Origin of the sequence: Nitrospira sp. SG-bin1 (assembly GCA_002083365.1) — a bacterium.
Lineage (GTDB): Bacteria > Nitrospirota > Nitrospiria > Nitrospirales > Nitrospiraceae > Nitrospira_D.
On sequence record LVWS01000044.1, the window covers coordinates 57,672 to 115,342 of the forward strand.

Consider the following 57,671-nt stretch of genomic DNA (forward strand, 5'->3'; position numbering starts at 1 on the left):
TAGAACTGATTCCAGAGCATTTGATTGGTGACCTCATGGTGAAAGAGCACTTCTGAGACTTTCACGGTCGTCCCAAGCGCTTTCGGAGAACGATCGGCCGCCGATCGTTTAAAGGTCATATACTTCTGCCTACTCTCGTCGCCGAGGATCTTGGCGATAAACGTCGATTCCTGAAAGAGCGCGATCGCGTCGTTGATATTGCTCGGCAGGAATCGCACGGGATCGTGTCCCAACCCCTCCTGTTCCAGACGGTCCCCCTCAAAGCCGGTCTTGAGTATGGCGTACAGCACGAGGTAGGGGTTCGCATCGGGAGCGACTGAACGCACCTCGATACGCGCCGTCTTTTCGTTGGCCATCGGAATGCGGATCATCGAACCACGATCGATCGCCGAAACCTTGATCTGGTTCGGAGCCTCAAAATGTGGATCCAGCCGGCGATAGGCGTTCACCGATGAACTAAACACCAGGCACATCTCCGGTGCATGGTTCAAGAGTTTGAGAATGAAGTCCCACGCCACATCAGACAAACCATCTTTCCCCTTCGCGTCATAGAAAATATTCTTGCCGTTCTTGCTCAGAGACAGGTTGGTGTGCATACCGGACCCATTGATTCCGACGAATGGCTTCGGAAGAAACGTGGCCGTGTGCCCCATCGATCGAGCCACCTGGCGGCAGATCAGCTTGTACAGCTGCACCTGGTCTGCCGCACGCACGACATCGGCATAGGAAAAGTTCATTTCGAACTGCGAGGGCGCGACCTCCGGATGATCCTTTTCGTTCTTAAAGCCCAGTGCACGCTGGGCTTCCGCGCACTTATCGATAAACTGGCGGAGCGTGTCCATCGGGAGTGAGTGATAATATCCGCCCGATGAAATGAGCTTGAATCCATGCTCACGATAGCGTTGCTCGGCGTTCTGCCCTTCCACGAGGAAGCCTTCTATTTCGCTGGCGGCATATGCAATCAGATCTTTCCTTTTTTTTAGATCCTCCGAATACGATTTCAGCATGCTGCGGAAGTCGCTCTGATACGGTGTGCGATCACCGGTTAACACAGATGCAAAGAAAATCACCTTCCCCGCCCCGATCACGTCGGCTGGAAAGTACCGGATGGACGACCAATCGACTTCCAAACGCAAGTCCGATTCATGTTGCGGCGTAAACCCACGGATGGATGACCCGTCAAAGGTCAGATTGTTCAGCGACCCGAGCAGGAACTTCTTGTCGTAATCGAGCATGTGAAGCCGTCCTTCAATATCCGAAAAACACAACGTGACGGCCTTGATGTGCCTCTCTTTTTTCAGCCAGGTCGTATATTCCAGCTCCAGTTCGTCTGCATTGGCCTTCTCGGCACGCTGCGCCGCTTTCAGGTTCATCTCTTCAAGCTCGTCATATGGGATCTCGAGAAAGCTCTTCAGGTCCCCAGATTTACCCATCGCGTAGCTCCTTTCATCAGCTCGTGGGAGGAACGTGTAGGCTTGGACTCGGCATGACGCATACGTTGTTGGATTGACGGTTGTTTCCATCCAGACATTCAATGCATCCCTCTTCTGCTCGAGTGACAACGAGTTAGAGCTGAGCCTCTGCAAGAGATGAGAGATTACTCCGGATTCGACCGATAAGATTCTCGACGAGGGTGACGGCCTCTCCGACGGCCCTTTGCACCGGTTCGCTCAGGCCCATGGCTCCCTCTTCCGGTCCGAAGGTCGCCGGCTCGCAGCCGACGATGAGGACTCTGCGCGGCTGCCCACCCATCGCTGTGGCCATCTGAAGCACGTTCATCGGATTCATCCCGTGAGGCTCAAGGGCCATCTCTTGTCCGATCGATTCGGAGGTGTCCGGCTCGACGACGTAGAGAGTCCCTGGTTCGCCACCACGCGGCATGGCATCGATGAGCACGACGGCATAATGTTCTTCCATCAGCGCATAAGTCAGATCGAACCCTCTGATACCGAAGTCCTCGACATGCACGCTGTCCGGAATCGGCCGTTGTAAGAGCCGCTTGACGACCTCCACACCGAAGGCATCATCGCCGAGAAAGATGTTGCCGATGCCGGCGATGAGGATGCTGTGAGCACCGCTCATGCGTTCTCCTCGCTCCGGTCAACCGGATCGACCTCATCGGGAGAGAAGAAAAACCGATGACCGATGTGTCGTAGCTCGCCGAGATCCCTTCCTGGATCATCATCGACGATGACCGCAAGATAGGCGTGGCCCTCAAAGTCTTGTTCGATGGATGCGACGGTCGCGATCTTGCCGGCCAGGACGAGATCCATGATGTCCGCGCGAAACCTCGGTCGGAGGCGAATCCGATCACCAGCACGCACAAGGCAGGCTCCGATACGTACGGCTTCCAATCGTTGCTCCGGCTCACGAATTTCCCACCCGTTCATCCGGTATGCTCCGTCGTGTGAAGACTCTTCAGCGCTCCGTGCAGTTTCCACAGATGCTCCGCCGGAAGGCCGTCCGAACGTGTCAGTATCGATTCAGCCGGCGCATCGGTCAGCCGGACCTCTTGTTTCTCCTGGTCCGTCAATGTCTGCACTCTGAGCGTCAGCATCTCGTCGATCTCGGTTCCGTCAAAGAAGTCGCCCGGACTCTCCGGGGCGACCTGCGGGTAGTCGTAGAGGATGATCGGTGCCGCCAGCATCAAGGACCGGTCTCCTTCCGCTCCCGCAAGGACCGGCCAGACTCCGAGGTTCCGACATCCTCGAGCCTCGGCGCGGGCATAGTCCGGCGGATCAGTGAGCGACAGGAACGCTCCCCCTTCGACCGAGAGAATCAGATGGGTCGCGATCATAGAAAACGGCAAGATCTCTTCGCGGGATTTCTCCCAGGGCTGCCGGACGGACGTGCCATTGCGAAGAGTGACATGGAGTCGGAAGAGGCCCTCTGCCAACTGTGTGACTGCCAGATCGAGAAGCGCGGTGATCGCTTCCTGTTCCCTCGCCAGAAGCCCCGCCACTTGCCCGCCCGAACCGCGCAGTGGTTGCCACCCACACGTTCGAGAAAATGGAAAGGCGTAGGTTTGGGCATCGAAGAACAGCTCGTTGAACGTATGGGGGGCTATGTCCATCTCCCGCTCTACCGTCTCATCGAACGACTGATGGAAGTCTGTTCCCACCTGCAGCGAGTGGACGAAGTGGAATGCTGGACCGGATCGCTGGCTGCCGAGCGGTTCGAGTAACTGTCCGACTCTTCTCCTCACGACGCGGAGGAACCGTCCCTTGAGTTCAATCCTCGTTTCCGGTGTTCCTTCAAGCAAACATTCCGTCCGCATCGTAGAAGGGTCTGACTCAGGATAGATCCGATGGTAACTGTCCGGCACCAAGACGCCAAAGTTCCACCGTTTACGGTTCTTCAGGGCCGACGCCCGATAGGGATAGAGCAAGTACCCTTCATAGAGCACCGCATCGGCGATCTTCCGCACCGCATCCATGTTCATCCGACTCCCTCCCTCGCCTCTGTCGGCAGCAACCGCTCGAACACCCGCTCCCATGTCGCCAGCCCATGCTGCACCTTGTACCGATACAGCTGAGCAAACAGGTCTTTCTCCAGACACAGCCAATAGGTGTTCGGATAGTAGAGATCCATCATCTCTTTCCACGTTCGCACGGACAGACCATAGGTGACTTCCGTCTCCAGGGGGATCTGGCTGACCTGAATCGAGCCCTCTTCTCCTTCTTCAGGCTCATAGAAGACCGAGCCGCTGAACATCACACGCAGTGGGACGGTGCCCTCCTTTACGGCGTGAAAGTACTTCGCGACCGCCACGTTCATGTCATAGGTACAGGGTACGTCGAGGTAGACGGATCCGTGACCGGCAAACGGCGGGATGAGGACGGTTCCTCTCACCCACAGGAGGCTACGGACCGTCCGACTCCACCGCTCCGGTTCTCCGAACAAGTCGAGCAGGAGTGCTTGTGCCTCATGGTCGTACTGCCGCCCCCCTGGTTCGATCCAGACTTGATACTGCAGCATGATGGATTGGATCTGCTCCGAAGCTGGCTGGTTCGACAGCTTCAGCGTCAGTGCGAGCATCGGAGCCAGCGCGTAACGCAACGGCTCCGCGTGATCGATTTCAAAACGAAGTTCCGGCATGGGCCTGTTCCTTCACCCATTCAAAGAAGGCATCGAGTTCCCGTTTCGCCTCAGACCCGCCCGACAATCCGTGCCAACTGGTCCGCATCAACCCGATCAAGCGAAAGCAGTGGTCCATCGGCACTGTGAAGTATTCGCTCCGATTTTCGATCCGGTTGACGAGCAGCGCTTCCACATCCGGCATCACGTTAGTGAGTATGGGATTGTCGGCGACCAGCGATTGCCAGGCGTCCTGGTCGATGACCGTTTCGATCGGGCCGGCGGGGCTTGGATAGCCGGCCGTGATTTTTCCGATCGTGCTGTTGGCGTAGAAGAAGGCAAGGTTGACGGGAATCTTGAATCGGTCCCACTGCCACTCAGACATCCGCAGGTCCGGCAGGAAACGAATCGTCCTGGGAATGCAACGATAGGTGTCCCCACGAGCAATCGGCGACAGAATAGCGCAGGGTCGGCAGACACAATGGAGTCGGCGATTCGGCAATTCAAGCACGTGGTCATGTCCGGCGAACAGACCGGTGCCGCAGAGTTCGCACGGCTCATCGCCATTCGGTCGGCCGATGAAACGCTGAAGAAACCGAAAGGATCCCGTCGGTTCCGCAGAGGAAACAGTTTGAGCACCTTCGCGCATGATTTAGCCACTCACCGGCAGATCTCGTGTCGCACTCTTGACCTGATCCAACGGAATGAATGAGGACCCTGCAACGTCCCTATCCTCTTCAAGTCCCAGGATCTGCACATCGGCGAGCTCGGGCGCCGCTTCACAAAAGGCTTCTTCTATCGCCTGCTTCACGGTCGTTGCGAACCCACCATGGCTTTTGCCATTCCCATTGTGATGGACGCTCAGAATGACTCGGTCTGTTTCGATCGAAAGAATCTCCGCCGTCACTCCGTGCACACCTAATGATGGTGTGATCTTGTCCAGCGCCTGCTTGACCCGCTCCTCCACCGGCAAGGGATGCAACCCATACAAGAGCAAGAGCGGTTTCACGAGTTCGTCCTGGACGAACGCATGGGCCATGGCCTGGCCGGGCTCGCCCCCTTGCGAGACGATCTCGATCAGGCGAGCCAGTCCGGCCGAATGGAGATCCAGGAGCGTCTGTAAGAGGTCCTTCGTCTTCTCACGGACCAGCGGATCGGCAGCCTGTTCACTGTCGATGATCAGCTGCTCGATCCGCGCCAGGTTGTCCTGAAACTGTCGGTCGTTGGGGTTCTGCATGTTGTGCCCCACGCCGCGTTACATAGTGAGTCCGAACATGGGTGAATGTTTCACTTGCAACACTTTTCCCTCGCCGACGTACATGTGCACGCCGCAGGGCAGACAGGGATCGAAACTCCGCACCGTTCGCATGATGTCGATGCCTTTGAACTTGCTCGGCCCGTTCTCCTCGAAGATCGGTGTGTTCTGCACCGCGTCCTCGTAGGGACCCGGTGTCCCGTAGATGTCCCGAGGATTCGCATTCCAAGGCGTCGGTGGATAGGGATGATAATTGGCGATCTTGCCGTTACGGATCGCGACATGGTGCGAGAGCACACCACGCACCGCCTCGTGGAACCCGCAGCCGATCGCTTCATCCGGTACTTTGAAGTCGGACCAGACCGCCGTATGGCCGGCGTGCAATTCTTTCAGTGCCTGGTCGACGAAGTAGAGGGCCGCCGCAGCTGAGTAGGCTTGGAAGTAGGTCCGCGCACGGTCACGTTCAATGGCGTTGCTCCAGCGCGGGATCTTCCATTCCAATTCCGTCTCCGGCATCGAGACGGTCTTCGGCAAGTAGATCTTCACGCTGTGCCCGGTCGATTTGACGTAACCGATGTCGACGAGGCCCGCCAAGGCGGTCGACCAGAGCCGCGCAATTGCACCGCCGCCCGTGTCCAGCGCCAGGTGATCGCCCGTCCGCTTGTCATACCAGCGCGGCGACATGACCCAGGTGTATTTGCCGTTGAAATCCCGTTTCTGCGGTTTCGGCAATGTGGTCTGATTCCATGGATGGCGTTTGTCGACCGGATTACCGAGCGGATCGGTCTTGACGAAGGTTTCGGCATCATCCCAGTTGTCGTAAAAGGAGCTGCCGAGCAGAATGCGGATGCCCAAGTTGATGTCCACGAGATTGGTCGTGAGCAATTGGCCGTCGACGACGACACCGGGTGTGACATACATGGCCTCGCCCCACCGGTCCATGGTCTTATAGTTATAGTCGCAGACGTTTGGGTCTTGGTACGAGCCCCAGCAGCCGAGCAGAATCCGTCGCTTGCCGACCTCTTCGTAGCCCGGCAGCGCCTCATAGAAGAAATCGAAAAGATCGTCGTGCATCGGCACCACCTTCTTCATAAACTCCACATACTTCATCAATCGGACCAGATAGTCCGTAAACAGCTGGACAGTCGGCACGGTCCCGACTCCGCCCGGATAGAGCGTCGAGGGATGGACGTGCCGGCCTTCCATGAGGCAGAACATTTCGCGGGTGTACCGGCTGGTATGCAGCGCTTCCTTGTAGAAGGCGCCGGTGAAGGGATTCAGCGCCCGCATGATGTCGGCAATCGTGCGGTAGCCGTGGATGGAGGAGCGGGGCGCCAACGTCGTCTCGGCCTTGGCGAGCACGCCCGGATTCGTCTCCTTGACCATCTGTTCGCAGAAGTCCACGCCGACCAGGTTGTCTTGATAGAGACAGTGGTCGAACATGTATTCGGCGGCTTCGCCCAGGTTGATGATCCATTCGGCGAGCGGCGGCGGTTTCACGCCGAACGCCATGTTCTGTGCATAGACGGCGCAGGTGGCGTGGTTGTCCCCGCAAATCCCGCAGATGCGACTCGTGATGAAATGAGCGTCGCGCGGGTCTTTGCCCTTCATGAAGATGCTGTAGCCGCGAAAGATCGACGAGGTGCTGTGACATTCCACCACCTGCCGGTTGTCGAAGTCGATCTTGGTGTAGATCCCCAGACTTCCGACGATGCGGGTAATCGGATCCCAGGACATCTCGACGAGATTTTTCCGGCCGGCCGGCGTCGTTTCGACTGGCTTGGTCAGCGTACTCATGAGCATTCCTCCTTATTGCCTGATTACCTGGGCCCGAATGTTGGTTGATAGCCGGTCGTGAGCTCAGGCCGCGGATGGCGCCACTTCGGCTCTTGGTCGTTATGATTGATCGCCACACGTCTGAGCGCACGGATCGCCTTCCCGTAGAGCAGCCCCATCATGGAGGTGTAGAATCTCACCCCGGGTTGGGGGTCCATGAAAGGCATAAACTTGTCCGGGAATCCCGGCATGGTGCAGCCGATGCAGATCCCGCCGACATTCGGACAGCCGCCGATGCCGGCCATCCAGCCGCGCTTCGGCACGTTGCACTGCACGACCGGGCCTTTGCAGCCGAGTTGGACCAGACATTTGGGCGAGCCATACTCCTTGGCAAAATCACCCTGTTCGAAGTAGCTGCCGCGATCGCAGCCGACGTGTGTCGTCTTGCCGAACAACCAGGTCGGTCTCAACGCCTCGTCGAGTGGAATCATCGGAGCCAACCCCGCCGCCTGATATAGGAGGTACAGCAGGGTTTCCATGAAATTATCGGGCTGGACCGGACAGCCAGGCACGCAGACGATCGGAATGCCTGCGTTGGATTTCCACTTCCATCCGAGGTAATCGGCCAGGCCCATGCAGCCGGTCGGATTGCCGGCCATCGCATGGATCCCGCCGTAGGTCGCGCAGGTGCCGATCGCTACGACCGCGAGCGCCCTGGGCGAGAGCCGATCGATCCATTCGCAGGTCGTAATGGGCTGGCCGGTCTTCTTGTTGGTGCCGAGCGCCGCCCAATAGCCTTCCGCCTTGATCTTCTCGTTGGGAATCGATCCTTCCACCACCAGCACAAAGGGATCCAACTGTCCCGCTTCGGCGAGGTACCAGTACTTCATGAAGTCGTCTCCGTTTTCGTAGGCCAGGACAGGGTTATGCAGATGGACTTTAGGGAGGCCAGGAATGGCTCCGAGTAGAACATCTTCGATGCTCGGCTGGGTTGCCCCGGTGATTGCGACGGAGTCTCCGTCACAACCGAGACCTGCCGTCATCCACACGATGTGTACCTCTTTCACGGCGGGAGCCTTTTGTGTCTTCCGCCCGTAGGGGATCGTTGCTTCCGCCATAGTCGTACCTCCTTTGCTCCGACGTGGATGTCCTGTCCCGGTATTCGCCAGCCTCAGCAGATCCGAGGCAATTGTTCACCCATCATGAGATCCACGATGCGTGTGCCGCCGATCTTCGTCTTCATCACCACCATGCCTGGATGGTCTGCGACGACCTCGCCGAGGATGCACGCATCCCGGCCGCTTGCCAGACTTTTCATACGAGCGAGGACGGCGTCCGCTACGTCCCGCTGAACGATCGCGATCAGTTTCCCTTCGTTCGCCACATAGAGAGGATCGATGCCCAATATCTCACAGAGCCCTTTCACCGCTTCCTTGATCGGGATGGCCGTTTCGTCGATGACCATGCCGACCTTGGATTGTTTCGCCAGCTCGTTAAGGGTTCCGGCCACGCCGCCTCTGGTCGGATCGCGCAGACAATGAACCTCACGGCTCACGCCCAGCATCGAAGCCACCAGTTCATGGAGCGGCGCCGTATCGCTTACGATCGTACTCTCCAATTCCAATCCCTCTCTGGTGGACATGACCGCCATGCCGTGGTCGGCGATCGTGCCGCTCAGGAGAATTCGGTCTCCAACTTGTGCTCGATCAGCGGAGATGGTGATGTCCCGCTCAACCACACCGATTCCAGACGTGTTGATGAAGACCTTGTCACCGCTTCCACGATTGACCACTTTGGTGTCGCCGGTCACCAAGAGCACACCGGCCCCCTCGCAGGCTTTACGTACGGAGGTCACGATGCGTTCGAGATCGGTAATGAGACAGCCCTCTTCTAAGATGAAGCCGGCGCTGAGGAACAACGGTCGCGCCCCGCTCATGGCCAAATCGTTGACCGTCCCGTTGACGGCGAGCCTGCCGATATCGCCGCCCGGGAAAAACATCGGCGTCACCACGAATGAATCAGTGGTAAATGCGAGACGCACGCCGTTGATATCCAGGACAGCCTGATCGTTGAGTTTGTCCAAGTAGGGATTGTGGAAGGCAGGTATGAAGAGTTTGTCGAGCAAGTCAGCGGTCAGCTTCCCCCCACTGCCGTGGCCGAGCAAAATCTCATCGGATTCGAGTAACGGACGAGGGCAACTTCCCAAGAGGCTCGCGATATCGTTGTGCTTGTCCATGATGTTCTCCCTTCGGCGAGTCCTCCGTGCGACCGGCTCTTCTTCAGTTCGTCTCGGTGGTTCCGGCACCGACCGTTACCAAGTGCCGGCCATAGTTGTAATAGGCCGCGCAGGCCCCTTCGGCCGAGACCATCGTCGCCCCGAGCGGAGTGTGCGGTGTACAGGCCTTGCCGAAGGCCTCACAGTCCCCTGGCTTCTTCCATCCCTTGAGAATTTCTCCACTGATGCAGACGGACGGTTCCTGCGTGTCGATCTGCTCCACGTGGAACCGCTGCGTCGCATCGAACGACGCGAAGCCGTTCGTGAGTCGATAGCCGCTGTGCGGGATCGCGCCGACGCCGCGCCATTTCTGATCACAGATCTCGAACACGGCCTCGACCAGTTCCTGCATGAATGTGTTGCCAAGCTGGGAGACTACGCGGGCATATTGGTTTTCAACCTCTGCCCGTCCGCTTTCCAATTGCCGAACGGCCATCAATACGCCCTCTAAGATGTCCATCGGCTCGAATCCTGTGATGACGATGGGAACCTTATAGTGTCGGCTGATGGCTTCGTATTCGTGGTAGCCCATCACGGTGCAGACATGGCCTGGACCGAGGAAGGCCTGCACGCGATTTTCCGGGGATTCCAGAATGGCGGTCATGGCCGGAGGCACGAGCACATGGGACACCAGGACCGACAAATTCTCCAAACCTAGGCGGTTGGCATGCCAGACTGCCATCGCATTGGCCGGTGCCGTCGTTTCGAACCCGATCGCGAAAAACACGATCTGCTTATCGGGATGGTTCTGCGCGATCGGCAGACAATCGAGCGGTGAATAGACGGTGCGTACATCGGCTCCATGGGATTTGATACGGAAGAGATCCACACGTGAGCCCGGCACCCGCAACATGTCGCCAAAGGTGCAGAAGATGACGTCGGGACGGGCCGCGATCGCATGAGCCTTATCGATCATCTCCAGCGAGGTGACACAGACCGGGCAGCCGGGCCCATGCACGAGTTCGATCGACTTCGGCAGAAGGTAATCGATGCCGTGCTTGACGATCGAGTGGGTCTGTCCCCCGCAGACTTCCATGATGGTCCAGTCTTTCGTCGCCAGCCTGGTGATCTCCCGCACGATCTTCTCGGCAACCTGCTTGTCCCGAAACTCATCGACATATTTCATGATGTCCCTCGCTGATCAAATGCGGTGACCGGCTCGGACCCGCTGAACGCCCCGTCCATTTCACCCAAGGATTCGAGTAGCGCCAAGGTTTTCGAGGCCTCATCCTCATCGATCGTCGCCAGCGCGAACCCGACGTGGATCAAAGCGTATTGGCCGACGGTAGCGGTAGGGACGTATTGCAGACAGGCCTTTCGGATCGTCCCGCCGAAGTCGAGTTTGCCCATCAGTAATCCGTCTTCTTCGTAGATATCGACGATTTTTCCTGGAACCGCTAGGCACATGGCAGCCATTCCTTTCTCCTCCCCTTTTCCAACACTGCGGCGGCTACCGCCACTTGTCCGAGCGCGAGCCCTCCGTCGTTCGGCGGAACCTTATGATGTGTCAGAACCTTGAATCCGTCGGCCGAAAGCCGTTCGACGGTCTCGGTGAGCAGGCGCACGTTCTGGAAACAGCCTCCGCTCAGCGCGACGTCACGGAGCCCTGTCGTCCGGCGGATACGGCGGCAGGTCTGGTGGATGAGCGCCGCCATCGTGCTATGGAAGCGGCTGGCGATCACAGGAGCAGGCGTGTGGATCACGAGGTCGTCCACCACGCCCCTGATGATCCCACGCGTCCCGGCGATAAACCCGTTCCCTTGATCGTGGAAGCAGATGGGATAGAGATCCTTCTCGGTTCTCTCCTCTGCCAGCAGCTCCAATTCGATCGCCGCTTGCGCGTCATACTGGACCTCGTCTCGCACTCCCACTAAGGATGCGATACCGTCGAACAAGCGGCCGGCGCTGGAGGTGAGCGGCGTATTGATCTGTTTGGCGATCATCCACTTGACCACCGGCGATACCCGGTCCTTCATGCGATGAAGGAACGGGAGGTCGAGCCGGGCCATCGCATCCCCGTAGGCGTGATAGAGACATGCGGCAGCCATGCGCCATGGCTGGTGGATGGCCTGTTCTCCGCCAGGGAGCGGTAGTTCGCCCAGATAGGCCAATCGGTCGAAGCGGTGATACTCCGTGAGCAAGAACTCCCCGCCCCAGATGTGCCCGTCCGTCCCATAGCCGGTTCCATCGAACGCCACGCCAATAACCGGACCGTCGTGACTGTTTTCCGCCATGCAGGCGGCGATATGCGCATGGTGATGCTGTACCGGGATCTGCGGCAGCCCTCTCAACGAGCGGGCATACTGTGTCGACAGATAGCCGGGATGGAGATCATGAGCGACGGCCTCGGGATCGACGCTGAAGAGATTTTTTAAATGCTCCACGCCGGCTTGGAACGACTTATAGGTCCGGTAGTCGTCGAGGTCGCCGATGTGGTGACTGAGGAAGGCGTAGCGACCTCTTGCCAGTGAGAAGGCATTCTTCATCTGGCCGCCGCAAGCGAGCAGCGGAACCGGGACGGGTTGTTTCAGGGAAATGGGGAGTGGGGCATAGCCTCGCGAACGGCGCACGAACTGCTCTGTTCCTTTGACGACTCGAATGACGGAATCGTCACAGCGCATGTGAATGGGACGATTGTGAACCAGGAAATAATCGGCGATGCTGGACAGATGCTCGATGGCCTCCTGATCCTTGTAGGCAATCGGCTCGTCGGTAAGATTTCCGCTCGTCATCACCAACGGACTACGCAAGGCTTGCATGAGCAGATGGTGTAGCGGCGTGTAGGGAAGCATCACACCGAGGTATCTATGGCCTGGAGCCACAGCTTCAGTTCCGTAGCAGTCGTCTCGTTTCTGCAGTAGGACGATCGGACGGGCCGTAGACGTCAGCACTTGTGCTTCATGTGCACTGATCCAGCACAGTCGGTTGGCTGCCTCAAGTGATGGCACCATCACGGCCAGAGGCTTGGCTTCGCGATGTTTCCGTTTCCGCAACTCCATCACGATGTCGTTGCGCTGCGCATCACAGGCGAGGTGGTAGCCACCAAGTCCCTTGATGGCGAAAATCAGACCGGCTTTCAGGCAGATCGCGGTAAAGGCTACTGGATCATTGATGGGGACAACGGTTCCAGATGAATCGGTCACCTGGAGCTGAGGACCACAGACGGGGCAGGCCGTCGGTTGGGCGTGGAATCGGCGATCCAGAGGATTGTCGTATTCTGACTTGCAGGCGGGACACATCGTGAATCCGGCCATCGTGATCCGTTCCCGGTCGTATGGCACATCGGTGACGATCGTGAAGCGCGGCCCGCAATTTGTGCAGTTCAGAAACGGATAGCCGTAGCGGCGGTCTCTCGGATTCGTGAGTTCACTAAGGCAATCCTGGCACATTGCCGTATCCGGGGCGATAAATACGGCTGCTTCCTCATGGACCACGCTACGTTCAATGGAGAATCCACGATATCCCGCAATGGGGGCAGATCCGACTTCGATCTGTTCGATGCTGGAGAGCGGCGGCGCTTCTTTGACGAGTTGATTGACAAATTGGTCCAGGATGAGAGGATCTCCTTCAACGTCGATCACCGCTCCCTTGGAGTCATTCCGAACAATACCCTTGAGTCCTAATCGAGACGCCAGCCCATAGACATAGGGGCGGAATCCCACTCCCTGTACGATTCCTTGGACGGTGATCGTGTGGTGGACATCGTGACCCACAGGCCCTCCTTGGCCGGTAGGATCGTTTCAAGAAGGATCTAATGGAAATGTCCTTGCCAGCTTATCCTTGAGCATCTCCACGTCGATCGGCTTTCGTATCCACCCTTTAACACCTTGTGCCATCGACTCCGAAAAACTTTCCTGATCCGAGGTCTCGGACATCATGATGACGGGAATGCCCGGGTGCCGTGTTCTCATTTCTCGGAGCACTGCCATGCCATTCATCCCAGGCATGTTCAGGTCCAGTAAGACGAGATCGAGTCGCGAGCGTCCCGCTTCCAGTGCCATGGTGGCGAGTGCCGAACAGCCATCCGTGAAGGCGAGGGCTTCATGACCGAGGACACGAACCAGCTCGCTCAGGACGTTACAGATCGATCGATCATCGTCGATGATCATGATGCGTCGCTCCATGTACGGCCCTCCGTTCCAGTGAAGGGAAGGGTTGCCGTTCTTGCCGTGTAGATGAACGCCTCGCGGCGCAGATGAATGTCTCCGCGGCGACTGAGCACGTCGATTGCCAGAAACACCTGAGACCAACTGAGTTCGGGTAATTCATCACACAGCTCTTCCACTGTGAAGCTCCGTTCCTCTTGGAGTTTCTCAAGAATGACTCGTTCCGTGTCCGTCGGGCTTTGAACAGATATTCGGCAAGACAGATTGTTGTGCCATCTCTCAGTCCTTCCCGCACATGTCCGTCCTTGGAGGACATGTTGACAGCCTTAATGATTCCCGATACCAGCTGAGGAAGACTTGCTGGGGTCAATCGCCTCAGTGACGGGCGATTCAATCTTATACTCTGGGTATCCGTGAACCTTCGGAAGACGTCCTGCTCCTAATGACTCAATTATTGGATCGGCTTCCAATTTCTGCGCTGATTCTCGATCGTGGTATCGAGCAGCCTCCTCCAATGCCATATCCTTTTGATTCGCCTGTTGGCCCGTGTCATGCGTCAGCGACTGTTCCGTGACGGGATCCTTCATGGGTGCCATCGGATGACCTGGATGCTTGGGGAGCAAGGCAGGATTCGCCGTTGCGAGGGACATGCCGACTATGATGCCGCTACATGCGATGCCTATGGTCAGTGTCCATTTGGTCATGGCTGTCTCCTTGAGGCTTTCTGAAGGAAGACATATGAATTGCTCCAGCTCTTTCTTACATACCTGTCGGCAATCTCGCTCGATTTGGTTTCCTCGCTGGAGGTTGCCCTTGACGTCGATTCGCCAAGATGACCGGATCAACCATCTCTCCACAGTGAAGACAGTTCCACGCCCGAATCGGTTGTGTGTTCCGTGTATCTCCCCAATCTCCATAGCTTACCGAGTACATCAATCCGCGACAGCGCGGGCAGTGAGAAGGAGGAAACATGACCGCTTCATCTTCGCCCCGCGACCGAGAGACCCCGTTGCCCATGCTTGCCTCTTTCTCAACTTTTCATGGTTGGCTCTCTGTCATGGAGGCGGTTTGTTCTGTAGTTGCTCTTTCATGAGGCTTCTGTATAACCCTGAGTTGCCTGAAGACAGGTTACCCTTAGCCTGGATAAGGATTCGATACCTGGGTAAGCTCGTTCACATCAGGAAGGCGTAAAGATTAATCGATTGAATCGTTCGGATCAGGCAGATAGAGAACGTTGGACGGATAAATCGCAAGGGCACCTGGCTCCAGAATTAAGAATCCAAGTCGGTGCAAAAACGGTAGCCGACACCGGGATCTGTTCGAATGAACTGCGGACGGGTTGGATCTTTCTCGAGTTTCTTTCTGAGTTGACCGACGAACACTCGGAGATACTGCGATTGTTCCGCGTAGGCAGGCCCCCACACTTCTTGTAGCAGCATCCGATGCGTGAGGACCTTGCCCTCGTGCTCAATCATGTACTTCAAGAGGTCGTACTCCGTGGGCGTGAGTTTGACCGAGAGGCCGTCGAGCGAAACTTCACGGCGATCGAAGTTCACCGAAAGATTCCCGGCCACAAAAACAGGCTGCGCGCTGTGCGCACCTGCCGCACGCCGCAACAATGAATGTATACGGGCCAACAACTCCTCCATTCCGAAGGGCTTGGTGATGTAGTCGTCCGCTCCCCCTTCGAGTGCGTCGACTTTATGCCGTTCTTCGCCGAGCACCGACAACACGATGATCGGCACCGGGGAGGATTCACGGATCCGACGAACCACGTCGACGCCGTTCATCCCCGGCATCAGCACATCAACGATCATGAGATCGGGATGACGGTTATAAAAAGAGCTGATCGCAAGCGGGCCCGAGTCTACGGTCTCCACCGCATAGCCTTTGCTTTCCAGGCTTATCTGGAGTGATCGACGGATCTGCGGCTCGTCATCAACGACCAGGATTCTCGCTCCTTGAGCCTTCATCGCTTCCTCCACGTGTTACGCATGCGCCACCGCCTGTGCCGAGATCGGCATGGTCTTGATCAACGGCAATCGAAATGAGATCGTCGTCGCTTCTCCCGGAACAGAATGAGCGACGATCGAGCCGCCATGCGTTTCAATGATGCTCTTGCAGATCGCCAATCCAAGGCCAAGGCCGGGAGTCGCTGCCGAACGCCCTGAACGCACTCGGTAGAATCGCTCAAATATTCGAACCACTTCATCAGAATGCAGACCTTCCCCAGCGTTCGAGACGCCGACTTTCAGACTGTCTCCCGTCAAAGAAGCGGTGAGTCTTATCGGAGAACCGGGAAATGAAAATTTGATGGCATTGTCGAGCAGGTTCACGAGGACTTGTTGGATTTGTAGTCCATCGATGAAGAGAGGGGGAAGGTTCTGCGCGAGCTGGACCTCCAACGGGTGTTGTGTGCTGATTCTCTTCACTCGACGAATGGCTCCTTCTACCAGTTCATCCATGATGTGCCACTCTTTCTTCGGGGTGAGCACCCCTGCTTCGATGCGGGACATGTCGAGAAGATTGCCGATCAGCCGATCCAAGTAATCAATCTCTCGGTCAATACTCCGAATTAATTCCTTGCGAACTCCTTCAGTATGAACCGCAGCGTCATCCTGGAGGCTGTACAGCATTGTCTTAATGGCCGTCAAAGGCGTCCGCAGATCGTGCGAGACGGAGGAGATCAAGGCTGACTTGAGGGCATCGCTCTGACGCAAGGCGTCCAAGGTAGCCTTTTGACTTGCCAGCAAGGCCTTCTCGGTCTGCAGAAAACGCCAGGTGAGGATCGAAGCAATCGCAATGACGAGCAGAGCAGCCACAACTTCCCGCCAAATGAGTTGCTCGAGGCGTTTTGATGAATGCTGGGTCAAGAGGATAACCGCGTCATTGGCAGTCTCGACCAGCTTAGCATTGTGAACGAGCAGCGCATCACGCGCGTGCTTCTGCTGGGCGGGGCTCATCGGTGTCCGCAGAAAACGATCTGATTCGACCACGAAAGACTCCAGCAGGCGCTCCTGCTCGATGAATCGAGCCCGAATGTCATCGGTTGGCGCGTGCGGAACGGAAACCTCTGTGTCCAAGTCAAAGTAGGGGGAGATGGGGCCGCCGTGAATGAGCGACGTCAGGCGTTCACGTAACGCTGTACGCGTGCGAGCATACTGAGTGTCGACTCCTTGGGCAAACAAGATCACCTCTTCCATATGACGCTCCAGTAGCATCCGTTGTCGCCCTGCTGTGTCGATCATGACAGCATCAGACTCACGACTCTGGCTGATGGAGAGGGTAAGAGGGACGATCGAGAGCACAGCGATGATGAGTAGACCAAGAATACCGGCGATCGTCCACGTGACACTTGGCGGTTTTGTATTCCGATCATGGGGACTGCCGCCCATAGCAGCCTCCGTTCTTCTGCAATCATACCAACTATTGAGAAGACGGCTCTAGAGTCTTCCCCTCAATGTTATTAGACGAAAAGGTAACCATAATCTCTGTTCTCAGAATGTGGCCAGAATCATGTCACATTTAGTTTTTGGATGGATGAAGACCATAATTATCTATTTGTAATGGTATAGATGACTCTTATAGAGACTTCTCAAGTGCGTACATCGTTCATTCGAAACCATAAGGAGGACACCATGAATAGTGTAGGTCTATCGAAAGCAGGAGTTCTATCCGTTATCGCTGCGGCGGTACTGCTTGCGGTCCCGAACGGATTTGCCGCCGACGCTTCCGCTAAAAGCGGCGGCGTGGAACTCAAGCCCAAAACCATTATGCAAGAGAAGGTGAACGTAAAGGATTTGGATGAGGAGGTCTCGCATTTGGAAGTCGTGGATTCGAAAGGCAACGCGTACCTCCTGATTCCGCTCAAAACGACCGGAGGAAACAAACCGGTCGTGGCGGAAGACGGAAAGATCATCGTGGAGTATGTGCACCCCTATTCTGGGCGACTCGGTAATTAAGCAAGGTCAACGAGGAGGGACATAAACGTCCCTCCTCGCATCTCAGGCAGTGGAGCGGGCACGGCAATATGTCAAGACATCACCTTTCATGAGGGAAAGAAGAGCCATGAAGCGCGAAAACGGTAAGGATCGCAAGACAAAAGTCAACGGATCGACACCAGACAATGAGGTCCTGTCGATTCAAAAACGGATCGCCCTGCGTGCATACGAACTGTATCTCCAACGTGGCGGAATGGACGGCCACGCAGAGGATGATTGGTTGCAAGCAGAGCGGGAAATACTGCTGAATCAGGTACGGTGAACTCACGATCGATCATGGACTCTTGGGCATGGAGCACCACGGGTACGATCATCGAAAGGAAGGGACGACCATGACATCTAGAAGGCAGTTCTTGGCCGCCACCGCCGTCTTGGGCGCCGCAGGCCTCGACCTTTTCAGCACGGCTCGCGTACTGGCCTCATCCAAAGAAGATCGTGACCGATTAACTCCGATTAACGTCATCAACATGATGAAGGACGGCAATGAGCGGTTCCGAAGGGGACTGCGCGTCAATCGCGATTTTCTGCGGGAACAGCGGGAGCGAGCCGCCGGGCAGTATCCGGTCGCCGTGATCTTGAGCTGCATAGACTCCCGCGCTCCCGCCGAGCTTATTATGGATTTGGGCATCGGGGATGTCTTCAACGCTCGAGTCGCCGGCAATGTCGCGAATCCCGATATTCTCGGCAGCCTAGAGTTCGCCTGCCACGTAGCCGGAGCGAAGGTCGCGCTCGTACTCGGTCACTCGTCGTGCGGCGCGGTCGTCGGGGCGATCGACGGCGTCGAGCTGGGCCAGCTCACGGGCCTCCTCGGTCGCATTAAACCCGCGGTGGCTGAAACCTCATACGACGGACCTCGCCGGTCAAGCGATGTCGCGTTCGTGGAGCGAGTCGCGCGTGCAAACGTCGAGCGAACAATCGGCGTCATACGTAAGGAGAGCGCAATTCTGCGCGAACTCGAACACAAAGGAGCTATTGCGATCGCCGGAGCGATGTACGATCTCCGAACCGCAACCGTCTCATTCTTGCCCCCCCACGAGGGGTAGAGATGAGACGAGGAACCGGCATATTCGGTGTACGCTGATGCCGGAAAACTGGACGGCAACAGAACCTCTTGATGAGAGAGGAGGTGTGCAATGGTGAGAACATGTGCTTATCTGCTGATGGTGTTTTGGTTGTCCGCACCGACGGTGGCTTCAGCAGGGAGACTCCCATACTCCGGCAACCCCTGGACCGCCCCTGACACAGTCAATGTCAGTAGGATTGAGGCCAACTCATTGATCCACAAGATGGTCGAACGCTATCGGTGCGAAGACTCCGAAATGAACGCGAACGCACCGAAATCATTCATCCTCAAAGTGCAGCAGCGCCCGGACCTCGGAGGTAAAGGGATTTACAGCTACAGCAGTGACGAGCTGCTCAGTGGAACCTGGGGAGGAAAATTGACGGGTGAACGTGAAGCTCGGGACCGTTCCAGTGACAGGGACACGAAATCCTATAGTGATTTTCTAGGTCCATCATTCGATATTCCCGATAGCGTCGACGGCCACTCTGGTGCGGTCGACCCGTGGTGGGGTCGTCGGTCGTCAGCAGATCCGATGGTCCAGGACCTGAGCCATATGGATGGTGGTGGCTTTTCTTCACCGGGTCATGCCGGTGGCTCTGCCCCCGGCTATCATGGAAGGTAAAGAGATGCTGGTGCGCCCCATCCTGACCGTTGAGGCGCTCGGCTGCGGCTATGACCTATTCACGCATATGAAAGGTAGCAGAGCAAAGACGAATTTGACCTCGATGAGTCCTATGATCGGTTCAATGAGTCGGACTTGTCAAAGGAATTGAGCCGGGAACCCTTAGAGCGATAGCGCTTTCCTGAGGAGGAACACATGAAACGACCCGCTCGGAACATAGCAGAAATCGTATTCGCGGTCGGACTGTTACTGATGGGGACCGCGTGTGTGGCGATTGAAGCGGGGCATGAAGGTGTGCTGGTCGAACAGCCGTTTATTTTTGGTCATGGAGGAGTTGATCCGGTTCCTAGCAAGACGGGGCGCGTCTGGGTTGTGCCGACAACCAAAGCGATCCATGTCGATGTCAGGCCGATCCAGTACTCTGAGCATTTCGACATTATCTCCGCTGAGAACGCCCCGGTGTCATTTGACGCTTTCCTCATTGCCAACGTCGTCGAGGGTCGGTCTCCCGATCTCATCGCCAAGTATGGCCCGAATTGGTATCAGAACAACGTGAAAGAAGCCTTCCGGACCTTTGTGCGGGAAGAAGTACAAAAGTATCCGCTGTTCCAGTTGACGACTGATCCGACTACGCGTAACAAACTGCAGGATGCCATTGCGCGTGAAGTACAAACCAAGTTGGTCGACAAGCAAAACATTCCGATCCGGCTGAACCGCATCGTGGTCGGCAGCATTATGCCACCGAAAGGGGTGGTGCAGCAGACGACTGAGACCATCGTGCAGGAACAGCGGAAGATTACGATGGCGGAATTCCAAAAGGCGGAAGAAGCGCGCGAAAAAGCAGAACGGCAGCGCGGCATCGCAGACCGGGCCTATCGGGAGTCGCTGGGACTATCAGCGACGGAGTTCGTGGATCTGCGCCGCATCGAAGTGCAAAAGGAGATCGTCCAGCATGCTCCTTCGGCTCTGACGGTCATCATGGGCCTCGAACGCACCGCTATCAACATGCCCAATATGCCCCCGTTAGGAGGAGATAAATAGACCTCGACGACTGGGCCGAATAGGACGGCTGATGGTGTCTTCATGGGTATGATCACAAGGCGAGCCTATGCTCCTGTATTTGAACCGTGACCGCTAAGAGGCAAATGACTCACATGGCGTCACCAACACCAATTCATCTGCCTCTGAACTCAGGATAAGAACGTCACCCGGCTTCGGGATATTTGCCGGACCAATGATCGGAAACGAGAACTTGATTCATATGGACTGATGATCCCTTCGCCTAGTTTTGAGTCGTTTTGTATTGCTTTTTGTTTATAAGGTCTGCGTCTATTCTTCGTTTTCGGGACAACTCGAACAGATGTGCATTGATTCGCAGTGATTACTGCGGGTGCTGCAGCACATGACAACGTGCGAGGCGTGCGCCAACGCACTCCAATCTTCGCACGAAGCGAATCTCTGCACAATCGCTCCTCCTCATAGAAGCCGTACGGTCATAACTTCCAATAAATCTGCCCCGATATTCCTGCTCACAGATTGGAACACGATTTGCTCTAGGACAGGATCACGAATCCCATCGTTGTGGTGGGTTTCCACTTCACTAATGAAAAAATGTTGCCTCATCACATTGGGAGGCATCCGTGCTCGAGCAATTCTTTGATAACTTCTTGCACAATCTCTTCAAGCCATTGCTGCTGTTTTTTTATCTGGGATTTCTGGTACCGCTCCTGAAAGTGCCCTTTGAGTTTCCTTACGCCATTTATAAAGGTCTGATCATTTATCTGTTGATTTCGATTGGCTGGCATGGAGGCGAAGAGCTGGCGTCCCTTTCGGCGGGGGATCTGGGTCGCGCCAGTGGATTCATGGTTGTGGGGTTTCTGGCCAATCTTGTGATCGGTGTCGTGGCGTATGTCGTGCTTCGCCGGACGAATATCCGTCAAATTGACGCGGCGGCTGTGGCCGGCTATTACGGTTCCGATTCGGCGGGAACGTTTGTTACCTGTCTGGGCGTCCTGACTGCCTCCAACATCGCCTTCGCAGCTTATATGCCGGTCCTGCTCGCCGTCATGGAAATCCCGGGCTGTCTGGTCGCCCTGGCGCTCGTGGCCCGCATGCGGGCAACCGGTTTGATGGATGCGTTAGGGAATATGCCGGGCGAGCCCGGATATGATCCTTCTGCGAGGCGCTTGGATGGGAACGGCCAAATCGACGAGCTTGACGAGCTCGACGAAACCAAAAAATCCGCACGAGCGACAGGACCTAGCTCTGCCCGGGCGGTGGAGCCGTCGAGATTGCAAGACAACGTCAAAGCTCCCGGTATCTTCAGCAAGGGAGTGCTCCACGAAGTCTTCTTGAACTCGGGCCTCTACTTATTGTTCGGCGGCATCGTCATCGGCTTCGTGTCCGGCCTGCAGGGTGCGAAAGTAACCGGCGCCAATGATCAATTGTTTGTTCAGTTGTTCCCGGCCGTCCTATGCCTCTTCCTTATCGAGATGGGCATGACGGCATGCAAGCGGCTCCAAGACGTGCGGACCGCAGGCTGGAAATTCGTTCTATTCGGATTGATGGCTCCCAATGTCTTCGCCGTATTCGGCATCCTGGCCGCGCACGGGTACAGTTTGTTTCTTGGGCATCCGTTTGAAATCGGCACCTACGCTCTTTTCGCCGTTCTCTGCGGGTCGGCCTCGTATATTGCCGTTCCTGCGATTCAACGACTCGCCATTCCGGAAGCGAGTCCAACCCTTGGACTGGCCGCCTCGCTTGGCCTAACCTTTTCTTACAACGTCACGATCGGCATACCGTTGTACATCCTCATCGCCACGGTCATGTCCACGACGATGCCCGTGAGATAGTCGAAGGACGCTACTTTTGCAACGTCTCTATCGCTGCCATCTCTGCGAGGCGGTAGGGAGCGCACATGTTCTGTAGACCTAGTCCGGCCTTTCCAGATCAACGATGACACAAGCCTCACTGAGGGATTGCAGATCTACTCGCGCCCGTTTCATGAACGAACTTTGACTCGTATAGTGGTTAGTAGCCAGAGAACTGTCCGGCTATGATATACATTGCATTTTTAAATGTATTACGACTTTATTATCTATTTGTAGATGTATAGTACATCTTATACAGTTCATTAGACGCACATGTCGTTCAATCAAACCATAAGGAGAGGACCATGAACGTAGCAGATATGTCGAAAGTTGGACTTCTATCCATTATCACTATGGCGTTCTTGCCCACAGGACCGACCGGGTTCGCGTCCGACCAGCCTGGGAAAATCGGCATGGAACTCAAGCCTAAGGCTGCCATGGCAGGGAAGCTGAACGTGGAGGATGTGGACGAAGAGGTGTCGCACTTGGAGGTAGTCGATTCGAAAGGCAACGCCTATCTCCTTATCCCGCTCAGAACGGCTGGAGTTAATAAGCCGGTTGTCGGTGAAGATAGAAAGGTCATTGTGGAGTATGTGCACCCCTATACGGGACGATTGGGTAATTGACCAACGTCGTCCAGGCGGAACGGAAGGCGTTCCGCCATGTATCTCAAGCAATCACGTCGCACGGAAAGAGGTCGAGTAAATCAATAAGGGAGCGGCGCATGAAAGGGGCGAGCCGAAGAGTGACGAGCCGAAGAGTGATAAGCCGGAAGGGAACGGAGTGGTACTAGAAGACGATGACCAGTTCGATCTAGACGGAATCGCCCTGCGCACATACGAGCTGTACCTCCAACGTGGTGACGTGGATGGGCATGCCGAGGATGATTGGCTGCAAGCGGGAGCAAGAGATCCTCTGAGAAGCGCGTGACTGAACGGCGGCTGCGTCGGCTCACCTGTATGGAGATCGGGTCAGCCACCGTAGCTTCCCGTTCATCAGAGCTCTTGAGAACCTCTCTGCAGCAGGGAGCGAACGATACGGCTCTTTCATACCGCATGACAGGAGAAGAAGTATGGTCATGAACAACGTTCTTGTTGTTCTAATTTTCGTTTTTCTCGCCGGGTATACGGCTCCGGATGTCTCGCGGGCGGACAAACACGTCCTTGGTCCACTAGAGGCAGAGAGGCGATCACCCGTACGTGCTGAAGCTGAAACAATTATCGGACCGGTCCCGAGTGAGCAAGGTTTGTCGCGGCGCGGGAAGCAGCCGGCCTGGAATGGAATGAGCTTGGTACATCCGGATCCGCATCATCTTCCCGGCAGCGAGCCGCACCACCCTACTTTTTACCGGAACAACCATGTGCCCGACGGTGCAGCGTTCATGTTCAGTTGGCCGTTTGAGGGTCTGACAACACCTGAAAATGCGAACTTCAACCAGGAAAATGAGTGGGCGGGTTCGTATTCAAGGTGACGTGACGGTACTGACTCTCGTGAGTAACTATCTGTCGAGGCCTAGATTCCACTCCATGTAGAGGGGCATACACGATGACGAATCCAGACGTCGGCAGGAGACGACTCCTTCAAACGGTTCTTTCAGGAACGGCCCTTGTGGCAGCCACGGGAATCCAGCTTGCCTCCGCCCGAACGTTTTATGCCCAAACCATGCCGAGTCCCGATGAAGCTCTGCATGAATTGTTCGCAGGCAACCAGCGCTTTGCCGCGAATCAACCGAGATCGATCACGCACAATTTGATCATCAGGAAAGAGCGTACGGTCAATAAACATGAGCCGTTTGCGGCAGTCCTTGCCTGTGCCGATTCTCGCATACCCGTGGAGCCGGTGTTTGATCAAACGATGGGTCATATCTTTGTCACGTGGGTGGCAGGTAATGTGGTGAATCCTGAAATTGCGTCCAGCCCCGAATTCGGCGTAGCGGTCCTTGGAATCAAAGCGCTTCTTGTGATCAACCATAGTAACTGCAGGGCCTTGAGAGCCGCGATGACGACCGATAGCGTCTCCGGACAAATCAGTGTGTTATATCAGCGCATCTATCCGGCAATAGAACAGTCCGGCGTTAATATCGATAAAGCCATTCAAGCCAATGCATCGAGTGGACTCTCGGTAGCCGTGAAGTCGTATGAAAGATCAGCCGACTTTTGATTTCGATTTGCTGTGCATCGGAAGCGGACCGGCCGGACAGCGCGCTGCTGTCCAAGCTGCCAAACTCGGTAAGCGCACGGCGATCGTGGAGCGAGGTCACCTCATTGGAGGGGTCTGTGTCGACACGGGAACAATTCCTAGTAAAACGTTCCGTGAAGCGGTTCTGGCAGTGATGGATGGAACCGGATTCGAAGAAGGGTTTGGCCGCCCCGTCGCCCGGTCTCGCCCCAGCGCGCAGGCGCTCATGGCACGAGTCGCCGAAGTCGAATACAGACAAGCCGAGATAATCCGGGACCAACTTCAGCGCAACGACGTGACCGTTTTCATGGGTGAAGCCAGCTTTCAGGATTCTCATACGGTGACGGTGACTAGAGATGGCCAAGCTGCGACAGTGCAAGCAGCCAACATCCTGATCGCCGTCGGAACGGTGCCGGCACCGCCGCCTGGCATGCTCACGGAATCGAAGCTTGTCGTCACGAGTGATGAGCTGCTGCAGATCACATGTCTCCCGCGACGATTCTCGGTGATAGGGGCCGGCGTCATTGGGATCGAATATGCCTCGATGTTCGCAGCGCTCGGTATAGACGTGACCGTTGTCGACAAGCGGGAGCGTCCATTGGAGTTTCTCGATGGAGAACTGGTCGACGAATTACTCCACCAAATGCGGAATGCCGGCATCACCTTTCGACTAGGAGAAGCGGTGGAGCGGCTTGAGGCCGTCGCGAAGCCATCTCCAGGCGTCGTGATCTTTCTGGAATCAGGCAAGCGACTGGTCTCAGATCTGACGCTATTTAGTGCGGGGCGGCAGGGTGCGACTGATCGATTGAATCTGTCCGCCGCAGGACTCAAGGCGGATGAGCGCGGACGGTTGAGGGTCGACAGTGAATACCGTACGAGCGTCCAGCATATTTTAGCCGCCGGAGATGTCATTGGATTTCCCAGCCTCGCAACCACCTCTGCCGAGCAGGGCCGCCTTGCCGCTTGCGCCGCGTTTGGCATAGACGCGGAGCCCATGGCGTCCCATTTCCCCATCGGGATCTACGCGATCCCCGAAGTATCGGCCGTCGGAGAACCTGAGCATGTGTTGACGACGAAGAAGGTCCCATACGAGAGCGGCGTGGCCCGCTATCGGGAGATCGCGCGCGGCCACATCATGGGCGATGACAGCGGTTTTCTCAAGATGCTGTTTCATCGAGAAGACCACCGTCTCTTGGGAGTTCACGCAGTCGGTACCGGCGCGACAGAGCTGATCCATATCGGCCAGGCTGTATTGGGGCTGCGAGGCGGTCTTGATTACTTTTTGTCGACCGCCTTCAATTATCCCACCCTGGCTGAATGTTACAAGGTCGCCGCATTGGATGCCTTCAATAAGCTTTCGGCATAAGAAGGAACCGACGGAATCTCCAGTCACAGGAATCCGCATACCGAGATGATCGTCAACCGTCTTATGGGACCATCGGGCACATGTTCGTCGGAATGGATCAGATCTATCATCGATTGCTAGGCGGCTCCATTCGCCAAACAGTCCTGCAAGCTGACTTCTTGAATAGAAAGGAGCACATTTATGAGACTCGTATGGCCCATTTTCAGCTGGCTTCTTATGCTTCCAGGTATCACCTGCGCCGGCCAGGCTGTGGAAGCGGATCCAGTCAAATTGCTCCCGGTTATCCCACTCAGCCTTGACGAACTTCATTCAAGGATTGATCGGACTCATCCGCTCCTCAGGGGGGCCGGAGCAGAAAAGACGATCGCCAGGGGACAGATGTTGAAGGCACTTGGTGCGTTTGAGCCGACTCTTGTGAACGACACGGAGCTTGAACGTTTTATTTCGAGCACCGAACCCGGCAAGGGCACTCAAACCGTCGGTTTTAACGACACGCTAGTCGAAGCGCTGCACCCATCGGGTTTTAGAGGCAGCGCCGGATTTCGTCAGGCGATCGGCGACGCGAGAATACCGGACCTGTCGTTCGGTGACGGGAATCAACAAGTCATTCTGGGCGGCTTTTTACCCTTGCTGAGAGGCCTGATGATCAACCCTGAACGCGCAGAACTACAGCGATCAGAGCTGGCCGACCCTCTCGCAGAAATCAAAATCTCTCAAACTAGACAAGGTCTTTTCTTGGCGGCGGCCCATCAATTCTGGGACTGGGTGTCGGCGGCCAAATTACTGGACGTTCAGAAGCGAGCCTTGACCGTTGCGGAAGATCGATATAAACAGGTGGAGGAGCGTGCAAAAGCCGGTGTGGTGGCTCCCATTGATGTCACGGAAGCCGGTCAGGAAGTACATCGGCGACGGGAAGTGACCATCGCCGCCAAGAGATTACTCGAGCAGGAGTCGTTCAAGCTTTCGATGTTCTTATGGGATAAAGGCTCTCCGACGACTCCGCCGTTGGATCGTGTTCCTGATTTTTCGATGGACAAACCGGTCCCGACCTTTGAAGAGATCATGGCACACAAGGTAGAAGCCATGAGGGAACGGCCGGAAGTGAAAGCGCTCGAGGTGGAGGCGAGGATCAACAACATTGACCTCGTGTTGGCGAAGAACAATCTGCTTCCAAGCCTCAATTTGGAGGCAGCACCGGCGCGTTCCCCGGAGAAATTTGTTCTCGGGTTGGGATACCGCTTCGGTGTCGAACTGAGAATCCCCCTGTTCCAACGCCGCAGTCGCGGTGAGGTGCTCCAGGCACAAGGCCAGGCGGAGCGACTGGTGGTGGCGCAACTGTACCGGGAAAACCAAGTCGTGGTCGATATCGACAATGCGCGGTCTGCGATTCAGCGAGCAAGAGAGCGAATAGAAGAGGCGTCGCAAGCTCTCCGTCTCGTTGAACTCGTCGAAGAAGGAGAGCGATATCGTTTCAGCATTGGAACAAGCAGCGTGCTGTTCGTCAATCTTCGCGAACGCAACACCATCGATTCACAAGGTCAGGTTATTCGGGCAAAGGCTGAGTACCACAAAGCCTTGGCCTTGTACCAGTGGGCCATTGGAGCATGGGCGAAAAGCCCGCACGAGGCCGTGCGAATCAGTTACCGCTAAGAGATGATCTAACGACGACCGCGGCTGCGTTTTCGCCGGCGTGAAGAACAGCAGACTTCCATCTGAAGTCGGGAGAGTCTTGTGTCTCGACGGCGTGAATCTCTTTGATCAATAGTCATATGACCAAATCACCGGGAGCAACCCATCCGAACCTCTTTCAAGTCCTCAAGCACCTCGGAATGTTCTTTCGACTCGAGCGCAGAATTCTGGTTCTCGTCGTCTCCTATGCACTCGTGATCGGGCTCTTCTCACTGATCGTTCCCTTGACGGTTCAGGAATTGGTCAATACGTTTTCCTTTGCCATCCAACCGGTCATGATCGCCACGCTGGCCATCATTATGGTCGTCGTGCTGGCGGTAGTCGGAGCATTCCGAGCACTCCAGTACTATGCCGTCGAGGTGCTCCAGCGTCGACTCTTTGTCAGGACTGCTTTCGCGATGGCCCAAAAACTCCCCATGGTGTCATTACAAGGGTTCAGACCTCGGGTATCAAACTACTTTATGGAAACGGCGTTCATGCAGCGCGCATTGTCGGTCCTGCTCGTGGACCTGATCCATGTGCTGGTCGGCGGCATGATCGGCATGACGATTTTGGTGTTCTATCATCCGTACTTCGCCCTTTTCGATATCATGTTGCTGCTCGGGTCCGGCTTCATCTTCTTCGTGCTCTCTCGCGGAGGGCTGCGGACCACCATCGAAATGTCTCACGCCAAATATGATGTTCTGCACTGGATTCAGGACATCTCGAGGAACTTGCTGCACATCAAAGCAACCGACAGCCGAGCATTGCTCATGGAGAAGACCGATGACCTTGCGAAGAAGTATATGGAATGCCGACGGGCGCGATTCGCCGTCCTTTTACGCCAATTTATCGCCTCGGTAGGGGGACAAGCCCTGGCTCACAGTGGCGCCCTGGCCCTAGCTGGCTGGCTCCTGTCCAGTGATCAGTTAACTCTCGGCCAGCTGGTGGCGGTGGAGGTGGTGGTCGGGAGCCTGCTCGTTAACTTTGATGCCGTAGTCAAGAGTATGGGACAGGTGTATTTTTTCTTCACGGCTTTGGAGGAACTGAATGCGTTCTTCGCGCTTCCGAAAGACCAGCTCCATCTGCCTCCGACAGCATCGGTAACCTTGCCGGATCCAAAAATCCATGGCATCCGAGTCACCTGTCAAGGATTGGGCATGGTCAAGGACAGTCTATCGCTGTTCGACAATCTTGACCTGGATGTCGTTGCCGGCGAAAAAGTTGCGATTTACACCAAGACGACGATGGCTCGAATGTCCTTGGCCAAAGTCTTGGCCGGCCTCGAAGTGCCGACCTACGGTCTTGTTTTCTATAACGACGTTGATCTCCGACATCTCGACCTGAGGGTCATCAACAGGTGCCGTGGCTTTATGATCGATTCGCAGCTGTCACTGATTGACGGGACCATTGCGGACAATATCGTCTGGAGACGTTCCTATGTCTCCTACGACGATGTCCGCTGGGCGCTGGGATTGACTCAGCTTCAAGAAGAGGTCAGAACCCTTCCGCAAGGCATCAATTCCCACATCAGTGCTCTCGGAGAGATTCTTGCGCCAACTCATGTGTTGCGCATTCTCCTCGCACGCGCCATCCTGGGTCGTCCGCAACTCCTGGTCTTCGACGGCATGATTCATGACATGCAACCTGCGCTGCGAGACAGTATCCTACAGCGAATCTGCTCGAAAGATGAGCCCTGGACGGTGATTTTCGTCTCGAACGATCCTAAGCTCACTTCCTATGTCGATCGCCGCATCACACTTGATGATTTCGCCCGCCAAGTACCGATGTTGCCTTCTTGAACATTCCCTCATATCAGTACCACTTGCGCCGATCCGCATGAGACCTGCGCGTCTCAGAATGATTATTTCGAGCCCCGCCCCGCTTTTGGCAGAAGGATATCGATCACCGTGTGAGATCGTTCTAGATAATCGGGTGGAAATAAGTTGAAGCGGCGCCACAATTCATACCAGAGGGGCACGCGGTTTAAGATGACCCAACCCATCACCTTTGTACCCTGTCGCACATGAGATTGTTCCGGCCATGCACGATCATTGGGATCGGGGACGACCCAGAATCGGTAATTCCCTTTTCCATCGTCGACTTGATCGATAACTTTAATGATGCCGGAATAAGTACCGGCCATGAGTTCGGGCCAGGCCGGCAGGGGGATCGCAGGGATACCATAGAAGAGGATCTTGACCTTTCGCCCAACATTCAGCAAAGGGGCGTCCAGTCCATCCGCCGTCATCTCCACCGCCTTGTCCGTACTGGTAGGAGAGAGTCGGATCAACGTATCACCTTGGCGCACGGTCTCGCCGATGCCGACCTTGGCCATCTTGACGACGGTCCCGTCGATCGGAGCTAAAATCTTGCCGACCAGACGACGTTGTTCTGCGTTTGACAGGCGGAGCGAGACGTCGGCAAGTTGGTCGGCGACTCTTGCCGCTTCGGCCACCGAGGCATCGCGACCCGCCTCCGCATCGAGCAACCGCTGTAACATTTCCGCATTGACTTGGTCGCGACCGAAGCTGAGCGATTTCATCGCCCCTTCGGCTGCCTGTAGATTCGCACGCGCCCCTTCGAGTTCGGCCTGACTGGCCGTGTCTCCTTGGATGGCCAATTCCAGTTCTCGCTGGGACACCAGACCTCTCTTCGACAGTTGTCTATGCCGTTCGACATTCAGCGCCGCTGTCGTCGCGGCGATTTTGGCCGCCTCGACTTTCTGGTGCGCTTCGCGTACTTTGTTCCCGGCTTCGACCACGCGAGCCTCTGCCGATGGCACGGCGGCTTTCACGAGGTTTCGCATTTCGACGATCCGCTTATCCAGCTGATCGACCCTTGTGAGTGCTGCCTGCTGAGTCTTCTCCAGTGCTTTTTTGCGTTGATCCAAAAACACCAGTAAGTGAGGGGACATGAAATTGGGATCATTGTCCTCCAGTTCAAGAATAAGATGACCTTCTTTAACCTGGTCACCTTCCAATACATGCCATTTCTTGATACGGCCCGTAATCTGCGCCTCGATGTCTTGCGGCCGCTCGTATGGTGTATAGGCCGACATTTGGCCTGTCACGGTTATCGTCTGAGTCCAAGGAACGAAAATGAGGACCACCAGGAAAAGTAGGACCAACGTGACGGGGAAATACGAGGAAAATCTCCAGCCATCCGGAAGTTGAGTGGCCTTCCACGATTGCAGGTTGGTTGAGACAGCGAACCTGTCGAGGGCTACATCGTCCGATTCGACCTCGCCTTGAATGAGAGAGTGGACCTCCCTTTTCAGGTCCAGAGATGGATTCTCCACGGAATCGCCCTTGTTGCTCATGATAAATCAGTTGACGGCAAGCGGCCATTGAAGAAACCTGAAAGCTCTCATACGTTCATCATAGGAAGAACTTGTTTCCTCGTCAATTTGTCTTGGGATGCGATCGCTGGGAGGTTCGACCCTCGTCCGAATGATGACCGTGATCCCCTCGAATCCGCCACGAAGCGTGTCGACCCGCCGCAAAAGCTGTTGATAGCCTTCCGCAACCCCTGTGATCCTGCCTAACACATAGTCAGAGATGGGTCGATAGGAGTCCATCGGTTGTTCTGCAGTCGACGCTAATGTGGCACGCACGATCTTGTCGTACGGCAATGATGCCGACAGCTCGAAGTGAAGCTTCCCCTCCATTCGATTGGTCTTCAGCAGGTCTTGCGTGAGTGTTCAACCAACGCTGCAAGTCTTCCGAGTCCGCTCGCATGATATGAGACGTAATGATTTCCCGCTGCTTCAAGTGAACTTGTTCAAATTTATAGGCCTGATCAATGGCGGCAGAAAAAAGTGAATTTTGCATCAACAACAAATGATAGTAAGTCTCGATGTACACAATGGCATCGACGATGTCTTTCAGACGCGAGGGATCGTCTTGCGAAGCTTCCACACTGATCCAGTACCGTTCTCGCCCTTGGGTATCCGGTGTGATGTTCGTCACGACGCGGGTTTGCTCGCCATGATCGCACACCATCGGGCTGGGATTTATCGATACCGCCGTACTGTCGGGTCAACTTGTACAGACTATGCATCTATCCCGCCGACGAGGTTTCTCACGCTCGTATAGCCTTGCTGTAGGAGAAATCCAGCGGCGTCGGCACTTCGCATCCCGTGATGGCAGTACGCGACGATCTCCGCGTTTTGATCCAACATCGCGAGGGACTGTGGAAGGGTGCGAGCGGGATGAAGTGGGTTGCCCTCTAGCTTGGCGAGCGCGTATTCCCATGGCTCTCGTACATCGAGAAGAAACGGCTTATCTCCTTTGTCGACCCGGTCTTTCAGCTCACGAGGAGTAATCGTCGGTATCATCGCCTTCGCCTTCTCTCTTGAAGATTTCTCATGCGCTAAATGAGCTTCCACAACCGCATGTCGTCTTGGCTTGAGGGTTTTTGATCGAGAAGCCGGATCCCTGCACGCTGTCCAAATATTCGACCTCGGCGCCTTGGAGCAAAGGAGCACTCTGGGAATCCATGATGATCTTAAGGTCGCCTTGCTCGATCACAGTGTCGTCTTCGGCGATCTTGGCCTCAAATGCCATGCCATATTGGTATCCGTGGCAACCCCCGCCACGGACATAGATGCGTAATCCCACCGCCTCAGGTTCTTGCTGGATGAACTCACGAATCTTTTGTTCTGCACCCGATGAGATAGTCAACATCGCTAACTCCTTTCGTTGTCCGAATCACGAGATGAAGACGAGCGACAAATTACCGATCTCGGTCCACGACCGCACCGCAAGCTCCTGTTGGGCACTGCAAGAGCGGAGCAGCAGGAGCATGCCGAGAAATAGGCCAATGATGACTGGCCAGATCATCGATAGAGCACCGAGAACTAGGATGAGCGTTATCGCATCCAATGTATGTTGGAGGAGCGGGCTCTTGGTCGTGATCATCAGACCCTCTCCAGTCTCCTCTCGACTGGATCACACAAGTAATTGGATGCGGAGAGAGTCGTCAATGAAATCCCCGTTCGCACGTTGTGTTCCCAACTGTGCCAGGGGCAGGTGACGACTTTTCCCTCGAGTTCGCCTTCGCTCAGCGGACCACCGCGATGGGCACAGGTGTTGTCTAGGGCAAAGAAGGCCCGTCCCGTTGAAGATCGCGATAGACCGGCCGTTAATTTCCACGGCAAGACCGCTGCCAGGAGAAACTTCACTCATTCCGTCAATCCTGACGTACTCACCCATGACTGTCTCCGACTGTGTCTCCTCACAAAGCGAATCGGCAGTTTAACCTCGGACTCCGCTCCAGACCTTTTCAGGATGAATCTCCTTGTCTGGATTGAGCTGTTTTGCCCGTTCAAGCAGCACCTCTTTCGATTCCGGGTAGGCCGGATCCGAAATGCAACAGTTATCCACGGGGCACACGGCCGCGCATTGCGGCTCGTCGAAATGGCCGACACACTCCGTGCAACGCTCATGTGTGATGACATAAATGCTGTCACCGATGCCTTGCCCATCTCCCACGTGATGCCCCTTCGCTTCGGCGTCGCTGCGCGTTTCAAAAATAGCTTCGTTGGGACATTCCGGCAGACAAGCTCCGCAAGAGATGCATTCGTCTGTGATCAATAGCGCCATAAGACAATCTCCTCAACTTCCTCGAACGGTGATCGATTTTCTCAGCGAACATTCCACAGATGGCGGACCGCGAGGGGCAGCCTGGCACGGTCAATCATCGGCTGAGGGGGCGATCTCCTATGCTTCATAATGACGGGATCGAGTACCTCGCCGCAGATCAAGCAACGCCACGCCACGAATCGGCACTGCCCGGTCTCGTCCTGAATGTCGAGGTAATCGTCTTGCATCATGTATCCCTTGCAGCGAGGACAGTTCATCAGGTTCCCTCCATATCGACATTGGTATGGTCAGGGTTACACCGTTGTGTACTCCGATACTGTCGTGCGACTAGCGGTGTTCTTCTGCTGAAAGTCGGTCAATGCCGCCTTGATGGCATCTTCCGCCAAGACGGAACAGTGAATCTTGACCGGGGGAAGGTTCAGTTCCTGCACAATATCCGTGTTCTTGATCTTGGCGGCTTCCGCGAGCGTTTTCCCCTTGAGCCATTCCGTCGCCAAACTCGAACTGGCGATGGCCGACCCACAGCCGAACGTCTTGAACTTCGCGTCGACGATCGTATCATCTTGCACCTTAATCTGAAGCTTCATCACGTCGCCGCACTCCGGCGCTCCGACCATACCGGTTCCGACCTGGGGATCCGCTTTTGAAAAGCTCCCCATGTTGCGCGGACGATTGAAATGATCCACGACCTTCTCGCTGTACGCCATGATGCCGTCCTCCTTTGGTGACTCTAATACCGAAGGGTTTGAAACTGCTTAATGCCACAGAGCCCGCCCTTCCGCTTGGGCGACTCGTTCGATAACCTTTAAGCCGAGCCGAATGAGCCCGGTCTCGTCGACGAGGTGAACCAATCGATTAAATTCGATCGTCTCGCCCTCCATTTCTGTGCCCGTTGCTTCCTGTTGATCGAAACCTAATAGCAAGGGAGAATCCCCTGCGTGCATAGACGCGTCCTTCCTGGAGGAAATTTAAGACGGGTGAACCGTCTAATCCGTTCTTGTGCAGATCCAATGCCAATGACACTCAAAAAAGCGGATGCTGAAGCGTTTGATTTATTGGAAGTTTCTTGCAGGAAGATAGAGGAGATCAGCTGTAATGTTTCAGAATGAAACTGCTAATTTATAATATGCATATTATCAATTACTTATGAGTGTCAATTTGGAAGGAATAGGACCGTTTTGAATCAGATACGCGGAGCAGCTTGTAGTGTTTGATTCGCCTGAGAAGGGTTGATCGACTAAGTCCCAGTATTTTGCAGGTGCGCTTGTAGTCCCAGTTGGTTTGCTCAAGCGCCTGCACGATAGCTTCTTGTTCCAGGACGGCAAGGGTGGCTCCGCCATCTTTTTCATTTTCACTCGGTGACCTTTCTTGCCGAGACCGATCCGATAATAAGTAGTCGGGGAGATGTTCGGATCGGATGGTGTGGTCCGGGCATCGAATGAACGCATGCTCGAGGATGTTCTCTAACTCTCGTACGTTACCTGGGTACCGATGGGCCTCTAGGAGTTTCAGGGCTGGTCCGTCGATGTGCCTGACATTTTTGCCCATCGTGCGATTGAGTCGTGTAATCGAATGTTCGATAAGCGGCAGCAGGTCCTCCTTGCGCTCACGGAGGGAAGGGACTCGGATCGGGAACACCTGCAATCGATAGTAGAGATCGTCCCGGAATTTCCCTTCTTCAACTGCCGCGGCCAAATTCTTGTTCGTCGCTGCGACCACCCGCACATCAACTTTCACCGTCTTGTTCCCGCCGACTTTTTCGAACTCCGATTCTTGAAGTACTCTCAAGAGTTTGACCTGTGCCAGAGGAGTGATGTCCGCAATTTCATCCAGAAAGATGGTCCCCTTGTTCGCCATCTCGAATCTTCCCAGACGATCGCTAATGGCACCCGTGAAAGCGCCCTTGACATGGCCGAATAGCTCGCTTTCCAAAACCCCTTCTGCTAGGGCGGCACAGTTCACGGCGACGAATGGCTGATCTCGCCTGGGGCTCAACCGATGGATCTCACGGGCGATCAATTCTTTTCCCGTCCCGCTCTCTCCTTCAATCAGTACGGTTGCTTTCGCATTGGCAACCTGCGGCAGAAGATCAAGGATTCCTTGCAACGTTTTACTTCGCGCCACGAGGGGACCGCGTACCCTATTCCCAATCTGTTGCTCGAGCTTTGCCTTGAGCTCGTTGATTTGGCTTAAGTCACGATAGGTTTCGACAATACCGATCAAGTTTCCGGTCTCATCGCGGAGCAAATCCGTGTTCAAACTCACTGGAATCTTCCGACCGTCCTTGTTCTGGATGACGGTTTCGTAATTTCTGACTTTCTCTCTGTTCCTAATGGCGCGTTCCAAGATGCAGTCCGGAGTCGAGCAGATGGAACCCTGGACCAACAGATGGCAGCTCGGCAGTTGTGCCAACGGCTCACCCTCTTCGTACCCGAGTAGCTCACGCATCGCTCGGTTCATGTACCGAATCTTCATATCGAGGCCGATCGTAACCACCCCATCGCCGATGCAGTCCAGGAGGATCGCTTCTTCGTAATGTTTCTTATCGATAGCTGGGGTGCTCATTGGCGTCTAAGTGTTGATATTATATCTCCTGTGTCCTTCTTCAATGCAACATGCGCAACGCATTGGCTGACCTCAGGGATGATTGGCCGCAAATTCAGCTTATACCTATTGCATGTTCAGCAAGACTTCCATGTTGCATCAGAGTCGTTCTGGATTGTGCCTGGAGTGTCAGATGGTTAAGCTGCGTGGGCCATCACAGGGACTGCTTACTGCTCACGCTGGAATACCAGCAAACGATGCCTGCGCGACACATCAGCATCAGCATCTATTTTTATGATTGCTTTGATGCAATTTATCTATTTGCCCGTGAACAGCGCGATTGTTTACGTGTTAGTAACATGACGTTTACATGATGGATACAAGGATGCCTTAAGTCATACCTGCCCGTATGGGTGTGCACAACCGTACAAGAATATCGGCAGAACGGCAGGGAAAGATTCCGTTCGCTTGCCATTAAGGAGGAAGGGTGGTCATGAGCAAAATGTATTGGTCCATGGCGCTACTGATATCCACCGTCGTCGGCTTAGGGAGTTGCGCGCATGAATGGAGCTCGTTGTCGGAGCCTCATCCCGTCACTGCGGCGGATCTCCAGGCTGTCTTGCGTGATGAATGGTCGCGACATCTTTTTTGGATTCGCAACGTCGTCTTGGATAACGCGAAAAACGATCTGCGATCTCGGGATTTTGCGGAGAAAGCGGTGGCTGCCAATGCAAGAGATATAGCGCGGACGTTTAGGCCGTTCTACGGCGATGCAACTTCTGAACGGCTCCGCACTTTACTGACCAAGCACTACGAAGCCGTCAGAGCCTATTCCCTGGCCACCGTGGCCGGGAATACCCGACAGCAGGATGCGGCAAAAGCGCAATTAACCTCGAACATCGACGAGATTGCGTCATTTTTCAGCGGGATCAATCCCCACCTTTCCAAGGAGGCTGTTCGTACTCTATTTGCCGCTCATGTCGACCATCATGTGGCTCAAATACACAAGTTTCAAGACAAAGACTACGCCGGTGAGGAAGAGACCTGGCCGGCGATGGAGCATCACATCTACGTCATCGCCGATACACTAGCAGCCGCCTTGGTAAAACAGTTTCCGAAGAAGTTCGCGTAGCCTAGCGGAAAGAGACCTCGGACGGCGTTAGGGCGCTGGGTGGAAGGCGATCCACCGGTGAGGGAATTGCCTCGCGAGCCTTTAGGAAGCTAGAGTCTCTGAGGAACGAGGGTACAAATACCGGTTCATTCAATTGAACAGCCATGACCGCACCGAAAACCCAATCGTCGATCCTTGCCAGATGTTCTAACTTCTTCTACCTGGTTATGGGTATGATCTGGTCTGCTGGAGTCTGGGCTACCGGACCAATGGAAGCCATGTCGGCGCAGACCCAGAGTGATCCAAAGCCACCGACGAAGGTTGAAGGGGATGCCCGAATGGGGAAGGTCCTCTTCGACCAGCACTGCGTGACATGCCATGGGCCAAAGGGCCGAGGTGACGGCCTTGAGATTGCCGGAGCGACCGTTGCAGATCTATCCTCGCCCACCACGCAACGAAAGCTGAACACCGACCTGCTCGCAACCATTCACGACGGACGCCCAGGCAAGGTCATGCCATCATGGGGATATAGGCTCTCTAAGGAGCAGTCCAGAGATGTGCTGGCGTACATTCGCACGTTGAGGAGGAAATGAGGTTTCCGAGAATTGCGGCATTCACTACCGGAGGACCTCTCGACGAGCCATGTCGAAAAGCGCGACAACGACAGGATGTTTCAGTCTCCGCTCGACCGTGATGGCATAGAATTTTTGTTTGACTGAGTCGACCCGTCTTACGACCTGCACTTGATACTGCCGACAGATTTCTTTTTCCATGGCCGTCGAGCCGGGAAACAACCCATGTCCTTCTTGCCCGAAAGCTTTAAGCGTGGCGCTATCTTCAAACTCGCCGATGACAGTCGGCATCAAATCCTGTCGTCTCAACCAGTCATCCAACGACCGCCGGAGCATCGTGTTGGAGGTGGGCAATAAGAGCGGTGCGCCATTCAAACATTGTGGAAAGTTGCGACGATAGCGCGCGGCCAACGGCGATCTCGCAAAGAAGGTAATCCCTGACTCACCCAGGAGATGGTTATAGGCTTGCACCTTGATCGTCGGTGGCGCCGGTGTGTCCGCAATGACCAAATCCAGTCCGTGGATTGCCAGGTCGGCCAAGAGCTGATCCAGCTTATCTTCCCAGCAAACCAGACGCACGCCTGGGAATCGCCTGAAGGTCGACTCCAAAAGTCGAGTGGCCAACAGCTTCGGTACGACATCGACGATGCCGACGGTGAGACGAACGGCGCGGCCGCTGCCACGCCCCTTCACCGTGTTCATCAGGTCCTGTCCTATGGAGAAGATATCTTCGGCGTGTTTGAAGATGATGCGGCCCATTTCCGTCAAGACAAGGTGCCGGCCTTCCCGCAAGAACAACTGCTCACCCAACCGGTCCTCAAACACCCGAAGTTGTGCGCTGATCGTCGGTTGAGCCAGCTGAAGCTCTTCACAAGCTTTGGCGATGGTCCCGTGTTTCGCAACCGACCAAAAATACAGAAGATGATGATAATTGAGCCACTCCATGGGGGCCGCACTATACACTGAAGTTCTCGACGACTCCAGGCGTACGCCTGAAAAGGATTACGCCGGCTAGGAAGAGAAGTGGCCGGTGATAGAGCACCATATTTATGTGATTGCCGATGCACTCACGACCGCCTTGGTGAAGCAGTGTCCGACGAAGTTCATGTAATCGGCGCCTGCCGGCGCTGCCGAGTCCCTCCTTAGGGAGATCTCGTGTCAATGGTTCCTGAGGAAGGATCCGACCATTGTTTTGCTGAACAGGGGAGAGCCCGGCGGTCATCCATGAACCTCGCCCGGTCCGTTGTGCGCCCCGGCTTAACTCGCCGTGAGGTCCAGCGTGGTCTCGACCTGATCGTTCTCCGCGTAACCATCGATCCTCGTTCCCGGTATAGAGATACGGTCGGCCGACACCGCGGCCCGATTCACCAAGAAGTTCAGGACCTGCATCGCCCGCTCATGCGCCAGTCGGCGAAGGTCACTCTCATCGACCGTGATGGCCTTCAAGAGACGGGCCCGAAGGTCTTCAGCGACGTTGAAGCCCTGATCATTCCCCAACCCGGACGGAAGTTCTCCAAACGTCTCAAGGTACAAGGCTTGAATCGCCTCTTCATCTGTCGCCTCTCGAGCAGAGGCGGTCGTCGCATATGTTTCGCTTGTCAGAGCTTGCTTGACGGAGGCCAGCCGCTCCTGGAATTTCCCCTGGCGCAACGCCATGCCATCTGCAACGAGGTCCGCTACTCCGGTCACTTCCAGTTGCAGACCCGGCCGATCTTCCAGCGTCCTGGCTAGCGTGAGTAACTTGTGCTCGTCTTCGCGCGGCACTTCAGCACTGCCGACGGCAAAACGGATGTGGTTCACTTCCTCCTCACCCCTGCCTCCTCCAAACGTGCCCAGCCATGCGAAGGGTGCCGCGACCACCTTCTGAAAGACGTTCACGGCGACGTTCCATAACAGCCTGCCGTAATGAAAATTCGGGTCGTTTAAGTCGCCGCTGACCGGCAGACGGACATTGATGCGCCCTTGTTGATCTTTGAGTAACGCCACAATCAGCTTGACGGGGAGGGAGATTGCGTCTGGACTGTCCACTTTCTCGCCCAGGGTCAATTGATCGATGATCACCTCGTTCTCGGCCTCCAGATGTTGATGGGCCAGGCGATACGCGATGTCCATCGACAGCTTGCCTTGCTCGATGGGATACCCGGCAAATTTGATGGCGTAGGGCGAGAGGTCAGGGAAATTGACGTTCTTGAACGAAACATGCAGATCGGTAAAGGCCTCGCGACTCAAGGGATTCATCGTGCCGACAATGGTCACGGGCGCAGACTCTTCCACTGCGCCACGGAGATCCACTTCCGCACGGGCTGCGTCGTTCGACGAGAGATGACGTATGGAGCCGTTGAGGCGAGAGATACTCGTGTCGACCTGAGGATGAATGGAAAAATCGGCAAAATGCGCCGACCCATCGACGATGTGGACAGCGTCGATCGTCGTCACTCTGGACTGGCTCAGTGTGGAAGCGGGCTGATTCCCTTCCGGAGTGGTGCCCGCATCATTCTCTCGCGGCTTCATCACTGTGTTCAGATTCAACGTTCGGTCTTCAGTTAAGATCACATCGACGTACGGCTGTCGCATCATGATCTCCCCGATTTCCAGACCGCCGGCTGGAAGTCGTACGTCGACGGAGCTTGCCGCCACAGTGTCCCAATTCACCAAGTCTTTTTTGAGTTGGGCATGCGTCGTCTTGAGGTTCGTCACGCTGGCATCCCCTTGGAAACGAAAGGAGGACGTCGGTCCTGCGGCATAACGGACTTGCCCTGCCACATTTGCTTCCCCTTCCTTGATCTCAACGTGTGCGACCTCCTCCAGATACGGCTGGACTGAAGCCAATGGAAGTCGCGACGCGGTGATCGTGACATCCGCACCGGGAGGAGCCGGCGTGATCTTTCCAGCCACCGTGAGTGCGCCGCGGTTGTCGACCGACATGGAAGCCGCCAGTCGAACGGGCTTTGTAGCTGGGTAAGTCGCATGCGCGAGCCTGAGGTCGAGCTGTGACAATGTGACTCGAACAGACTGCGCCGGCCGCTGGTCTTCAATCATCGCGCGGTATCGATCGATCTCGGCCTTGTCGATGCGCGCCGTCCAGACCGGCGACGCGGCTTGCTCGGCGAAGGACGTCTGAACGGCGTGCGAGGACCGCTCTGGCTCCGTCGCGAAGAGCCGCTGAAGATTGAACCGCCCGTCTCGCTCGATGACCGCCAGCACTGAGCCGTTGTGCGACACGACATGTTCAATGGAAACGTGATGCCGACGCAAATCGAACCCGATGCCGCGCACCGCCAAGGAGGGCAACACGATGAGCTGTTGCTTGCCGTCCTGTTCGAACAGGGTCAGATTGTTCACTTGCAGGGCGCCATCCCATGTCTTAATTTGTAGCCCTTCCTGTTTCCGCCCGACGACATAGGACGTCTCGGCCTGCAACGTTCCCTCGCGGATGTCCCACTTCACGATGCCTTGCGCATACTTCACGAAGTCGCGAAGTCGGATCCCAGTCAGCATCAATCGCCCTTTCGAGCCCAACGGATCGAGCGTCAGGTCACCGCTGACCGTCAGCGCACCGGTCTCGTTGAGCACCCCCGATGCGACGAACCGGAGCGGCATCGTCCCAGGGTAGGCCACATGCTCAAGGTCAAGATGGAGCTTGGACAGTGCGAATCGAACCGGTGTCGCGGTCCGTCGGTCTTCAATCACCGCGCGGGAGTCATTGATCACGACCTTGTCGATACGAGCCTCCCAGGCTGACGATGCGGCTTGTTCTCGAGAGGCCGGTCGAACGTGACCTAACGACCGCTGTGTCGGGACAGTCAGCAGTCGCTGGAGATTCATCCGGCCGTCTTTCTCGATCACGAGCTGGACGGCCGCCGAAGAGGATTCGACATGACGGATACCTACGCGATGCTCATTGAGATCACACTCCATGCCCTGCACGGCAAAAGCGGGGAAGGCGATAATCGTGCCCGTGCTGCCCTTTTCAAGCACAGTCAGATTGTTTACCTGTAGACCGCCATTCCACGTCTTGACTTGCAGCCCTTCCCGTTTCCCCTCGACGGCATAGGCGGTCTCGGCCTGCAGCGATCCCTCGCGCACCTCCCACTCCACCGTGTCTTGGATAGACTCCCAGAGGTCGCGAAGGTTGACACCGGTCACCGTCATGCGACCTTCTGAGTACAAGGGATTGATGAGCAGCCGACCGTCCCCGACAAGCGTGCCTCCCTGATCCAACTCCGCCCTGACCGTAAAGGCGTTGTCCTGTGCCTGGCGCGACCCAAAGTTCTTGAGAGCAAACCACACATGGACCCTGTTGTCATACGGGGTGCGCGATCGGTCGTGGAACTCAATGTCGCCATTCTCAACGTCGAGCGCCTGAATCATGACCGCAGGAACGGCAGGATCCTGTACCTTGTGGTCCTCCCTTATCTCTGCTGATGCCGCAGCCGGCGAAGACGTCGTCGCTTCATGTCGAAGGAGCGTACGGACGTTCAGGTGTCCACCTTGATCAATTACCAGTCGAGCATACGGACTCTGCAGACGAATGTGCTCGAAGGTCCACGTGCGGGTCATCACCGACGACAGCGAAAGGTCGACGAGCAGTTCGTCAAAACCCATCAGTGTGGTGTGGTCCGCTTCCTTGACGTCGAAGCCTCGGACTGTGAGTACCAATGTGAACGGGTTGAGTTGGACATCCGAAATACCGACGGGTTTCCCAAGGTAGGCCGACACGGTCTCGGGGATTTTCGTCTGGAGGTACCAAGGGAGCGCGACAAAGCCAAGCAGCGCATAGAGCGCGATGACGCAGGCAAGGATGGCAACAATGATGGGACGATGATGCCCGCTCCGGTGAGGCGCGTCGGCGGGATGTCCAGATTCTGGCTCTATGATACTCGCATCGCGGTGAATGATCGCCGGCATCGTCACGCCCTTGTGGCGCGCTTCAATCTGTTCTATCCGTATTGGCTCAGCGTTACAGCTAGCCTTGTAGCAAAAGCTGGTGTTCTTGCTAACTGGATCAAACCCCAGGAAAAAAGAACCTGACCGAACGTGGATGGAAGGCAGGAGCGCGCTGGCTCCTTGCTCCTCGGCGCGGATCGGAGCGCCACGCACAATCATCCATCCGATAATGATTGGTTTCACCACAGACCTATCAAACAGGTCAAACATGCAAACACAGGGGAAGCTGCCAGAAATCTTGCGGTGGGTGCCAGGGGTCTTCCTAGTACAACACAAAATAGGATACCTACATAGTAATCTCTGCCTGGAGAAAACCCCTATTTTTTTATGGATCGTGGCAGTACAGCACGGGCAAGCAAGAAGAAAGTGATGAGCCAATATGTCTCATCTCTCTCTATTCGACCAAGCCGTACCAACGGCACATTTAGCTTCCTGCGCCTTGTACGTGACGGTCCCGCACGAGGGCAAAGACTCCGTGAAGTCGTACGCCAACTTCAGAAAGCAAATCAGAAGTTGCTTCGCCTTTCCTGCTTGGATGGTTTAACAGGAATTGCCAATCGACGGAAAGTCGATGAAGTCTTGGATTGTGAATGGAGGCGGGCGCTTCGGCTGGCGACTCCGTTGTCACTGATCATGTTGGACATAGACCGATTCAAAGCCTATAACGATTCGAAAGGCCATACTGCTGGTGATGAATGCCTGAGGCGAATTGCCTCGGCCTTGTGTAGCGTCGTCAATCGCTCTGGGGATGTAGTGGCGCGATACGGCGGCGACGAGTTTGCGGTCATTCTTCCCGGCACCGACATTGGCGGCGCCGCTCGAGTGGCGGAACGCCTCAGGCGTCGAGTCGAATCGTTAGGAATCACCCATTCGGATGGAGAACGCGTGACTGTCAGTGGAGGCTATGCCGGCATCGTGACCGGTAGAACAAACGCCTCCCCCACCGACCTCATTACGGCTGCGGATCACGCGCTCTACCAGGCGAAGCGAGACGGACGCAATCGGATCAGACCGCAAGAACGAGCGACCAATCACGACTTGTTGTCCGCCGCCACTGACTATGTGCGATCTCCCGCTCGGATGTGTCTCTAAAGACGCCATTCATTAAGGCACAGGTCAATCCTGTGCCGGATCTCGGATCCGACAAATGATCCGCACCCTTCATGAACAAACGGTCACTCGGTAGAGCCTCATGTGTCATTGATCATAGGCAGGGGCACTCGCCGTTTCTTGGGTCTCCGATATCGAGTAGCGGAGCTTCCGCTCCGAGGGTAAGGTGAACGGCGACGGCCCTGCCGGAGGAAGCGGTGTCGATCTGGAAAGGACCGGTGATGGCGGTCAATGTCGAAGCCGGCCAAGGTCAATCTTCTCATGCAAGTATTGATCGAAAGAAAGGCCGAATTTCGCAAGCCGATCAGGACGACGTTCAATAATAGCAAACAGAGAGCGGCCTCGCCGCGGGTAAGGTGTTGTAAATTTATGTCTCGTAAGCGCTACTGAGGGCTGTTGGCTCATTCTAAAGTTAGACCTCAATGATATGACTCATGCTTGTACATGTGATTGCAGACTATGGCATCGGTGACCTCGCTTTTGCCGAAGTCATTCAACGAATTAAATTCCACTTGCCTGATGCGGAACCCATTTCCATGCCGGTTCCCACCTTTTCAACGTTGGCGGCCGGGTTCTGCATCGCGCAGCTCGGTTGGCACATCGCCCCACCCGGCACTCTTATCTATCATAATGTGGCGCCGCGGGAAGATGATCCGGCGAGCCGACCAGAAAATGCCGGCGAACGTCTGGCCTATGCCCAGTTGTCGACGGGCGTCCGCGTAATCGGCGTGAATGCAGGCTATGCTCTGTCCTTCATCAAGGATATGGCCGAAACATTGCGATGGGCCGCCTCCCCCGCGGAAGGAAGCCAATTCCGTTCTCGGGATATCTTCCCGCAAGCCGCAGCCGCTGTCGCGCTCGGACTTCCCGGCGCATTAGGTGATGCGATCGACGTTCGACTGATCCCGGACCCGCCTCCCTCAGTGGTCGCCTACGTCGATGGCTATGGCAACATGAAGACGACGATTCCCTATAATCCTGAGAAAGTTCGCCCGGGTAAGCGCATCCACGTGCGAATTGGGGAGATCAGTCATGAGGCGATCGTGAGTGATGGCGCCTTTGCCGTTCGTCACGGAGACATGGCGTTCGCCCCAGGCAGCAGCGGCTGGCAGTTACCTCACGGAAGCAACCTACGTTGGATGGAAATCTTTCTACGTGGCGACAATGCCTGGAGCCGGTTTGGGAATCCTCCCGTCGGCTCGTCTGTCGTGATCAGCTGATTGTAAGCCACTACACTTGACCTGATGTCACTCGGCGGAGAGAAAGGCTGAGAACGATCGTAGGAGACATTCGGCGAATCTCAATTCGGTGCAAAGTCTTACAAACACTCGTCGCCGGCGTCATATCGCCGGCCTACTGTCCCGCTCAGGCGCTGCACCCCATGATGTACGAGCTCTCGTCCCGTGGTCTTCGCGGCAATATGCGCCGTGATCCGGCGCTTGAGGAAGGCCCGCAAAGACTGGGCAGGCTGTCAACTACCTGTTCCCGTTCTGAAGCTCCCGATCCACGGTAAAGACAAAGACCCGCTCACCGAGTTGTACATCAATATCGGTAAAGAGTCCGAGGACTTTGGCTCCGGTTATCTCGCTCACTTGCTCACAGAGCTTTTCGCGGCCCTGCGCTATCAAGTTTTGCCTTAGCCGCTTCACCATTTCAACACCTTCCACAGTCTTGGCGAGCTGGCGCTCCGCCGGCGTAAGGACGCCTTTCAGTCGGACGACGACCAAATCCCGTGCAACGAGCGCGCGAACCTCATCAGGACCACGCCCAAGAAACTCTTGTTCGAATTTGATAATCGCGTTGCGAATCGAGTTTTCCATGGGTTCTTCGGCCGTCATTATAGGGCCGTATGAGGAAGCGAACAAGCACGGTCCTAGGTCTTTCGCTATAATCAGCGACCGTACGATAGGTCCTCCTGTTTCGGCTCCCATGGGTGAAAGACCTGGTTCTCCATTTCGAGCTTGACGCTATACTCCACACCATATTATTCATTGAAGTAGTCACCAAATGGCGTTTTGTCTATCACACGATTGCCTGTGGATGGACAGGACGCCTTATTCTTCCGTCACGGGCCGTAGGGCGACCGGCAGTTCGTACGAGAGGCCGGTCGCAGTACAAGCCAACCGAGCTGCGCCGATGGGCGGTCGAGCATGCCGGTTGGCTTTCGTGTTTTTACAATCCTTTTGAGGCAATGATGTCCGGTGCGTTGCTTGTGCCGCTGCTTCCATTGATCGCCGCTCTTATTGTGGGTGTCGGAAGCGAGGCCACGCGCCACGCTCGTGCGAAGCTCGCCGTCTGGCCGATCGGTGCGGCTTTTTGTGGCGCCATCGCCACCCTCTACGTCGTGGCCACGGAAGGCCCGATTGTCCTTCGGCTGTACGATCCGGCTGCAACCACCGTCCTCGCCGTGCCGATCGGCTTGTACATCGACCGGCTTAGCGCGGTCATGATGGTGTTGATCTCTGGTATCGGCACCATCATCTACACCTATTCCGTCGAGTATATGTACCAAGATTCGCACGAGCGCCGATATCTTGCCTTGATCGGATTCACCGTGAGTGTTCTCCTCTGCATGGTGTCCAGTGCGAATTTATTGATGCTGTTCATATTCTGGCAGCTGCTCAGTTACCTCCTGTATCTCCTCGTCCACAATCATAGCCACCAGGAAACGCTGAAGAGCGGGTTTCGTACGTTCACGCTTTTGCGGGTGGGTGATGTGGCCTTTTTGGGCGGAACAGTGCTGGCATACTCGCTGTACGGCACATTGGAATTCCCGGATCTGTTTGCCGTTGCCGTACAATCGACGTCCACCGTATCCCTGTTCCCCGGGGTCGAATTGAACGGGGCGACGGCGGTCACCTTGCTGCTCCTTGTCGGCGGAATGAGTAAGTCCGCCCAGTTTCCACTGTACGGCTGGCTTCCCCGGTATCTCTATGCCCCGACGTCGGTGACCGCGTTGCTGCACGCGGGTATCATCAATGCCGCAGGCTTTCTCATCAACCGCCTCGCACCGCTTTTCGGGATGAGTTCGACCACCCTGCACATCGCTCTCGTGATCGGAATGCTGACGGCGATCCTAGGCGCGACCATGATGTTGGTGCAAAACGACATCAAGAACATGCTCGGCTTTTCGACGATCGGCCAGATGGGCTACATGGTCATGGAATGCGGCTTGGGAGCCTTCTCATTGGCCGTGTTCCACTTGATCGCCCATGGACTGTTCAAAGCGACCGTGTTTTTGTACAGCGGAAACGTCATTCACAAGGCGAGACAGGAACCATCGTTCCCCAATCCGGGGCACAAGGCCGAAGAAGAAAGTTACTCCCCTCTGACCTGGGCCACCGGCTTTTTCACGACCCTGCTGATCCCCCTGCTCATCTTGTTGGCGACTCACGGGGTGCTACGGATTCCGCTGCTGGAATCCCAGGGAACCGTCATCTTCCTCTTCTTCATCTGGATCACCTCGTCGCAAGCGATCTTAACGTTGACCCGATTGCGGGCGGTCGCCTCCTGGAAGGTGTCGGCGGCCATGTTGCTGACACTCTTGTTCATCGTGTTCGTCTATCTGTTTGCCGCCGAGTCGTTCACCGCGTTTCTCTACCCCAACCCGGAAGAGGTGGCGTCGTACTTCAAGGCCGCCGATCTCCCGGACTGGCTCTTTGACCTCATCCTCGTGGTATCGACGCTGGTGACGATCGTGGGCTGGATCTATCTTTACCTGCGGGCCCATGGCCGAACGGTCTGGACGCCGTCGTGGATCCACAGCGTTCGGATCCGCCTCTATGTCCTCTTCCTCAATCGACTCTATGTCGATGCGGTCTTACATCGAGTGGGGCACGCCCTGACAGCAGCCATTCAGCGGTTGGATAAACGCGCTCAAGAACGAACGCTATAACCGACCGGCACGGCGGGGCCGAGGTGAGCTTACCGAAGCGGGGACATGGAGACATCGTCTACAACGACTCATGAACAGCGACCGGCGGTCAGTCCCTGCTTGACGAATATGGAGAACCCGTATTAATGGTACACCGCCTACCGTGGCGGGAGGTGTACCCATCGCTGAATGAGAGAGGACGAAGGGTTTGAAAACAGTCTGCAGACTGTGCAAAAAGGCCGGTCTTTTTCACCCGTCCAAACCCCAGCGCGCCAAGACGCGCCATTCCGCTGGGCGGCCGCGGCAAGGTCCGCGAGGCGACGATTATTAAGGAGCCTCACGTTTGCGGACGGGCGCGAGATGGTGAACGCCCGGTATGTTAGAGGCGAAGGAGAGTTGACGTGCTTCTGTCGCTGGTACTCATCGTTCCACTTCTCCTCCTAACCGCCGCAGGCATCGTGATGATCGGTCGGGAGACGCCGCGTTTCACCCGCGCGAAGGTGGCCGCTTTTCCCATCGGTCTAGCCTTCTTAGGCTCCATCGGCGCGCTCGCGCTCGTCGCATCGGAAGCTCCCGTTACCGTTCGGTTTTATGATCCTGCCTCCGTCGCAGCTTTCGTAATTCCCATCGGTTTCTACGTCGATCGCTTGAGCGCAGTCATGATGACGCTGATCACGGGCGTCAGCACCATCATCTATTGCTACTCAACAACGTATATGCACCAGGACCATCATGCGCGCCGGTATCTCACATTGATTTGCCTGACCGACTTCGTGCTGATCTGCATGGTCTCGAGCGGGAACCTCATGATGCTGTTTCTCTTTTGGCAAATCCTCAGTTACCTGCTCTACCTGCTCGCGCACAACCACGTCCATCCCGCGACGTTGGCGGGTGCGTTCAAGACGTTTACGCTGCTGCGTGTCGCCGATACGGCGTTTCTTGCCGGGATCGTCCTCGCGTATCAACTCTACGGCACCCTCGAATTCCAAGAGCTGTTCGCCCGAGCGGGTGCCACGCCCATGACCCTTTCGATTCTGCCCGGGTTGGACGTCACCGGCACAACGGCTGTCACGTTCCTCCTTTTCATCGGCGCGATGGGCAAATCGGCTCAGTTTCCTCTGCACCTGTGGCTGCCCGGATCGCTGTTCGCCCCCACGCCTGTCCATGCCTTGCTGCACGCCGGTATCATCAACGCCGGAGGCTTTCTCATCAATCGCTTGGCTCCGCTCTTCGGAATGAGTTCGGCCACCCTGCACATCGCTTTCGTCATCGGAACTCTGACGGCCGTTCTCGGCGCAACGATGATGCTGACGCAAAACGACATCAAGAAGACGCTCGGTTTCTCGACGATCGGGCAAATGGGCTACATGACCATGGAATGCGGTTTGGGAGCCTTCTCGCTGGCCGTGTTCCATTTGATCGCTCACGGTCTCTTTAAAGCGACGGTCTTCCTCCATTGTGGCAATGTCATTCATAAGGCGCGACAGGAGCCGCATTTCCCCCATCCACGTCAAGAGAACGACGACGCGGGATTCTCTCGCTTGACCTGGACAACCGGATTTGTGACGACACTGTTTATTCCGCTGCTCATCTTGCTGGCCACGCACGGAGTCCTGCACATTCCATTGTTGGATTCCCAGGGAACCGTCATTATTCTTTTTTTCATTTGGATCACCTCGTCGCAAGCGATCTTGACGCTCACACGGCTTCGTGCCGTGGCGTCGTGGAAAGTGTCGGCCATCATGCTGCTGACGCTCCTCTTCATCGTGTTCGTCTATCTGTTCGCCGTCGAGTCGTTCACCGCGTTTCTCTACCCCAGCCCGGAAGAGGTGGCGTCGTACTTCAAGGCCGCCGATCTGCCGGACTTGCTCTTCGATCTCATTGTGATGATGGCCGCGCTTATGACGATCTTCGGCTGGACCTATCTGTACATGCGGGCCCATGGCCGAAAAGTCTGGATGCCGGCCTGGATTGAAGGCATGAGAATTCGACTGTATACGGTGTTCTTGAATCGAATCTATGCCGATGAGCTCTATCAACTGATCAGTTCGATGACCGCGCAACTGATTCATCGGATCGACAAGCTGGAACGCGGGTGGTCTCGATGACGGACGTCTTCATACCATGGCTGCTCGTCGGGATTCCGTTCGCGGGCGCACTCGCCTGTCTGGCTGTTTGGTCCGATCCCTACCGCGTGAAAATGTCTGCGATCATTTCTTCTGTCATCAGTCTTGCGTTGACCGTGGGAGTTGCCCACCGGCTTCCAAATCCACCCGATGGTCTCTTACCGCTCTATCTATTGCCGATCGCAGCCTTGGTGTCCGCATTAGGCCAGCCGGTTCACGCGAACCATCGGCTCTCCTGGACCATGACCCTGGTCTTTCTTGGGTTGGGAATGGGCGTGCTCACCGCAGGTGATCCGTTCGACCTGCTGTCCCTGATCACGCTCATGCTGGTCATCATGCTTCTCCTGTACCGTCACCACACCACGCTCTGGCCCATCTCCTGGTGGGGCATCGGTTCCTTCGGCGTCGGTGTGGTCGGCGCGGGCTGCTCTCTCGCGGCCGGACCTCCTATCGCACCGGTCGCCTCTTTAATGACCTGTGCGGTTCTCCTGCCGCTCATGCCCTTCCATAACGGATACCTTACGGCGCTCACCAGACTGCCGGGTAGCTTGCCGCCGTTCATTGTTGTGCTGTTGCCCGTGCTGGGCCTTCACGAATTGGCGACAATCATGCCGACGATGCCGAATGAATTCGTTGCCATCGTCAGTCTCTTGGCCCTGACCAGCTCGCTGTACGGCGCCGTCAAAGCGTTGGCTCAGTCGCGGGTCCGTCTCCTGCTGGGCTACGGGAGCGTCTCGTTCTTTTCGATCCTCTGGTGGTTTGTGTCCGGCGCGCACCAAGCGACGCCGCGCGCGGCCGTGCTGGCCGGAGCAGTCGGCCTCGCCACCGCCGGATTGCTGGTGGCCTGGCAAGTGATCCGCACACGATACGGCGACGATGTGGACCCTCAGGCCATCAGCGGCCTGGCCGCGGTGATGCCGAAATATGCGGTCCTGTTTTCTTTGTTGGGCCTCGCGGCGATGGGAATCCCTCCCTTCGGCGTGTTTGCCGGGTTCATGGGATTGCTGCTCACCACATCCCCCGCTTCAACGATCGGCCTGTTCATTGCGCTCACGGCCTGGCTTGCCGCCTCCTGGTACATCATGCAAATGGTGCAGCAGTTGCTCTTCGGCACTCGCAGACCGGAATTGCGCTATGCCGATCTCCGGCATCCTGAATTGACTTCGCTGTTGATCGTGGTGCTGTCCTTGTTGGCGCTTGGCTTGGCCCCGACCAGCCTATATGCGCCGAATCAGACTCTCACGACGACCTCCGCCATGGAGCGACCTCTCGAATGGAATCGCTAAAGCGCGAGACCGACATTGAGTCCAGGCGAATGGAATTGCGCGGCGTCGTCCGCCTTGCGGGGGAAGTCATCGCGCAGTACTGGCCGATGCGAACCTTCGTCCATCATAACCCGTTGCACAGCATTGAATATGTGCCGTTCGAGGAAGCCGTCAAGCGCGGAAAGCAGTTCTTGGGCGGCAACGGCTACCTTCCCAGTCATCTGTATCGTGAGTATCTCCAGACCGGTCGAATCCGACCGACTCATCTCGATGACGCACTCAAGCCGCGAATCATCGACAAGCATGTGACCATCGGATCGCACCGCGTCACGCACGGCTCGGTCTTGCGAGCCTGCCTGACCGAGGGATTGTGTGCCCCGACCATGGAACCGCTTGACGATCAGCTTGAAAGCCCCGACAGGCCGCTGATCGACTCACTTGCCCATAAGCTGGAGTGCGTGCTTCCACCTTTTTCACTCGATGATCGAATCCGCAAAGTCGTGGAGGAAAACCAAGGCGCGCTTTGCCGATGGCTCACCCTTTCGCACTGGTGCGACGACACCCTCGGCACACAGATCGTCCAGCAGATCAATGAGCAAATGATCAAATGGTGCGGAGCCTTCCTGGACGAGGGGCATGCCACGTGGGCCATGCCGGGACGTGAATTGGGTCTGTATGGAGCTTGGAAGGCCATGGCCTCCAACGAATGGTCTCCCTGTGGAATCAAAGACAGTCGCAAGAAGATCGCGCGGCTGCCGGACTATCCCGAGGACGCGTGCCTGAAAAGTTTGGATGCGCTGGGGATTCCGGCCGAACTTCTACAAGATTACTTATCCTTGCAATTGACTGCACTGCCCGGCTGGGCCGGCTTCATCAAGTGGCGTGCGGAAGAACGCGACTATCCCTGGCAGCAAGCTCACCCCGTCGGTCTGGTGAAATTTCTGGCGATTCGTCTCTGGTACGCGCATGAATTGGTTCAACAGGCTTGCATCGACCACCTCGACATCGACGGGCGATACGAGGCCGTGATGGCTTACATGCGCGACTACCCCGAAGAATATTATCTTCGACGACAGCGGGTTGCCGGCCGGTTACCCGCTCTCTATGCCGAGGAAGTGGACCGGCTCTCGCACCGGAAGGGACAAAGCTGGAAGGCCATCCTCGCACGGTACCGTGCCGACGTCATTCCCCGACTGCAAACCGCCGTTCGCCAGAGGGCCGCGCGTCGGCTTCTCGCTCTGGCCCGTGCATTGAATATTGACGCCGCCACATTCGCTGAAAGCGCTCCCACGGACCTCAAGCAAGCGATCGACTGGATGGACGCCTTTCCGGAATCGGACCATGGACCGGTATGGCTCAAGGCCCTGGAGACCAGTTACCAGGAACGGCTGTTAGGACACTTGCGGGCGCGCACCGAGAACGTCCCCTCCCCTGAAATGGCGCGCCCCCATTCACAGTCGGTCTACTGCATCGACGTGCGCTCCGAACCGTTTCGCCGCCACCTCGAATCGGTCGGCCCACACGAGACCTATGGCTTCGCCGGCTTTTTTGCCGCCTTCATCCGCTTTCGGGCCTGGGGAAAGGAACACGATACGGAACAGTTCCCAGTCATCATGCGGGCGAAGAACGAGATCCGCGAGATTCCGCGCAGCTTTCTCGACCATCAGCTCTCGTTGCACGCGGTGCGGGCCAAATGGGTGCAGGCCGGTCATACGCTCTTGCACGATCTGAAGGAAAACGTCGTGACCCCCTATGTCATGGTGGAATCGCTGGGCTGGTTTTACGCTCTCCCGATTTTCGGCAAGACATTGATCCCGATGCTGTATCAGCGCTGGACCGCCTGGTTACGGCGCCTCTTCGTTCCCTCTCTGGCCACCACGTTGACAATAGACAAGCTGGCACCCGCCGAAACTGCGGAAATGCTCGAAGCGGAACAACAGGCCGTGATCAGAGAGGCTTTGTATGAACAATTCGGGCTTCGCAGCTCTCGTATCACTCCTGCCCTCGTCGAAGGCTTGCGCCAGCGCGCTCTGACGGTGGAGGGAGATCCCGAGCCGCCGATCGCCGCCGAAGAAACCGAGCGGGCCGGACTTACACTGGAGGCGATCAACGCATTCGTCGAAATCCTGCGGCGGCAGTACGATCTGACGCCGCGATCCGCGTCACGACACAAAGAACGGCTCACCAGGACCGGCTTCACTCTGGAAGAGCAGGTCCTGACGGTCGATACTGCGCTCCGTATGATGGGACTAACCAAGAACTTCGCACGGCTTATCCTTTTCTGCGCACATGGAAGCACATCGGATAATAATCCGTACGAATCCGCTCTCGATTGCGGAGCCTGCGGCGGCAACGAGGGCAAACCGAATGCACGCGTCCTCGCGATGATGGCGAATAATCAACGCGTAAGAGAACGTTTGACGAAGGCCGGTATCAATATTCCATCCGACACGCATTTCCTGGCCGGACAAATGAATACGACGACTGATGAAATCCAACTCTTCGACCTGGAGGATGTCCCATCGACTCATCGTGCGGACTTGGTCCGGCTCCAAGAGGACATCAAAAAGGCCTCGGCGCTCACCAGTCAAGAACGCTGCACGCGCTTTCCCGATGTCCGACGGGTCCTGAAGGCGACGACGGCTGAAGCACATGCCCGTCGGCGCAGCCTTGACTGGAGTCAAGTCAGGCCTGAATGGGGACTTTCCAACAATACGTCCTTCCTGATCGCGCGCCGCGAACTGACGAAAGGGTTGGACCTGGGCGGTCGCGTTTTTCTGCACTCCTACGATTATCGAGAAGATCCCAGCAATCGACTACTCGAGGTGCTGTTGACGGCGCCTCAGGTCGTCGCGCAATGGATCAATATGGAACACTATTTTTCTACCGTGGATAACGAAGTGTATGGCAGCGGCAGTAAGATCTACCACAACGTGGTAGGCCGGTTCGGCATCATGTCCGGACCTTGGAGCGACCTCCGGCTTGGATTGGCAAGACAAACCGTCATGAACGGCGAGATGCCGTACCATGAACCGATGCGCCTCCTGACCATTGTCGAAGCGCCCCGAAAAAGAATCGAGAAATTGATTGCGCGACACGACGTGCTTCAGCACTATTACCATAATGAGTGGGTACATCTGGTTGTACTCGACCCCGAAGATGGAGATTGGTATCGCTATAGATCCACCGGAGAATGGCTCCCTATCGTGCAGGACATGTCGCAGGCGGCATCATGATGAGATAACCTCAAGGACCGTAGGCCGGAAAGGAGCGTATCGATGGGTGGTTTAAGCTTGCATCCGATGAAAGAAATTCGCGTGATTGTCGCGGGCGAGCATCGTGCGTTCGTAACGGAACTGCTGGACCGTATCCAGGCCACCGGTTACACGATCATCGGTAATATATCAGGCAAAGGGCACCATGGAGTTCGCGAGGCGCACTTCATGTTCAGCGAACAGGAAAGCCTTGAAATTATCATGACCGTCGTGCCGGAGGAAAAAGTCGATCCCATTCTCGCGGGCCTCCGCCCCCTCTTCGAGCGGCATTCCGGTTTCATGCTCGTCGCCGACGTGGCCGTGAGCCGACAGGAATATTTTGGAAAGAAAGGCGGCAAACCCTGAAGGTCGAAACCTATGAAACAGGTATTTATTGGCATAACTTTAGTAAACCTACGAGGTGCAATTGAGCACTATTTAGGTTAGGTTGATCCTAGTTTCTGATGGTCGTAAGGGGCAACGAATACCCAGAAGATCGCGGTGCAGGTTGTCGATATCGATCGGTCCTCGGTAAAACTGCATGTCCAGTTTCTTCTTCCGTAAGTTGAATCTAAATACATAAACGAATTATGTCGAAGATCGGATTGAACATTGGTCGGTCTTGTACCACCCTGTTTAGCTTGATGGCGTTGGTAATATGCACGGCATTGTTAATTCCGTCTCGTGCGTCTGCCGAATGGTCCGCGACCGGAGGCGGGGCGTTGTTCTACACGGACAATGCCAATCTGTTTTCCGCCACACGCCGCTCCAGTCTCGATGGTGATCCATCGCAACCAGTTTTAGATACGTCGGCCTTTGGGCATGGCAAAGACATGGTGTTCGAGCCGACCCTCCGGGTGATGAAATTTATCCCTTCCTCATGGGGCCAGACGGCCTTCACGATCAAGCTTCGCGGGTTCGTCTACGCCGTCAATCCGGAATTCAGTCAGACAGGCATTTACCTGGAGGGGGTTCATGCCTTCAATCCTGACACTGCTATCCGGTTGCGATTTTTTACCGCTCCCGATCAGTTGCTGGGACAGGCTAATGTCGAGCGGGATGGGATCGGGTTGCAAGATGCGAGGGTCTCTTCCCATATCGGTGCAGTCCGATTTGATAAGCGTCTTTCCGACCATTGGGAAATCCAACTCTATGGACGCGCTGGAATCCGGCGCTTCAATGAGCCCTTTGCCGAGAGAGACATGTTCTTGTGGGCGGTGAGCCCGCGTCTGGTTTGGCATATGACGCACCACGCTAGAATGGTAATCGGCTATCAGTATGAACGGGGCTTAGCCGAAGGCCGTCACCATCCCGAATTTCATGAAGATGGTTCCTATGTTCAACATTTCGCGTCGATCGCTTTTGAGGCCGATCTGATGGAACATCTGGAATTGGAGCTGGACTTTCACTATGAACGCAACAACTTTACGACAGGGATCTCCGAGGATGAGCTGCATTTTCTTGGAGGCGAGAACATCTTTCTCGGAAGCGGTAGGCTCCTGTACCAGGTCACGGATAATACCGCTGTGACGTTCACGGTTCAGCGAGCCAACCGCAATCTGAATTCTGAACTTGAACATATACAGGCCTTCAATACCAATGTGGGCCTCGGCGTCCTGTACCGGTTTTGAAGACTACGCATGAAACCGTCGCCCTTGCTTTTTCCGCGTTTCTACCCTGTTGCACAGATGAACGATGTGCAGCAAATCAGCAGTGTATCTTGAGACCGCCGATCTGAGATAATGATGTGTCCAGAGAGCAACCGATGATGAGAGCGATATTCCTCGCGACCTTGTGCGCTCTTCTCGCCGCCTGCCATAGCACCCCGGGCGTGGTCCCCCCGGCCGTGCACGACCTCAACCGCTTGGCTGCGGTCAAATCGATCTACATTGAGGACCTCGGGCATGAAGAGGGCGCACCCTTGATAGAGGGTTCCAACGTTGTCAAGGAAGAGATCAGCGCAGGATTGGCCAAATCAGGGCGTTTTTCTCTCGCCGAATCTCCCCGACAAGCCGATGCAATCTTGGCGGGATTGGCTGGTTTCGAGAAGTGGTACCACGGGATGGAAGGGTTTTATGGATTGGAAGGAGACCTTGATACCCATTACTTGGGTGTAGGACATTTTCGATTAGTGGATGCCAAAACCAAGGAGCCCATCTGGACACACGAATATGAACGGGGCCTTCTGAAGCCCACACAGAGCATAACAAGCCGGGTCGCCGATCAAGTGGTCGAACAATTGCTGTCGGATGCCACTCTTGCCGCAAAGAGAACTACCCCTTAACGCCCTTCCGAGGAACTTGGTGCTTCCTCACCCATGCCGCAAATCTTTTCTCTTTTTTCGATTACTCATCGCGAGCGATGCAATGGAATTGGTTCCGTTTGTTGAATTGATTTTCCAGGACTTACTACTTCTGGCATAGTGAACCTCGGCAATGACCTCGTCGCGCCGGGCTCCGTGAAAGCTGGGCATTTCCTCCATATCAATATGTTGTGAGCCACGTGCTCGTGTTGTCCCAAGGTTGTACCAACGCCATGCCATGACGGTGGTCGATGAATGTAAGAGAAAGGCTCCATCATGAGAGAACTCGCATTGTTGATAGTATTTGTTGCGGTTCCCACTTTGGGCTTTGCCGAGATGGCGCAACATACTGAAGTGTGTGTAGCGGCCAGCGAACAGGATATTGCCGCCCTATTTGACCGATGGAATGAGTCACTGAAAACAGGCGACCCCTACGAAGTTGTCGGGAACTACGCTTCGAAATCCGTTTTACTTCCCACAGTCTCGAGCAAACCGCGCTTCACAGTCGATGAAAAGGCCGCGTACTTCCGAGAGTTCCAGCGAGATCAGCCGGAAGGGCGTATCGAATCCCGTATCATTGAGCTTGACTGCAATACGGCAATCGATGAAGGCCTTTACACGTTTACCTTCAAAAAAACCGGTGCCATCGTACAAGCCCGATACACCTTCACTTATAAATGGGATGGGAAACAATGGCTGATCACCAGCCACCACTCGTCCAGATTGCCGACCGAGCAAGCTCCTCCAGAAGAGCCTGTCCACGCTGTCGCCCAGCATTCCGAAGTGTGTGTTGCAGCCAGTGAAAGAGAAATTGAAGTCTTACTGGAGCGATGGAAGGAATCTCTCCTAAGCGGCAACGCCCACAGAGTCATGACTCATTATGCTGCGAAGTCCGTTTTACTACCGCTTTCGTCGACCAAGCCCCGACTCACTCTCGATGAGAAGGAAGCCTACTTCCGCCATTTTCTCAAGGATAAACCCCTGGTCGACGTTCACTCCCGGACGATTGAACTGGACTGCAACACGGCGATCGACGAAGGCCTCTATACGTTTACCTTCCAGAAGACTGGGACCATCGTCAGGGCCCGGTACAGCATCGTCTACAAATGGGACGGCTTGCAGTGGTTGATTACGAGCGACCATTCATCGATCTATCCGCCATAACTACAGGCCTGTATTCTGCGTCAGCGGCTTCGCATAGAGCCACATTGGTGACTTCCACAATTGCCCTTCTGACTACTAACGGGTGATCTCTGTCGCACAGGTTGCTACGCCTCTGGGAGCCGTGATCCGTCATCTGTTTAGTTTACAGGAGCACTTCGCTGCATATCAGAGGTGACGGATTCGATCCGCATCAGGCTAACTTCATGGTGACCCTACTACTTAGGAACACTTACATGGGGAATGTGAACGGATCTGATATGATCGCGATCTAGTTGAGAATCCGCATTTGCCAAAACTATAATACGTCCCGCAGTGGAATCCTGTTCCGCGTCGCAATCAATTTTTCATATCGATTAGGTGCCGGGGATATCAATCCACACGTGGGAGGAACGGCCATGAGGGCATTGTCATTGTTGCTTGTGGGTATCGTATTGTCCATGGTGAGCTGCGCAGATAAACTCGCCGAGAAACCGAAAGTCGATACGCTTCATAAATTCAATCATGTCGTTCCCAAACATTCCGAAGTATGCGTGGCGGCT

General features: G+C 55.8%; 55 protein-coding genes and 3 pseudogenes (2 of these 58 cut by a window edge). 26 read left to right on the forward strand and 32 right to left on the reverse strand.

Going from position 1 to position 57,671, the window contains the following annotated elements; genetic code table 11:
- The 18 genes from A4E19_09455 to A4E19_09540 form a co-directional block, all read right to left on the reverse strand.
- Positions 1–1,433 carry the 5' portion of a glutamine synthetase gene (locus A4E19_09455; GenBank protein ID OQW30526.1) on the reverse strand. 1 nt of this gene lie to the left of the window's left edge, so the window shows 1,433 of its 1,434 coding nt (coding positions 1–1,433); its start codon is at positions 1,431–1,433; its stop codon straddles the left edge of the window (only 2 of its three bases are visible, at positions 1–2).
- A 133-nt stretch (positions 1,434–1,566) separates the two neighbouring features.
- Complete coding sequence (locus tag A4E19_09460; protein OQW30527.1) at positions 1,567–2,082, reverse strand: hydrogenase maturation protease; 516 nt, start codon at positions 2,080–2,082, stop codon at positions 1,567–1,569.
- Positions 2,079–2,390 (reverse strand): hypothetical protein, encoded by a 312-nt coding sequence (locus A4E19_09465; protein ID OQW30528.1) that lies wholly within the window; start codon positions 2,388–2,390, stop codon positions 2,079–2,081. Before A4E19_09465 ends, A4E19_09460 begins: the two co-directional genes overlap by 4 nt.
- On the reverse strand, positions 2,387–3,442 hold the full coding sequence (locus A4E19_09470; GenBank protein OQW30529.1) for a hypothetical protein: 1,056 nt from the start codon (positions 3,440–3,442) through the stop codon (positions 2,387–2,389). Before A4E19_09470 ends, A4E19_09465 begins: the two co-directional genes overlap by 4 nt.
- Positions 3,439–4,098, reverse strand: coding sequence for a hypothetical protein (locus A4E19_09475; GenBank protein OQW30530.1), 660 nt, complete (start codon positions 4,096–4,098; stop codon positions 3,439–3,441). Before A4E19_09475 ends, A4E19_09470 begins: the two co-directional genes overlap by 4 nt.
- Complete coding sequence (locus A4E19_09480; protein ID OQW30531.1) at positions 4,079–4,726, reverse strand: hypothetical protein; 648 nt, start codon at positions 4,724–4,726, stop codon at positions 4,079–4,081. Before A4E19_09480 ends, A4E19_09475 begins: the two co-directional genes overlap by 20 nt.
- Before the next feature lie 3 nt (positions 4,727–4,729).
- Positions 4,730–5,314 carry a hypothetical protein gene (locus A4E19_09485; GenBank protein OQW30532.1) on the reverse strand — a complete coding sequence of 195 codons (585 nt, stop codon included), beginning with the start codon at positions 5,312–5,314 and terminating at the stop codon, positions 4,730–4,732.
- An 18-nt stretch (positions 5,315–5,332) separates the two neighbouring features.
- The gene (locus tag A4E19_09490) at positions 5,333–7,129 is read right to left on the reverse strand and encodes a hydrogenase (protein OQW30533.1); all 1,797 of its coding nucleotides are present in this window, start codon (positions 7,127–7,129) and stop codon (positions 5,333–5,335) included.
- 23 nt (positions 7,130–7,152) lie between these two features.
- The gene (locus A4E19_09495; GenBank protein OQW30534.1) at positions 7,153–8,226 is read right to left on the reverse strand and encodes a hydrogenase expression protein HypE; all 1,074 of its coding nucleotides are present in this window, start codon (positions 8,224–8,226) and stop codon (positions 7,153–7,155) included.
- Positions 8,227–8,279: 53 nt separating this feature from the next.
- Positions 8,280–9,344 carry a hydrogenase expression/formation protein HypE gene (locus A4E19_09500; GenBank protein ID OQW30535.1) on the reverse strand — a complete coding sequence of 355 codons (1,065 nt, stop codon included), beginning with the start codon at positions 9,342–9,344 and terminating at the stop codon, positions 8,280–8,282.
- 43 nt (positions 9,345–9,387) lie between these two features.
- On the reverse strand, positions 9,388–10,509 hold the full coding sequence (locus A4E19_09505; protein ID OQW30536.1) for a hydrogenase formation protein HypD: 1,122 nt from the start codon (positions 10,507–10,509) through the stop codon (positions 9,388–9,390).
- Positions 10,506–10,790, reverse strand: coding sequence for a hypothetical protein (locus tag A4E19_09510; GenBank protein ID OQW30537.1), 285 nt, complete (start codon positions 10,788–10,790; stop codon positions 10,506–10,508). The genes A4E19_09505 and A4E19_09510 overlap by 4 nt, the downstream gene beginning before the upstream one ends.
- Entirely contained in the window at positions 10,781–13,072 is a 2,292-nt protein-coding gene (locus tag A4E19_09515) for a hypothetical protein (protein OQW30601.1), read from the reverse strand. Before A4E19_09515 ends, A4E19_09510 begins: the two co-directional genes overlap by 10 nt.
- A 51-nt stretch (positions 13,073–13,123) precedes the next feature.
- Positions 13,124–13,492 (reverse strand): hypothetical protein, encoded by a 369-nt coding sequence (locus tag A4E19_09520; protein OQW30538.1) that lies wholly within the window; start codon positions 13,490–13,492, stop codon positions 13,124–13,126.
- Positions 13,489–13,668: a hypothetical protein gene (locus A4E19_09525; protein OQW30539.1), complete on the reverse strand. Its 180-nt coding sequence runs from the start codon at positions 13,666–13,668 to the stop codon at positions 13,489–13,491. Before A4E19_09525 ends, A4E19_09520 begins: the two co-directional genes overlap by 4 nt.
- 147 nt (positions 13,669–13,815) lie before the next feature.
- Positions 13,816–14,406 carry a hypothetical protein gene (locus tag A4E19_09530; GenBank protein OQW30540.1) on the reverse strand — a complete coding sequence of 197 codons (591 nt, stop codon included), beginning with the start codon at positions 14,404–14,406 and terminating at the stop codon, positions 13,816–13,818.
- Between the two features lie 354 nt (positions 14,407–14,760).
- Positions 14,761–15,462 carry a DNA-binding response regulator gene (locus A4E19_09535; GenBank protein ID OQW30541.1) on the reverse strand — a complete coding sequence of 234 codons (702 nt, stop codon included), beginning with the start codon at positions 15,460–15,462 and terminating at the stop codon, positions 14,761–14,763.
- Between the two features lie 15 nt (positions 15,463–15,477).
- On the reverse strand, positions 15,478–16,884 hold the full coding sequence (locus A4E19_09540) for a hypothetical protein (GenBank protein ID OQW30542.1): 1,407 nt from the start codon (positions 16,882–16,884) through the stop codon (positions 15,478–15,480).
- Between the two features lie 243 nt (positions 16,885–17,127).
- On the opposite strand from A4E19_09540, the gene A4E19_09545 reads away from it, so the two are divergent.
- The 12 genes from A4E19_09545 (at position 17,128) to A4E19_09600 (ending at position 29,059) form a co-directional block, all read left to right on the forward strand.
- Positions 17,128–17,451, forward strand: coding sequence for a hypothetical protein (locus A4E19_09545; protein OQW30543.1), 324 nt, complete (start codon positions 17,128–17,130; stop codon positions 17,449–17,451).
- 106 nt (positions 17,452–17,557) lie between these two features.
- Positions 17,558–17,752 (forward strand): hypothetical protein, encoded by a 195-nt coding sequence (locus tag A4E19_09550; protein OQW30544.1) that lies wholly within the window; start codon positions 17,558–17,560, stop codon positions 17,750–17,752.
- Positions 17,753–17,780: 28 nt separating this feature from the next.
- The gene (locus tag A4E19_09555; GenBank protein ID OQW30545.1) at positions 17,781–18,533 is read left to right on the forward strand and encodes a carbonic anhydrase; all 753 of its coding nucleotides are present in this window, start codon (positions 17,781–17,783) and stop codon (positions 18,531–18,533) included.
- Between the two features lie 90 nt (positions 18,534–18,623).
- A complete protein-coding gene (locus A4E19_09560; protein ID OQW30546.1) occupies positions 18,624–19,175 on the forward strand; it encodes a hypothetical protein in 552 nt (183 codons plus the stop codon).
- 195 nt (positions 19,176–19,370) lie between these two features.
- Entirely contained in the window at positions 19,371–20,216 is an 846-nt protein-coding gene (locus A4E19_09565) for a hypothetical protein (GenBank protein OQW30547.1), read from the forward strand.
- A 599-nt stretch (positions 20,217–20,815) separates the two neighbouring features.
- Positions 20,816–22,027 (forward strand): sodium-dependent bicarbonate transport family permease, encoded by a 1,212-nt coding sequence (locus A4E19_09570; GenBank protein OQW30548.1) that lies wholly within the window; start codon positions 20,816–20,818, stop codon positions 22,025–22,027.
- Positions 22,028–22,350: 323 nt separating this feature from the next.
- Positions 22,351–22,671: a hypothetical protein gene (locus A4E19_09575; protein ID OQW30549.1), complete on the forward strand. Its 321-nt coding sequence runs from the start codon at positions 22,351–22,353 to the stop codon at positions 22,669–22,671.
- 446 nt (positions 22,672–23,117) lie between these two features.
- Positions 23,118–23,516 (forward strand): hypothetical protein, encoded by a 399-nt coding sequence (locus A4E19_09580; GenBank protein ID OQW30550.1) that lies wholly within the window; start codon positions 23,118–23,120, stop codon positions 23,514–23,516.
- A 137-nt stretch (positions 23,517–23,653) separates the two neighbouring features.
- Entirely contained in the window at positions 23,654–24,205 is a 552-nt protein-coding gene (locus A4E19_09585; GenBank protein OQW30551.1) for a hypothetical protein, read from the forward strand.
- Positions 24,183–25,589 (forward strand): NAD(P)(+) transhydrogenase, encoded by a 1,407-nt coding sequence (locus tag A4E19_09590; GenBank protein ID OQW30552.1) that lies wholly within the window; start codon positions 24,183–24,185, stop codon positions 25,587–25,589. Before A4E19_09585 ends, A4E19_09590 begins: the two co-directional genes overlap by 23 nt.
- A gap of 249 nt (positions 25,590–25,838) precedes the next feature.
- Positions 25,839–27,239, forward strand: a complete 1,401-nt coding sequence (locus A4E19_09595; GenBank protein OQW30602.1) for a transporter — start codon at positions 25,839–25,841, stop codon at positions 27,237–27,239.
- 119 nt (positions 27,240–27,358) lie between these two features.
- Positions 27,359–29,059, forward strand: a complete 1,701-nt coding sequence (locus tag A4E19_09600) for a hypothetical protein (protein ID OQW30553.1) — start codon at positions 27,359–27,361, stop codon at positions 29,057–29,059.
- Positions 29,060–29,121: 62 nt separating this feature from the next.
- Here A4E19_09600 and A4E19_09605 read toward each other — a convergent pair whose 3' ends face one another.
- The 11 genes from A4E19_09605 to A4E19_09655 form a co-directional block, all read right to left on the reverse strand.
- Positions 29,122–30,579: an ABC transporter permease gene (locus A4E19_09605; protein OQW30554.1), complete on the reverse strand. Its 1,458-nt coding sequence runs from the start codon at positions 30,577–30,579 to the stop codon at positions 29,122–29,124.
- Positions 30,580–30,585: 6 nt separating this feature from the next.
- A complete protein-coding gene (locus tag A4E19_09610) occupies positions 30,586–30,837 on the reverse strand; it encodes a hypothetical protein (GenBank protein OQW30555.1) in 252 nt (83 codons plus the stop codon).
- A complete protein-coding gene (locus A4E19_09615) occupies positions 30,812–31,261 on the reverse strand; it encodes a hypothetical protein (GenBank protein OQW30556.1) in 450 nt (149 codons plus the stop codon). The genes A4E19_09610 and A4E19_09615 overlap by 26 nt, the downstream gene beginning before the upstream one ends.
- A gap of 50 nt (positions 31,262–31,311) precedes the next feature.
- Positions 31,312–31,596 (reverse strand): rhodanese, encoded by a 285-nt coding sequence (locus tag A4E19_09620; GenBank protein OQW30557.1) that lies wholly within the window; start codon positions 31,594–31,596, stop codon positions 31,312–31,314.
- 28 nt (positions 31,597–31,624) lie between these two features.
- Positions 31,625–31,945 (reverse strand): hypothetical protein, encoded by a 321-nt coding sequence (locus tag A4E19_09625; protein ID OQW30558.1) that lies wholly within the window; start codon positions 31,943–31,945, stop codon positions 31,625–31,627.
- A gap of 24 nt (positions 31,946–31,969) precedes the next feature.
- Positions 31,970–32,179, reverse strand: a complete 210-nt coding sequence (locus A4E19_09630; protein ID OQW30559.1) for a hypothetical protein — start codon at positions 32,177–32,179, stop codon at positions 31,970–31,972.
- A 336-nt stretch (positions 32,180–32,515) separates the two neighbouring features.
- The gene (locus A4E19_09635; protein OQW30560.1) at positions 32,516–32,863 is read right to left on the reverse strand and encodes a 4Fe-4S ferredoxin; all 348 of its coding nucleotides are present in this window, start codon (positions 32,861–32,863) and stop codon (positions 32,516–32,518) included.
- Positions 32,864–32,904: 41 nt separating this feature from the next.
- Positions 32,905–33,120, reverse strand: coding sequence for a hypothetical protein (locus tag A4E19_09640; protein OQW30561.1), 216 nt, complete (start codon positions 33,118–33,120; stop codon positions 32,905–32,907).
- Positions 33,121–33,156: 36 nt separating this feature from the next.
- Entirely contained in the window at positions 33,157–33,570 is a 414-nt protein-coding gene (locus tag A4E19_09645; GenBank protein OQW30562.1) for a Fe-S cluster assembly scaffold IscU, read from the reverse strand.
- Positions 33,571–33,618: 48 nt separating this feature from the next.
- Positions 33,619–33,807, reverse strand: a complete 189-nt coding sequence (locus A4E19_09650; GenBank protein OQW30563.1) for a hypothetical protein — start codon at positions 33,805–33,807, stop codon at positions 33,619–33,621.
- Between the two features lie 196 nt (positions 33,808–34,003).
- Complete coding sequence (locus tag A4E19_09655) at positions 34,004–35,428, reverse strand: hypothetical protein (protein OQW30564.1); 1,425 nt, start codon at positions 35,426–35,428, stop codon at positions 34,004–34,006.
- A gap of 472 nt (positions 35,429–35,900) precedes the next feature.
- Between A4E19_09655 and A4E19_09660 the strand changes: the two genes are divergently transcribed.
- Positions 35,901–36,539 carry a hypothetical protein gene (locus tag A4E19_09660; GenBank protein OQW30565.1) on the forward strand — a complete coding sequence of 213 codons (639 nt, stop codon included), beginning with the start codon at positions 35,901–35,903 and terminating at the stop codon, positions 36,537–36,539.
- 143 nt (positions 36,540–36,682) lie between these two features.
- Positions 36,683–37,111 (forward strand): hypothetical protein, encoded by a 429-nt coding sequence (locus tag A4E19_09665; GenBank protein ID OQW30566.1) that lies wholly within the window; start codon positions 36,683–36,685, stop codon positions 37,109–37,111.
- A 24-nt stretch (positions 37,112–37,135) separates the two neighbouring features.
- On the opposite strand, the gene A4E19_09670 is transcribed toward A4E19_09665, so the two are convergent.
- Positions 37,136–38,035, reverse strand: coding sequence for a LysR family transcriptional regulator (locus tag A4E19_09670; protein ID OQW30567.1), 900 nt, complete (start codon positions 38,033–38,035; stop codon positions 37,136–37,138).
- A 312-nt stretch (positions 38,036–38,347) separates the two neighbouring features.
- Positions 38,348–42,247 carry a hypothetical protein gene (locus tag A4E19_09675; protein ID OQW30568.1) on the reverse strand — a complete coding sequence of 1,300 codons (3,900 nt, stop codon included), beginning with the start codon at positions 42,245–42,247 and terminating at the stop codon, positions 38,348–38,350.
- 117 nt (positions 42,248–42,364) lie between these two features.
- Between A4E19_09675 and A4E19_09680 the strand changes: the two genes are divergently transcribed.
- A complete protein-coding gene (locus A4E19_09680; GenBank protein OQW30569.1) occupies positions 42,365–43,129 on the forward strand; it encodes a hypothetical protein in 765 nt (254 codons plus the stop codon).
- Positions 43,130–43,581: 452 nt separating this feature from the next.
- Positions 43,582–44,367, forward strand: coding sequence for a hypothetical protein (locus A4E19_09685; protein OQW30570.1), 786 nt, complete (start codon positions 43,582–43,584; stop codon positions 44,365–44,367).
- A 255-nt stretch (positions 44,368–44,622) separates the two neighbouring features.
- Here A4E19_09685 and A4E19_09690 read toward each other — a convergent pair whose 3' ends face one another.
- Positions 44,623–44,985, reverse strand: coding sequence for a hypothetical protein (locus A4E19_09690; GenBank protein ID OQW30571.1), 363 nt, complete (start codon positions 44,983–44,985; stop codon positions 44,623–44,625).
- Positions 44,986–45,341: 356 nt separating this feature from the next.
- Between A4E19_09690 and A4E19_09695 the strand changes: the two genes are divergently transcribed.
- From A4E19_09695 to A4E19_09740, 10 genes and pseudogenes are all read left to right on the forward strand, one after another.
- Positions 45,342–47,042, forward strand: coding sequence for an NADH-quinone oxidoreductase subunit L (locus A4E19_09695; protein ID OQW30572.1), 1,701 nt, complete (start codon positions 45,342–45,344; stop codon positions 47,040–47,042).
- A 386-nt stretch (positions 47,043–47,428) separates the two neighbouring features.
- Positions 47,429–49,057: pseudogene (locus tag A4E19_09700) on the forward strand (NADH-quinone oxidoreductase subunit L).
- Positions 49,058–49,125: 68 nt separating this feature from the next.
- Positions 49,126–50,433: a hypothetical protein gene (locus A4E19_09705; GenBank protein OQW30573.1), complete on the forward strand. Its 1,308-nt coding sequence runs from the start codon at positions 49,126–49,128 to the stop codon at positions 50,431–50,433.
- Positions 50,421–53,648 (forward strand): hypothetical protein, encoded by a 3,228-nt coding sequence (locus A4E19_09710; GenBank protein ID OQW30574.1) that lies wholly within the window; start codon positions 50,421–50,423, stop codon positions 53,646–53,648. The genes A4E19_09705 and A4E19_09710 overlap by 13 nt, the downstream gene beginning before the upstream one ends.
- Before the next feature lie 42 nt (positions 53,649–53,690).
- On the forward strand, positions 53,691–54,032 hold the full coding sequence (locus tag A4E19_09715; protein OQW30575.1) for a transcriptional regulator: 342 nt from the start codon (positions 53,691–53,693) through the stop codon (positions 54,030–54,032).
- Between the two features lie 224 nt (positions 54,033–54,256).
- Positions 54,257–55,297, forward strand: a complete 1,041-nt coding sequence (locus tag A4E19_09720; protein OQW30576.1) for a hypothetical protein — start codon at positions 54,257–54,259, stop codon at positions 55,295–55,297.
- A gap of 134 nt (positions 55,298–55,431) precedes the next feature.
- Complete coding sequence (locus tag A4E19_09725) at positions 55,432–55,950, forward strand: hypothetical protein (GenBank protein OQW30577.1); 519 nt, start codon at positions 55,432–55,434, stop codon at positions 55,948–55,950.
- Positions 55,951–56,244: 294 nt separating this feature from the next.
- Positions 56,245–56,697, forward strand: a pseudogene (locus A4E19_09730) (DUF4440 domain-containing protein).
- Positions 56,692–57,132, forward strand: a complete 441-nt coding sequence (locus A4E19_09735; protein OQW30603.1) for a DUF4440 domain-containing protein — start codon at positions 56,692–56,694, stop codon at positions 57,130–57,132. The pseudogene A4E19_09730 and the gene A4E19_09735 overlap by 6 nt, the downstream one beginning before the upstream one ends.
- A 395-nt stretch (positions 57,133–57,527) precedes the next feature.
- Positions 57,528–57,671, forward strand: a pseudogene (locus A4E19_09740) (hypothetical protein) (it continues 369 nt past the right edge of the window).

Bases quoted from the DNA above. Each gene is read 5' to 3' on its own strand.
- A4E19_09460 (OQW30527.1), bottom strand. From the start codon at position 2,082: ATGAGCGGTGCTCACAGCATCCTCATCGCCGGCATCGGCAACATCTTT.
- A4E19_09465 (OQW30528.1), bottom strand. From the start codon at position 2,390: ATGAACGGGTGGGAAATTCGTGAGCCGGAGCAACGATTGGAAGCCGTA.
- A4E19_09470 (OQW30529.1), bottom strand. From the start codon at position 3,442: ATGAACATGGATGCGGTGCGGAAGATCGCCGATGCGGTGCTCTATGAA.
- A4E19_09475 (OQW30530.1), bottom strand. From the start codon at position 4,098: ATGCCGGAACTTCGTTTTGAAATCGATCACGCGGAGCCGTTGCGTTAC.
- A4E19_09480 (OQW30531.1), bottom strand. From the start codon at position 4,726: ATGCGCGAAGGTGCTCAAACTGTTTCCTCTGCGGAACCGACGGGATCC.
- A4E19_09485 (OQW30532.1), bottom strand. From the start codon at position 5,314: ATGCAGAACCCCAACGACCGACAGTTTCAGGACAACCTGGCGCGGATC.
- A4E19_09490 (OQW30533.1), bottom strand. From the start codon at position 7,129: ATGAGTACGCTGACCAAGCCAGTCGAAACGACGCCGGCCGGCCGGAAA.
- A4E19_09495 (OQW30534.1), bottom strand. From the start codon at position 8,226: ATGGCGGAAGCAACGATCCCCTACGGGCGGAAGACACAAAAGGCTCCC.
- A4E19_09500 (OQW30535.1), bottom strand. From the start codon at position 9,344: ATGGACAAGCACAACGATATCGCGAGCCTCTTGGGAAGTTGCCCTCGT.
- A4E19_09505 (OQW30536.1), bottom strand. From the start codon at position 10,509: ATGAAATATGTCGATGAGTTTCGGGACAAGCAGGTTGCCGAGAAGATC.
- A4E19_09510 (OQW30537.1), bottom strand. From the start codon at position 10,790: ATGTGCCTAGCGGTTCCAGGAAAAATCGTCGATATCTACGAAGAAGAC.
- A4E19_09520 (OQW30538.1), bottom strand. From the start codon at position 13,492: ATGATCATCGACGATGATCGATCGATCTGTAACGTCCTGAGCGAGCTG.
- A4E19_09530 (OQW30540.1), bottom strand. From the start codon at position 14,406: ATGGAGATTGGGGAGATACACGGAACACACAACCGATTCGGGCGTGGA.
- A4E19_09535 (OQW30541.1), bottom strand. From the start codon at position 15,462: ATGAAGGCTCAAGGAGCGAGAATCCTGGTCGTTGATGACGAGCCGCAG.
- A4E19_09540 (OQW30542.1), bottom strand. From the start codon at position 16,884: ATGGGCGGCAGTCCCCATGATCGGAATACAAAACCGCCAAGTGTCACG.
- A4E19_09545 (OQW30543.1), top strand. From the start codon at position 17,128: ATGAATAGTGTAGGTCTATCGAAAGCAGGAGTTCTATCCGTTATCGCT.
- A4E19_09550 (OQW30544.1), top strand. From the start codon at position 17,558: ATGAAGCGCGAAAACGGTAAGGATCGCAAGACAAAAGTCAACGGATCG.
- A4E19_09555 (OQW30545.1), top strand. From the start codon at position 17,781: ATGGAGCACCACGGGTACGATCATCGAAAGGAAGGGACGACCATGACA.
- A4E19_09560 (OQW30546.1), top strand. From the start codon at position 18,624: ATGGTGAGAACATGTGCTTATCTGCTGATGGTGTTTTGGTTGTCCGCA.
- A4E19_09565 (OQW30547.1), top strand. From the start codon at position 19,371: ATGAAACGACCCGCTCGGAACATAGCAGAAATCGTATTCGCGGTCGGA.
- A4E19_09575 (OQW30549.1), top strand. From the start codon at position 22,351: ATGAACGTAGCAGATATGTCGAAAGTTGGACTTCTATCCATTATCACT.
- A4E19_09580 (OQW30550.1), top strand. From the start codon at position 23,118: ATGGTCATGAACAACGTTCTTGTTGTTCTAATTTTCGTTTTTCTCGCC.
- A4E19_09590 (OQW30552.1), top strand. From the start codon at position 24,183: ATGAAAGATCAGCCGACTTTTGATTTCGATTTGCTGTGCATCGGAAGC.
- A4E19_09600 (OQW30553.1), top strand. From the start codon at position 27,359: ATGACCAAATCACCGGGAGCAACCCATCCGAACCTCTTTCAAGTCCTC.
- A4E19_09605 (OQW30554.1), bottom strand. From the start codon at position 30,579: ATGAGCAACAAGGGCGATTCCGTGGAGAATCCATCTCTGGACCTGAAA.
- A4E19_09610 (OQW30555.1), bottom strand. From the start codon at position 30,837: ATGGACTCCTATCGACCCATCTCTGACTATGTGTTAGGCAGGATCACA.
- A4E19_09615 (OQW30556.1), bottom strand. From the start codon at position 31,261: ATGGTGTGCGATCATGGCGAGCAAACCCGCGTCGTGACGAACATCACA.
- A4E19_09620 (OQW30557.1), bottom strand. From the start codon at position 31,596: ATGATACCGACGATTACTCCTCGTGAGCTGAAAGACCGGGTCGACAAA.
- A4E19_09625 (OQW30558.1), bottom strand. From the start codon at position 31,945: ATGTTGACTATCTCATCGGGTGCAGAACAAAAGATTCGTGAGTTCATC.
- A4E19_09630 (OQW30559.1), bottom strand. From the start codon at position 32,179: ATGATCACGACCAAGAGCCCGCTCCTCCAACATACATTGGATGCGATA.
- A4E19_09635 (OQW30560.1), bottom strand. From the start codon at position 32,863: ATGGCGCTATTGATCACAGACGAATGCATCTCTTGCGGAGCTTGTCTG.
- A4E19_09640 (OQW30561.1), bottom strand. From the start codon at position 33,120: ATGAACTGTCCTCGCTGCAAGGGATACATGATGCAAGACGATTACCTC.
- A4E19_09645 (OQW30562.1), bottom strand. From the start codon at position 33,570: ATGGCGTACAGCGAGAAGGTCGTGGATCATTTCAATCGTCCGCGCAAC.
- A4E19_09650 (OQW30563.1), bottom strand. From the start codon at position 33,807: ATGCACGCAGGGGATTCTCCCTTGCTATTAGGTTTCGATCAACAGGAA.
- A4E19_09655 (OQW30564.1), bottom strand. From the start codon at position 35,428: ATGAGCACCCCAGCTATCGATAAGAAACATTACGAAGAAGCGATCCTC.
- A4E19_09660 (OQW30565.1), top strand. From the start codon at position 35,901: ATGAGCAAAATGTATTGGTCCATGGCGCTACTGATATCCACCGTCGTC.
- A4E19_09665 (OQW30566.1), top strand. From the start codon at position 36,683: ATGACCGCACCGAAAACCCAATCGTCGATCCTTGCCAGATGTTCTAAC.
- A4E19_09670 (OQW30567.1), bottom strand. From the start codon at position 38,035: ATGGAGTGGCTCAATTATCATCATCTTCTGTATTTTTGGTCGGTTGCG.
- A4E19_09675 (OQW30568.1), bottom strand. From the start codon at position 42,247: ATGTTTGACCTGTTTGATAGGTCTGTGGTGAAACCAATCATTATCGGA.
- A4E19_09680 (OQW30569.1), top strand. From the start codon at position 42,365: ATGGATCGTGGCAGTACAGCACGGGCAAGCAAGAAGAAAGTGATGAGC.
- A4E19_09685 (OQW30570.1), top strand. From the start codon at position 43,582: ATGCTTGTACATGTGATTGCAGACTATGGCATCGGTGACCTCGCTTTT.
- A4E19_09690 (OQW30571.1), bottom strand. From the start codon at position 44,985: ATGACGGCCGAAGAACCCATGGAAAACTCGATTCGCAACGCGATTATC.
- A4E19_09695 (OQW30572.1), top strand. From the start codon at position 45,342: ATGTCCGGTGCGTTGCTTGTGCCGCTGCTTCCATTGATCGCCGCTCTT.
- A4E19_09705 (OQW30573.1), top strand. From the start codon at position 49,126: ATGACGGACGTCTTCATACCATGGCTGCTCGTCGGGATTCCGTTCGCG.
- A4E19_09710 (OQW30574.1), top strand. From the start codon at position 50,421: ATGGAATCGCTAAAGCGCGAGACCGACATTGAGTCCAGGCGAATGGAA.
- A4E19_09715 (OQW30575.1), top strand. From the start codon at position 53,691: ATGGGTGGTTTAAGCTTGCATCCGATGAAAGAAATTCGCGTGATTGTC.
- A4E19_09720 (OQW30576.1), top strand. From the start codon at position 54,257: ATGTCGAAGATCGGATTGAACATTGGTCGGTCTTGTACCACCCTGTTT.
- A4E19_09725 (OQW30577.1), top strand. From the start codon at position 55,432: ATGATGAGAGCGATATTCCTCGCGACCTTGTGCGCTCTTCTCGCCGCC.